Genomic DNA, 52,165 nt, shown 5'->3' with positions numbered 1-52,165 from the left:
GGGTGATGCCATCGCAGGCAAGCCAGCTCCCACACAAGCCCTCTTCCACCGTTGGATGTGTGTGGATCAGTTAGTTGGTACGGGCCCCCTGATTGATCCAGGTACCAATCAGATCCCGCTCCTGCTGGGTCATCTGGGTGATGTTGCCCAACGGCATGATCTGGGTCGCCACGGCCTGCGCTTGAATGCGCGCCGCCTGCTGCTGGATCTGCGCCGGGGTATCAAACATCACTCCACCCGGTGCGGTGCTGAACAGCGGGCTGGTGGGCTTGGCCGAATGGCACACGGCGCAGCGTTCCTGGATCACCCCATGCACTTTGTCGAAATCAATCGACGCCTGCGCAGGTGCCGGTTCGGCAGCAGGCGCAGCGGCGGGCGCTGCCGGTTTCAAGCCACCGCCCAATGCCGTCTCTGGCAACGGTTGGTACTCGATGGCCGCAGGGGCCTTGGCTACTTCGGCCACTGGCTTGGGACCGGTCACATAGGCCAGGCTGATCATCGCCAAGGCGCCCACCGGCAAGGTCCACGCGTACTTCTGGCTGTTATGCCGGGTGTTGAAGTAGTGACGGACCAACACGGCGGCCACGGCGATACCGGCCAGGATCAGCCAGTTGTATTGGCTGCCGTAGGTGCTCGGGAAGTGGTTGCTGATCATGATGAACAGCACCGGCAAGGTGAAGTAGTTGTTGTGGCGTGAACGCAGCAAGCCCTTGGCCGGCAGCGCCGGATCTGGCGTGCGGTTCTCGGCGATCGCCGCGACCAGTGCGCGTTGCGCCGGCATGATGATGCGGAACACGTTGCCGACCATGATGGTGCCGATCACCGCACCCACGTGCAGGTAGGCGCCACGGCCGCTGAACACTTTGCTGAAGCCGTACGCGGCGGCAATCAACAGCACGAACAGGATGAAGCCGAGCAGGGCAGGGCGTTTGCCCAGGGCCGAGTCGCAGAGGAAGGAGTAGATGAACCAGCCGGCGAACAGTGAGCCAATGCCCAGCAACACGCCTTCGGTGCCGCTGAGGCTGCTGCCGGGGGCTAGCAGGTACAGCGTCGGGTTGAGGTAGAACACCACGCACAGCAGCGCGACGCCCGACATCCAGGTGAAATAGGCTTCCCATTTGAACCAGTGCAGGTTGTCCGGCATGGTCGGCGGGGCCAGTTTGTATTTTTCCAGGTGGTAGATACCGCCACCGTGGATCGCCCACAAGTCACCGGCCAGGCCGTTCTTGGGGTTGACGCGATTGAGGTTGTTTTCCAGCCAGACAAAGTAGAAAGAAGCGCCGATCCACGCGACGCCAGTGATCATGTGAACCCAGCGCACGCTAAGGTTCAGCCATTCCAACAGATGTGCTTCCACAGTCTTTACCTCTCGCCTGTCACCCTTGTTGTCGGGTGATCAAGCCTTCTCTTATTGGTGGGGGGCGAGGATCAACCGCTTATCCTCTTTGAAAAAATGCTCATCGCAGTTATTGCCTGTGCCACTGCGATCAACCACCAGGAAGTCATCCCGCTTTTCGATCGTCAGCACCGGGTGGTGCCAGACGCCGCGATGGTAATTAATGCCCTGCCTGCCGTTGGTGACGAAGGCGCGGACCAAGCCCGATACAGGTTCATCGCCAAGTGGCGCGACCACGATCAGAAAGGGGTTGCCGAGCAGCGGTATGAACGCCTGGCTGCCCAGCGGGTGTCTCTCCAGCATGCACACGGTCAGCGGCATGTCCTGCGCGTCGGCGCGGAAAATGCTGATGATGGCGTGGTCTTCCGGTTTAGCGGTTTCGACCGTGGCCAATTTGTGAAAGCGCATGGTCGACCCGTTGTTGATCATGAAGTGATCGCTGCCGTCGGTTTCGATAACGTCTCCGAAAGGGGCGAAGGCTTCTTTGGTCAGGGGTTCGATCACTAGTGTGCGCATGGCTGTCTTCTTATCCGAATGTTGTGTTGTTTGTTCGGCCGCCATCGCGGGCAAGCCCGCTCCCACATTTTGATGTGTGAATACATTCAAATGTGGGAGCTGGCTTGCCTGCGATCGGGTTCACCGCTTACTTGGCTACTTTGCCCAAAACGCGCAGGCGGCTCACACCCCCATCCGGGAACACATTCAGGCGGATGTGGGTAATCGGCCCCAGCGCCTTGATCTGCTCGGCGAAGCTGTGTTCAGCGTGCATTTCCAGCTTCTGCGAAGGCAACAGCTCGCGCCAGAACAGCGATTGGGTTTCGATCTGGCTGTCGGTGCCGCCTTTCACGAAGGCGCCCTGGATCGAGCAGGTGTCCGGGTAGTTGCCCTTGAAGTGCAGGGTGTCGACGATGATTTTCTCGATCTCGCCCGGGTGGCCCAGTGCGACGATCACCCAGTCATTGCCCGGAGTACGGCGACGTGCGGTTTCCCAGCCGTCGCCCATGTTGATGCCACGGCCTGGGTTGAGGATGTTGCTCATGCGCCCGAAGTGTTCATCGGAGCAGGCCAGTGCACGGCCGCCGTTGAGGGCCGAGGCCAGGTCGACTTGTTCGTTGTCGCCGATCGACGACCAGTCGCGGAACGGAATACCGTACACACGCAGACGGGCCACGCCGCCATCCGGGTAGATGTTGAAGCGCAGGTGGCTGAAGGCCTTGTCGTTGCTGATCTCGTGGTAGTGGTGGCTGTTGCCTTGCAGCTCGACGGCCGACAGCACTTCCACCCACTGGGTGTTCTCATCAGGGTCGCCCGAGGCCAGGAAGCAGGCTTCGAGAGAGGCCGACGGCGGGAAGTTGCCGGTGAAGAATGAAGTGTCGATGTCCACGCCTTTGATCGAGCCGGGTACGCCCAGGCGGATCACCGCGCTGTCGTAGCCTTCGAAGCGCTTGCGGCGTGATTCCCAGCCGTCCATCCACTTGCCGTTGTCATCGAAAACGCCCTCCTTCCATACGGCCGGGGTCGGCTGGAACAGGCGGTTGGCGTCGGCGAACCAGTCATCGGTCACCGAAAGAATCTTGGTGCCCAGGCGGGCGTCGGCCAGGTTGACGAACTTCTCGAAAGGTACGGCGTAAGCTTTCATTCTTCTTGTCTGCCTTAGATAGAGTGGCTGGGGATGGTCGTTTAGAGGGTCAGTAAACGGAACAACGCGATCTTGTTGATCTCGGCCAGGGCGCATTTGAACTCGGTGTCCACCGAGTTGTGGATGCGCGTTTCGAACGCGGCCAGGATCTGATGCCGGTTGCTGCCTTTTACCGCCATGATGAAGGGAAACTTGAACTTGGCCTTGTAGGCATCGTTCAGCTCGGTGAAGCGAGAAAACTCTTCGGCCGTGCATTGGTGAATCCCCGCGCCAGCCTGTTCATCCGTGCTGGCTTGGGTCAGTTGGCCCTGGACGGCGGCTTTGCCGGCCAGGTCCGGGTGAGCGTTGATCAGGGCCAGCTGGCTGGCATGATCGGCGCTCAACAGGATGTCGCTCATGCGCTGGTGCAGGGTTTCGATCTCGTCGATCGAAGGGTCCTGGCCCAGGTCGTAGGCCTTTTCGGCCACCCATGGCGAATGTTCGTAGATGTCGGCGAAGGCGGCGACGAATGCGTCGCGGCTCAAGGTCGAGGGTTTCAGGGTTTGGAACGCAGTCATTTCGCCGCTCCCGCGTAGGGGTGGGTTGCGTGCCAGTGACGGGCAATGTCCACTCGGCGAGTGAACCACACCTGTTCGTGGCTTTTGGCGTATTCGATAAAACGCTTCAAGGACGCCAGGCGTGCAGGGCGGCCGATCAGGCGGCAGTGCAGGCCGATGGAAAGCATTTTCGGCGCATCCGCACCTTCGGCGTAGAGCACATCGAACGCGTCTTTCAAGTAGTCGAAGAAGTCATCGCCCTTGTTGAAACCCTGCACCTGGGTGAAGCGCATGTCGTTGGTGTCCAGGGTGTAGGGGATCACCAAATGCGGCTTGCTGGTGGGGTTGTTGGGTTCCCAGTAGGGCAGGTCGTCGTCGTAGGTGTCGCAGTCGTAGAGGAAGCCGCCTTCCTCCATCACCAGCCGCCGCGTGTTCGGGCCGGTGCGCCCGGTGTACCAGCCGAGTGGGCGTTCGCCGGTGAGTTCGGTGAGGATGCGGATCGCTTCGAGCATGTGCTCGCGTTCCTGGGCCTCGTCCATGTACTGGTAGTCGATCCAGCGGTAGCCGTGGCTGCAGATCTCGTGGCCGGCGTCGACCATGGCGCGGATCACATCCGGGTGGCGCTGGGCGGCCATGGCCACGGCGAAGATGGTCAGCGGGATATCGAATTCTTTAAACAGCTTGAGGATGCGCCACACGCCGGCACGGCTGCCGTATTCGTACAGCGACTCCATGCTCATGTTGCGCGCACCTTGCAGCGGCTGGGCCGAGACCATCTCCGAGAGAAAGGCTTCGGACTCTTTGTCACCGTGCAAGATGTTGCGCTCGCCGCCTTCCTCGTAGTTGAGTACAAACGACAACGCAATGCGTGCCTTGCCCGGCCAGTGGGGGTGAGGAGGGTTACTGCCGTAACCGATCAGGTCGCGTGGGTAGTCAGCGCTCACTGCAGTCTTCCTTCTTGTTCGTGATCATTCATGTGGCGGCCGGGCAGTGGAATGACTGGGTGGCGTCACAGCGATGAGTGATTGTATACAACTTATCGTCCACTTTGTAAGCCTACATTTCTGCATTTTTTCCGCAGGGCTCTGTGTAAAGGGTGTAGCAAGAAACTTGCCCAGTTGGTCAGCTAATGGACAAAAGGTCGTTTAAAAGCAAGGATTACTCGCTGATTGGCTGCTCAGGCAATATGGGCGGGGTGATCAAAAGGTTTGTGATTTTTATTGTGTACAATTTTTTTAAAAAGTGTCTTAATCAGCCATCGCCGGCTTTTTCACTGCCCTGAAAAAGTGCGGATCTCTCTTCTACTGACTTCGGGAGGCGCCTAGACGCCATGGGACGTTTGACCACACACGTTTTGGACGCCGCACACGGTTGCCCCGGCAGCGCAATCAAGGTTGAGCTGTACCGCGTCGAAGGCGCGCAGCTGGAACTGGTGGCCACCACCCTGACCAACAGCGACGGCCGCTGCGACGCGCCATTGTTGCAAGGCGACGACTACCGCAGTGGTGTCTACCAGCTGCAATTCAGCGCTGGCGATTATTACCGCGCCCGCGGCGTGCAATTGCCGGAGCCGGCTTTCCTGGATGTGGTGGTATTGCGCTTCGGCATCAGCGCCGAACAGGAGCACTACCATGTCCCGCTACTGATTTCGCCCTACAGCTACTCCACCTATCGCGGTAGCTAGCGTCACCTCGCTTCACACCCCCAAAGCTCTTCGTTGGTTTTTCGCCCGCCCACACTGCGGGCTTTTTTTCGCCTGCCATTTATGTAGCGCACCGGCTCAGGGTTGGGTGACTAGGCTCGGGTTTTCCTGCCATGAAGACCCCGCCATGAGCCTCGATACCCCCGACGTTGCACCGCAATCCTTCGATTTTGACGACCCGGGCACGACCCAGGAGCAGCGCCTGGCGGCGATTCGTACGCGGCTGACACGGCGCATCAACAGCGTACGCCTGCCCAGTCGCACGGTTGACGAGTTGTACAGCGCCCATGAACGTTGCACACGCGCCGCCCACTCCCTGCGCACCCTGGTCGTGCGCGCGCCCCGGCTGTTGTCACGGATTCGTGGGGCGCTGCGCCAGGCGTTCGGCCTGGACCCTTACAGCTTGCTGTTCAGCGAGCCGCTGCCACCGCGCCCGACCCAGCATCGCAACAGTCTGATGGACCGGACCCTGGCGCTGTTTACCGAGCCGTATCCGCCGATCAATCTCCATCACTTCACGGCGCTGAGTATCAAGGGCGATCCCGGCGCGAGGCTGCCCTTCAATGCAGTACAGGCGCTGGAGCAGGTCGGCAAACTGCAGTTGGTGGCCCGGGTTGGCGGTGCGGTGGCGGATTATTGGCAGCAACTGGCCCACGGCAGCGCATCATCGCGCCAGGAGCGCGCGGTGGAACTGCACAAGGCTGTGTTTGCCGAGCAGGCCTTCCTGGCGCAGCAGTTGTTCACGTTGTCGGACGCGGGCTACACGTTGGTCAAGCAACTGTGGGACGCGCCCACCCTCGCCGCGCGCCAGCAGGCCGGCGGCGATTGGGCCACGGTGCACGCAGGCCGAATAATGTGGCCCCACGCCAGCGCAGGCACTCTGGCGATCCCCGGGGCGCTGCACCTCTATCGAGACAGCACCACGCAGGTGGTGTACCTGCCGGGCTTGCACCTTGGGTTTCATGAGTTCAGCTCCTGGCAGCAGCTGCAGGCGCAACTGCCCGAGCGGATCAAGGCGTGGTTGCTGGGGGATGCGTGGCAGTACCTGCCCTTTAGCCGGGCGGACGTGGCAACGTTGCCACCGCTGCAGCCCAGCCAGACGCTCAGTGGCGACGCCCTGGCGCATAGCCTGCACGCCATGCTGGAGCAGCAATCGGCCAATGAATGGGCCGCGCTGCTGTCGATCAATTACGCGCTTGACGTGCCCCTCGATGCCGAACTGCCCAGCCGCCAGGCTGCGCGTCTGATGCGGTTCATCGAGCTGGGCCGGCGGCGTGCGGTGGGTACGCTTGCGTGGGGCCCCGCGCTGGATGAGCTATTGGAGTGGGATCGTCTGCGCCGTCAACCCGAGGTTATCCTGGCGAGCCAATGCTCAGACCTGCCGCGCGGCACCCGTGCCCTGCACATCAGGCGTTATGAACAAGGGTTGCTGGCACTGCTGGATGCCAAGGCCCCCGCCCGCGAAACCGACGCCTATCAGGTTTTTTTGCAGGATCAGGAGCAGCGACAGGCCAAGGCGCAGGCGGTCAGGCAGTGGACGCTCGATGCCGGTGAGCGCCTGTTGCAACTGGCGTTCTGGACCGAACGCCCGGATGGCACGCGCAACCGTTCAGCGCTGGTGTTTGCGGCCCAGCTCCAGGCGCTGCGATGTGAAGCGCAGCTGATGCGTCAGTTGGGCGTGATCGAGCAAACCCACCTTGATCGCTTGCTCGAAGTGCTCAACACGCCTTTGGCGGCGGCCCGACAAGGCAGCGACACCGGTGTTTTGCGCGTCTGCGTCGGTGGCAGTGCGCCTGTTCGCTACACCCTGAGGGGGCTGATGGTCGTCACCACCACAGCTGCCCAGGGGGCGCCGGCCCGGCTTCAGCCGGTGGTGCTGGTGGTGAGTGGCAGCCATGGCGGCCTGGCAGTGTTTGATTGTCTCGAAGGGTTGTCCCAAAGCTTGCGGGCCAGCCTGGCCGGGCCTGATGACTCGGCGTTGTGGCGCTGTATCAAACGTGATGAACGCCGCGCCGCCCGCTTGGCGGCGTCACTGACGCTCGCGGTGGATTATGTTGTCGCGACCCACGATGTACTGCGTGACGATTTCAAGGCGCTGATCGACGCTCATCGGCAGTTGGATAAGCGTCTGGCTGGCAACGATCGATTGTTCAGCGAAATCAGCGATCCGGCATTGGCGCGACGGGTCCTGGCCCAGGAACTGTTTGAGCACCTGCAAGTACCGGACAACCCGCTGCGCAACGCGGCCCTGGCTAACGTCGAGCTGCTCCGGCTGGCGGCGAGGCATGCCAAGGCCCAGCCAGCCTGGCTCGCTACCGCATCTGCGGCCGCTAAAAAAAACCATAGGCACCTGCAACGCCGCTACCTGGGCAGTGCGATGGCGGTGGAGGGCCGCCTGTGGCACATCCTGCCGTCACTGGAGACGTTTGCTCGCCAGCGTCTGACGGCCCAATTGACGGCGGACGGTTTCTTCCCGGGGGTGGATATCGACCAGCCACTGCTGGATATGCCCGACGATGTCGGTTCACAGTTCTGCGGCTGGGCAAGTACCTGCGCGCCGGGTGATCGTCATATCAAAAAGACCGTCAGCCCGCAGCGCACCACCTTCAGCCTGCTGGAGCTGGCGCTGCACAATCTCGACCCCCAGGCGCCCTGGACCGAGTGGCGGCTGAACCGTGCGCGGTATGTGCAACCGGCGTGGCAAGCGCGCCTGACGCCGCGCTATCTGATGACGACCCTGGCATCCCTGGACATAGCCGGTCACTATCAGCGGCTGATCCGCCAGATGTTTTACCCGGCGCGGCCCTCCACTGGCCTGCCACGGCCGCTGGTTGATCGTGCGGCGCAACAGCTCGCCCGGATGCAGCTGTTTTCGGCGACGCAGCAAGGGCTTTCAGTGCCGGCCCGGCAGTTGTTTACCCGCGCCATGGCACCGCGGGCGGCAGCAGGCGTGCCCTCGCCGAGCCTGAGTTTTGTGCGTTTGCGCGGTCATACCCTGGCGCATGATCGGCACATCACCGGCCTGTTGGTGATCACCGACAACCGCACGCCGCTCTGCCTGGTGTACTGGCCGAGCGCAGTGCATTTCCCGGTGTTGAGCGAGTACGCGGATTGGCAACTGGCCAGGGCTGCGTTGAATCGCCAGGGGGCCAGCCCTGACAACGTGAGGGCGCTCGCCAGCCTGGTGGCCCCGGATTGGGAGGCCGAAGCATTGGCTGGCTATCCGGGGAATTGTTCCGCGCCGGCCATCAGCAGGGCGCCGTTGGTCAAGATTATCCCCTCCCGCTTGTTCGGGCACGCGGTCCTGGGGCTGTACGAGCAGATCAGCCGGTTTGTCCGCTCGTTCAATATCAAGCACCGCGTAGCGGCGTCTGCCGCCGAGGTTATCGAGGGGCAGATCCGGGAGCAGATCGACGCCGAACCCACGGCTTGGCTGGATATCGTCAGTACCTGCCACTGTGATGCCCTGGCGGTGCTCGCCCATGGGCGCATGCTGGAGGTCCAGCGCCGCGTGCACGCCCGTGCAAACACGGGCGCGACCCTGGCGCAGTACCGTCGGCAACGCCTTGGCGAACAGTGGCAGGCCAGCGTGCGCGGGCTCTTGTCCTTTGTACCGGTGCTTGGGGTGGGCGTCAGCCTGTATGAAATGCTGCTTGCCGCAAGACGCTACCACCTCAGTGGTCGGCCAGAGGACGCGGTCGATGTGGCGTTTATCACCCTGATGGCGTTTTTTGATGTGCTGACGTCATTCGTGCCAACCGCCGGATTGGCCAAGCCTGGAACGGCACTGGGCCGTGGAGCGATGCGTTCGGCGCTGCGCCAGTTGCACCGCCGCCAGGGCTGGATGGCCAATACCCTGGCTACGCCGCCAGCGGCTGCGCACACCATCGGCGTGCTGGAGCGCTTCAAAAAGCCATTTTCCCGCGAGGGGGCCGTTGCCTTGCGTGGCGTTGGAGAAAAGGGCATCTACGTCAAAAATGGCGAGCAGGTGCTAGTGGATGGCGAATATGGCTACCCGCTGTATCGGCGCCCAAATGAAGCGGCGCTGCGGATCAAAAGCCTCGCTGGCGAAGCCGAAGGGGAGTTGCTGCTGTACATCCGAGAAGAGCGGGAATGGTTGCTGGGAGCTGATGCTCCGCCACCGTCGCCGCAACCTGGGCCCAGTTCAGCCTTGTGGCAGCCCTTCAGGGCGCAGAGCACAACGGACTGGAGGCCGCCTGCGCGGGTGGCATTTGATCGAGCCATGCGCCAGACACAGGTTGCGCCGCAGTCGTTTCAGGCCTGGGCGGTCGCGCGTGAGCTGACATTGACGGAGTTGCTGCCCGAACGCGGGATCTTCCAGGTTTCGGTTGCGCCTCCTGTACGCAATTACCGGGTGCTGCACCACAACGGTCGTTACTTTCGAGTGCTCCCGGATGGTTCGAACCGCCCGCCTCGGGACCTGGTTTTCATCACCCGCGATCAGCCCCTGGCGCACTCCGCGGCCATGGATATCCGCTATTGGCTGGGAGCAGGGTTGTTTGATCAACCCATCCCGGCCACCGTTGCGGCGAACGGTCAGTGGACGTTTCACCGTCCGCTGTTCAGCGAACCCTTGCATCTGGCCTTGGGCCGGGTATTTCCCCGCCTGTCCGCGAGCAGTCGTACGTTTTTGATCGAGCGGCTGCTGGAGTTGTCCGACCCACACCCACGTCTCACCGCGACTCACCTGCTCGATCTCAGAGCCACGCTGGACAAGTGGTTGACGCCCAATGCCGTGGGGCAGACCGATGATTTGTTCCGGCTATTGCGCCCCCTCGACAGCAACACCCGTACCACCCTCTATCTGGGGGATGTGAACTCGACGCCGGGGTTCGAACGTATGGACTTCAACGTGCGCCAGCCACTGCACCGCTCCTTGCAAATGCCCACCCAGACCAATCTGATCGAGCGTTCGCAAATCATGCAAAAGGCCGTTAGAGAGGTGTTGGAGCAGCAGGGGTTTATCGTACGTGCCCTGGACAAGAAACCAGGCGCGAAGGCGACGCTGGATTACAGTTGCACGCATCCGTACTCCAACAACCGGTACTACGTGCTGACGCGCTGGGCCAACACTTCCAGTGTCAAGTTGCATGCCGCTCACGCCATGCAACTGACTGACGAGTGGTTCAAGCGGCGCAGCGTGCTGGCGCATTATGCCAAGGCGTTTGCGCCGCTGAAAAAGGCCATGGACGAAGGGCGTCTGGTACGGATCATTGCCGGTATCCAATGGACCCCCACAGAACCGCCGACCCTGTATTTTGCCCGGTTCGGCAGCCTCAAGCCCGGAGCAACGCCGCCACGCCGGCAGTCCCAAAAAAGGCCGCACTCACCCGGTTGAACCAGCCCTGGCCGCTGCCGCTGCGCAGGTAACGCGCCGCGCCATGGGCACTGAGGCCGTAGAACAACTTGCACAGCAAGTCGAGGGCGGTCCAGGTGGCGATCATGATCAGTAATTGTGGGAGAAATGCCTGCTGGCTATTGAGAAATTGCGGCAGGAATGCGGCGAAAAACAGGATGTCCTTGGGGTTGCTGGCACCCAGCACAAACGCCCGGCCAAACAGCGCACGAAAGCGTGGGACCGGCGCGCTGTACGGTACTTCTGCCGCTTTTGCCGGTTGCCGTGATTGCTGCCAGCTCTGCCAGGCGAGGTAAAACAGGTACGCCGCGCCTGCAATCTTCAAGGCGCTGAACAGTTGTTCGGACGCCAGCAACAGCGCGCCCAGGCCCAGGGCCGAGGCGCTCAACAGGCAGATCGAGGCAAACACCCCACCGAGAAACGCTGGATACGAGCGACGCAGACCGTAGTTGAGGCTGTTGCTGATCATCAGCAGCGACAACGGGCCAGGGATCAGGATCACGATCAGTGCAGCGCCGCTAAACAGTAGCCAGGTTTCCAGGTTCATCATGTACTCCGTTTTTATAGAAATATGAATTTGGCGATAAAGATCGCGCACAGCACCCACAGGCTCACCGAAATCTCGCGGTACTTGCCGGTGCCCGCCTTGAGCGCCACGTACGTGATAAAGCCCAAGGCGATACCGTCGGCCACCGAGAAGGTCAGCGGCATCATGATTGCCGTGACAATCGCCGGAATGCTGTCGGTGGCTTCATCCCAGTTGATGTGCGCCATGCTCGCCATCATCAGCATTGCCACGTAGATCAGTGCACCCGCGGTGGCATAGGCCGGAATCATGCCGGCCAGCGGAGCAAAAAACATCGCGGCCACAAACAGCACACCCACGGTCACGGCCGTCAGCCCGGTACGACCGCCAGCGGCAACACCGGCGGCGCTTTCCACGTAGCTGGTCACGGGTGGCACACCGACCATCGCGCCGAACACGCTGGAAGCACTGTCGGCTTTCAACGCGCGGGACAGGTTATCGATCTTGCCATCGGCATTGACCAGCCCGGCCCGTTGCGCGACGCCCATCAGTGTACCTGCGGTATCGAACATGTGTACAAAAAGAAAGGCAAATACAACGCTAATCATGCTGACATTGAATACACCTTTCACGTCCATGGCCATCCAGGTCGGCGCCAGGCTTGGTGGGGTGGAGATCATGCCGTTGTAGTGCACCAGGCCCAGGCCCCAGCCGGCCAAGGTTACGGCGATGATGCTGATGAGGATGGCGCCGAAGACGCGGTGGTAGCTGAGGATGGCAATCAGCAGGAAGCACACCGCCGCCAGCAGTGGTGCGGGTTCATGCAGCGAACCGAGCTTGATCAACGTGGCCGGGCTATCGACGATGATCCCGGCTGTCTTCAAGCCGATCACCCCAAGGAACAAACCGACACCCGCGCCCATGGCATGGCGCAGGCTCACCGGAATGCTGTTGAGCAACCACTCACGCACCCGCGACAGGGTCAGGCCCATGAACAGCACGCCCGAGATAAACACCGCACCCAGCGCGGTTTCCCAGGTGTAGCCCATGGTGCCGACCACGGTGTAGGTGAAAAACGCATTCAGGCCCATGCCCGGCGCCAGGCCCACCGGCCAGTTGGCGTACAGGCCCATCAGCAGGCAGCCCAGGGCGGCGGCGATGCAGGTGGCGACGAACGCCGCGCCGTGGTCGATGCCGGCGTCGGCCATGATGTTGGGGTTGACGAAGATGATGTAGGCCATGGTGATGAAGGTGGTGAGGCCGGCGATCAACTCGGTCCTCACTGTGGTGCCATGCAAGCGCAGTTTGAACAGGCGTTCCAGCCAGCTGTTGCTGGGCGGGGAGAGGTCCAGCGTCGGGGCTTCAGATTTGCGGCTATCCACAGCAAGTACTCCTCAAGAGTTTTATTGTTATTTCCAGCGCCGGTCACAAATGTGGGCAACAGCGCTTTGAGGTACTGGCGGGTTTTGTTGACCAATAGGTCAGGAACTCGCACGAGGCGAATTATGCTTTTGTATACAAAGAAAGCAAATAATGTTTTCGAATGATGCTGTGGAAGGCGATAGAAGGCTAATTCGCCGCACTCAGTGCCTGATTCACCGCCAGCCATCCGGCGACGGCTTGTTCGCCGGCATCACTGAACGCGCGCTGCAACAGTTTGACCTGCTCACGGCGCAACGACTGTTCGAAACGCTGGCCTTCTTCGCTCAGCTCCAGCAGGCGTTTGCGCTTGTCAGTCTCGGACGCGACGCTGTTCACCAGGTGCATTTCCTGCAATTGGCGCAGCGGCATATTCAGCGCCTGCTTGCTTACTCCGAGCAGTTCCAGCAGCTCTTTCACGCTCAACGTCGGGTAACGCGCGATAAAAAATACGATGCGCTGGTGCACCCGGCTCAAGCCACGGCGTTCGAGCATTTCGTCGGCCTTGGCGGTGAAGGCCTGGTAGCCGAAGAAGAACGCTTGCATGGCTTCTTGTTGGGCGGCTGGGTTTTTAAGGTCAAGCATATTGACGTATCCATCCAGGCTGTCGTAATTTCGGTCAACCAGTTTGACGTATTTCCCACAGTCTTCGCTAGCGGTGAACCCATGGCCTTCTCTGAACGTGTTACGCGCCTCAAAAGCTCCCTGATCCGTGAAATCCTCGCGGCGGCCCAGCGCCCGGAAGTGATGTCGTTCGCCGGTGGCCTACCGGCCGAGGCCATGCTGCCCGCGTTGAACTGGGACGATATGCCCCTCAACATCGGCCAATACGGCATGAGCGAAGGCGAACCGCAGTTGCGTGAACTGCTCGCCGCCGAGGCCCGTGCGCTGGGCATACCGTGCCAGGCCAGCCAGGTGCTGGTGGTCAGCGGCTCGCAGCAAACCCTGGACCTGGCGGCCAAGCTGTATATCGACAAAGGCACGCAGATTTTGCTGGAAGGCCCGACCTATTTGGCCGCGTTGCAGATCTTCCAACTGTTCGGCGCCGACTGCCTGACCGTGCCGCTGGAGGCCGATGGCCCCGACCTGGCCGCACTGCGCGCCAACCTGCAACGCCATCGCCCGGCGTTCATCTACCTGATCCCGACCTTCCAGAACCCCTCGGCCGTGCGCTACAGCGAGGCCAAGCGTGAAGCCGTCGCCGCGTTGCTCGATGAGTTCGGCGTGACCCTGATCGAAGACGAACCTTATCGAGAGCTGACCTTCGATGGCGGCAGCGCCAAACCCATTGTCGGGCGCCTGAAGAAAGCCAGCTGGATCTACACCGGCACCGTGTCCAAAACCTTGTTGCCGGGCCTGCGCGTCGGCTACCTGATCGCCAGCCCGGACCTGTTCCCGCACCTGCTCAAGCTCAAGCAGTCGGCGGATCTGCACACCAACCGCGTCGGCCAATGGCAGGCGATGCAGTGGATCGGCACGGAAAAATACCAGCATCACCTGGTGGAATTGCGCAGTTTCTACCGCGAACGCCGCGATGCTTTCCAGGCCGCACTGGCGCATCACTTCGCCGACCTGGCCGACTGGCAAGTGCCCCAAGGCGGATTATTCTTCTGGCTGACCTTGAAACAGCCGCTCGACACCCGCACTTTATTGGCGCAAGCGCTGGAGCAGGACGTCGCGTTCATGCCTGGTGAACCGTTCTTCTCCGAGCCGGACCAACACTTGGGCTCGTTGCGCCTCAATTTCAGTCATATCGACCCGGCCCGCCTGGACGAAGGTCTCAAGCGCCTGGCCGCGGTGGTCCGTCAAGCACAGCACGCGCAAGCGGCATAAGGGGAGCCCCATGTACAAGGTTTATGGCGATTACAAGTCGGGCAACTGCTACAAGATCAAACTGATGCTCAACCTGCTGGGCATCCCGTATCAATGGATCGACGTGGACATCCTCAACGGTGACACCCAGACCGCCGAGTTCCTGGCCAAGAACCCCAATGGCAAGATCCCGGTACTGGAGTTGGAAGACGGCACTTGCCTGTGGGAATCCAACGCGATCCTCAACTTCCTCGCCGATGGCAGCGAGTTTTTGCCGACTGAACCACGCCTGCGCACCCAGGTGTTGCAGTGGCAGTTCTTCGAGCAGTACAGCCATGAGCCGTATATTGCGGTGGCGCGGTTTATCCAGTTCTACCTGAACATGCCGGAAGATCGCCTGGAGGAATACAACACCTGCCACAAGCGCGGCCACAAGGCGTTGAAGGTGATGGAACGCCAGTTGCAGGCCACGCCGTACCTGGTGGGCGAGCAGTATTCGATTGCCGATATTGCGTTGTATGCCTATACGCATGTGGCGCATGAGGGTGGGTTTGATCTGGCGCCGTATCCAGCGGTGCAGGCGTGGTTGGAACGGGTTGCCAGCCATCCCAAGCATGTACCGATGCTGGACTGATTCACACGGTCAAAATGTGGGAGCTGGCTTGCCTGCGATAGCGGTCTGTCTGTGCCAGATGCATAGCCTGACACACTGCTATCGCGGGCAAGCCCGCTCCCACATTTTAGCTCGGTGTTGTGTCAGATAATTCCTCGCTGAGCCTATCGAAACAGCGCTGTGCTGCGGGGCTCAAGCTCATCCCGCTCCGTGTAATCAAGCCGATCTCCCGACTCACCCCAGGATGATCAATGTTGATCCGCTGCAACCCCTCCAAACTGTCCGCCGCCGACTCCGGCAACACACTGATCCCCAACCCCTGGCGCACCAACGCCAACACCGTCGACATGTAGTTGGCCTCCATTCCCGCGTTCAGCGTCAACCGCGTCTCATCGAACAGCGCATCCACCTGCTCACGCACACTGCTGTCGCGGCCGGTGAGGATGATCGGCTGATCCGCCAGTTGTTCGAGGCTCAACTGGCGATGGCGGGTGAGGGGATGATCCACCGGCACAAACGCACACAGCCGGTCATTGAGTACCGGCACAAACGCCAGGCCATGGCTGAGCCGCGCGCGCACGCCAATGCCGAAATCCACTTCGCCGGAACGCACCTGGGCATGGATGCGGTGGGCCACCAGGTCATGCAGGCGCACTTCGATCCCGGCAAAGCGCTCGCGAAAGCGGCGCAACGCCGGGGGCAGGGCGCCGGCGCACACCGAGGGCAGGGCGGCGATGGTGACTACCCCGCGACGCAGGGCGGCGAGGTCGCGGGAGCCGGTGACGATGTTGTCCAGGTCCAGCAGCAGTTTTTCCATCGGCCCGCGCGCGTCCTGGCCGGCAGCGGTGATGCTGACGTGGCGCGGGCTGCGGTCGAGCAGGCTGACGCCAAGCCAGTCTTCCAGTTGTTGCACCTGCACGGTCAGCGCCGAGGGCGACAGGTGCAACTCGTTGGCGGCCTTGGTGAAACTGCCGGTGCGGGCGACGGCAAGAAAGGCTTGGATGTGCTGGATGCTATTTTTCATAAGAGCAGCTTCATTTTGTTTTTCCGAACACTAGCGAGTGAATATTCCAATTTACAAAGACTAACCCGCTTCCAATACTCCAGGGAAAACAATAACCGGCCAACAAGGCCGCTCTGGAGTAACCCATGCTCGCTACCCTGGGTGTCATTACCATCCTGTGCCTGCTCGCTGCCGTCATGAGCAAACGCCTGTCGCCACTGGTGGCCCTGATCGCCTTGCCGATCATCGCCGCGCTGCTCGGCGGGTTCGGCCTGCAAACCAGTGCCTTCATCATTACCGGTATCAAGAACGTCGCCCCCGTGGTGGGCATGTTTGTGTTCGCGATCCTGTTTTTCGGGATCATGACCGATGCCGGCATGCTCGACCCGATCATCGACCGCATCCTGCGCACCGTCGGCACGCGTCCTACGCGGATTGTCGTGGGCACTGCGACCCTGGCGCTGCTGGTGCACTTGGACGGCTCCGGTGCCGTGACTTTTCTGGTGACGGTGCCGGCGATGCTGCCGTTGTATACGCGGTTGGGCATTGATAAACGCATCCTTGCCTGCGTGTGTGCGATGGCGGCCGGGGTCAACTTCCTGCCGTGGACCGGTCCGGTGCTGCGCTCGTCCGCAGCCCTGCATGTGCCGGTGGCGGACTTGTTCCAGCCGCTAATCCCGGTGCAGATCGTCGGCCTGATCTTTGTCTTCGCCTGTGCCTGGTGGCTCGGCCGCCGCGAAGAAAAACGCCTGGGCCTGGGCGCCGGTTCCACGGTAGATGCCATGCCGCAACGGGTGCTCAGTGACGACGACATCAAGCTGCGTCGCCCGCGTCTGTTCTGGGTCAACCTGGTGCTGACCGTGCTGGTGATGGTGGTGATGATTGCCGGCTGGGTCGATCCGGTGGTGATGTTTATGCTCGGCACCGTGGTGGCGCTGTGCATCAACTACCCCAACGTCGACGCCCAGCGCGCCCGTATCGATGCGCATGCCAAGACCGCCCTGACCATGGCCAGCATCCTGCTCGCCGCCGGGGTGTTCACCGGCATCATGCAAGGCACCGGCATGCTCAAGGCGATTGCCGAAGTGGCGGTGGCGCAGATTCCGGCCGGCCACGGCAAGCTGATCCCGGCGGTGGTGGGCTTTATTTCCATGCCGCTGAGCATGCTGTTTGATCCCGATTCCTACTATTTCGGCGTGATGCCGGTGATCGCCGAAGTCGGCAAGGCCCTGGGCGTCGACCCGCTGCAAGTGGCCCAGGCCTCGCTGCTGGGTGTGCACACCACCGGTTTCCCGGTCAGCCCGCTGACCCCCGCGACCTTCCTGTTGGTGGGCCTGTGCAAGATCGAATTGGCCGATCACCAGCGCTTCACCATCCCTTTTCTGTTTGCCGCGTCGGTGTTGATGACCCTGACCGCGTTGCTCCTGGGAGTGATTTGAGATGAAAACCTTGCGCATCGGTTCTGGCGCCGGCTATTCCGGCGACCGTATCGAACCTGCCGTCGAATTGGCCGAGCGTGGCGAGCTGGATTACCTGGTGTTCGAATGCCTGGCTGAACGCACCATTGCCCTCGCGCAACAGGCGCGGATCAGTGATCCCGCAGGCGGTTACGACCCGCTGTTGAGTGAGCGCATGCGCCGCGTGTTGCCGTTCGTAGGCGATAAGACTGGGCGTCGCCTGCGGGTGATCACCAATATGGGCGCGGCCAACCCCGTGGCGGCGGCGGTTGAAGTGCGGCGTATTGCCAGCGAACTGGGCCTTGATCTCAAGGTGGTCGCCGTCGTTGGCGACGATGTGCTGGACGTGTTGCACGCCGATTTTCTGCTGGATAACGGCCAGACCGTCGGGTCCCTGGGCGAGCGGCTGATCTCGGCGAATGCCTACCTGGGTGTCGAAGGCATCCTGGATGCGTTGCGGGCCGACGCCGATGTGATCGTCACCGGGCGGGTGGCCGACCCTTCGTTGTTCCTCGCGCCACAGATGTTTGAATTCGGCTGGGCGGCGGACGATTGGCAGCGCCTCGGGCGCGGTACGCTGGTCGGGCATTTGCTGGAATGTGCCGGGCAAGTCAGCGGCGGCTATTTCGCCGATCCCGGCTTCAAGGACGTGGATGACCTCGCGCGCCTGGGTTTCCCCTTGGCTGAAATCGATGCCGACGGTGAAGCCTTGATCACCAAGGTTGTCGGCTCGGGTGGGCGGGTCAGCCGCGCCACCTGCACTGAGCAATTGATCTACGAAGTGCATGACCCCGCGGCGTACCTCACGCCGGATGTCACGGCGGACTTTTCCCAGGTGGGCTTTGTTGAAGAGGCGGTTGATCGCGTGCGCGCTCAAGGGGCTGGCGGTCGCGCGCGGCCCGAGCGGTTGAAAGTCAGTGTTGGCTATCTGGACGGTTGGATTGGCGAAGGGCAAATGTCCTACGGCGGGCCGGGGGCTGTCGCACGGGCAGAGCTGGCTAGGGCTGTCGTCCTCAAACGCCTGGAGTTGATGGGCGTGAAGATGCAGGACGTGCGCGCCGAACTGATCGGCATGGACGCGCTCCACGGCCCGCGCAGCACGGTCGAGCCCTGGGAAGTGCGCCTGCGTGTAGCGGCTCGCTGCGAGGATCGCACTGAGGCGGTGCGGGTTGGCAATGAAGTAGAAACGCTCTACACCAACGGCCCGTCTGGCGGCGGCGGCGCGAGCAAAAGTGTGCGGCAGGTGGTGGCGGTGGCGTCGTTGCTGCTGCCGCGAGATGCGGTCAACCCGAGGATCGAAGCATGAAGTTGCACACGCTGGCCCATTCCCGCACCGGGGACAAGGGCGATACGTCGAACATCTCGATCATTGCCTATCGCGCGGAGGATTACCCGTTGCTGTGTGAGCAACTGACGGCCGAACGCGTGGCTGAATTCTTTGCCGGGTTGCTGGAGCCGGGTGCGGCGCCGGTGCGGCGCTACGCGTTGCCCAATGTGCAGGCGCTGAACTTTGTGCTGCCGGGGATCTTGCGTGGCGGCGTGACTCGTTCACTGGCGCTGGATGCCCATGGCAAGTCTTTGGGCTCCGCACTACTGGACCTTGAACTGGCAATCCATCCTTAACCACACTGCAGACACCTGTGGGAGCTGGCTTGCCTGCGATAGCATCACCTCGGTCTAACTGAAAAACCGAGGTGCCTTCATCGCAGGCAAGCCAGCTCCCACACAAGCCAACTCCCACAGGGGAGGCATCCTTGTATCTGTCAGATCGCAGCAAACCGCTTGTCCAGGTAATCAATGATCACCTTGGAGTCATACATCCAGGTGACCTGGCCATTCTCTTCAATGCGCAGGCACGGCACCTTGATCTTGCCGCCTTGCTCCAGCAGGGTCTGGCGATCTTGCGCGTTGTTCTTCGCGTCCTTCAACGCCACCGGCACATTCAGGCGGTGCAGGGTGCGACGAGTCTTCACGCAGAACGGGCAGGCGTGGAACTGATACAAGGTCAGGTCCTTGGCCGCGGCGTTGACCTGAGCCTGCTGCTCGGCTGAACGCTGCTTTTTACGCGGGCGCGTCAGGAAATCGCCGGCGATGATGATTTGGCCGAGGCCGACACGAAGTGCTTTGACGAACATGGCTGAAACCTCTTGCCCATGACTGAGGGGGCGCATCTTACTTGATTTTCGCGGACGAAAAAAAACCGGCGATGAACGCCGGTTTTTTCCTGCGCAGCCGGTTACTTGATCAGGCTGAGGAATTCGCTGCGGGTTGCCGCGTTTTCGCGGAACTCACCCAGCATCACCGAAGTGATCATCGACGAATTCTGTTTTTCCACACCGCGCATCATCATGCACATGTGCTTGGCCTCGATCACCACGGCCACGCCCAGGGCGCCGGTCACCTGCATCACGGCATCGGCGATCTGGCGGCTGAGGTTTTCCTGGATCTGCAGGCGGCGCGCGTACATATCGACAATCCGCGCGACCTTCGACAGGCCCAGCACTTTGCCGCTTGGGATATATGCAACATGGGCCTTGCCGATAAACGGCAGCAGGTGGTGTTCGCACAACGAGTACAACTCGATGTCCTTGACCAGCACCATTTCGCTGTTGTCAGAGCTGAACAAGGCACCGTTGGTGACTTCTTCCAGGGTCTGCTCATAACCGCGGCAGAGGTACTGCATCGCCTTGGCGGCACGCTTTGGCGTGTCCAGCAGACCCTCGCGGGAAACGTCCTCGCCGAGTTGGCCGAGGATCGCGGTGTAATTCTGTTCCAGGGACATGAAACTACCTGTGGGATTTTCGCAAAGCGCAAGGTTACGGTGGCGGACACATCGCTGCAAGCCTGAAGAGGCTACTTGTTACTCGTCACGCCCTTCCATCATGGTGCGCTTGAGCATCACATACACCGCCCCCGCGCCGCCGTGGCGGGCCTGGCAGGAGGTAAAGCCGAGCACTTGTGCATGCTGGCGCAGCCAGGTGTTGACGTGGCTTTTGATCATCGGGCGCTTGCCGTCCAGGCGGACTGCCTTGCCGTGGGTGACGCGCACGCAGCGGATTTCGAATTTGGTCGCTTCGGCGAGGAAGGCCCACAGGGTTTCGCGGGCTTTTTCCACGCTCATGCCGTGCAGGTCGAGGCTGCCTTCGAAGGGGATCTGGCCGACCTTGAGCTTGCGCATCTGGCTTTCCTGCACGCCGTCGCGGGCCCACATCAGTTCGTCTTCGGGGCCGACGTCGATCACGAACTGGTCCGACAGGCCATCCACGGTAGTGGCGTCGGTGCGCACGGTCGCGGCCTGGCGCAGCTTGGCGATCTGCGCGCGGTCGGCCTTGGGTTTGCCGGTATCGGCGCGGTCGTGCTTGATCGGCTTGACGCCGCGCAGCTCGTTTTTGAACAGGGAAAAATCGTCGTCTTGCATATCAGCCTCCGCGAAGGGCGGGCAGTTTACCTAAATCGCGGCGGCCGGGGCGCAGGAAACGCTATTCAAGCGCCATCAGTCGTGCTTTTTCATCAGGTGGGAAGCGATATTGAGTGACAACGGCTGGCGCATCTTCCTACGGCTACGACGCCATAACCACACGCCCAGCCACAGCACCAGCAACCCGCTCACCAGCAGGATTGCCGAACCGCCAGGGCTGGCATTCAGCTCGCCAAGGGCTGGTGAATGACCAGACAAACCAGCGCCACCAGCACCCGCCAGCAGCAGACCTACTATTGCCAGCAGCGCGGCAAAGCCGGCTACCAGGCGCAGACGCCAATTGCTCGGGCCCTTGGGGCGCAAGCGACGAGCATCAAAACCATCGGATATCTTCATCCCGACCTTTCCTCCAGGGTATCGGCCCTTCGACCGGAAGATACACGGGTTGTTCCGGGGGGAGGGGGAAATGCGCCAAATGAGACGGCATTGGGGATGAGCGGGGCCGTAAACACGCCGCCCATCCGCGGTACGATCAGATCAGATCTTTGGTCAAGGCGAGGGTGGCGAAGTTGTCGGCCATGATGGCCATTTCAGTTTGCTGCACGTGCTCGGCGCTGAGGATGCCGCCTTTGTAAGGCAGGTCGCGCGTGGCGCAGGCGTCTTCCACCAGGGTGCAGCGAAAGCCCAGGTTCTTGGCCGCACGCACCGTGGTGCTGACGCTGGAGTGGCTCATGAAACCGGCCACGATCAGGTCCAGGGAGCCCAGGTCTTGCAGGTGTTTTTCCAGGCCGGTGCCGTGGAAGGCGCTGGGCAGCAGCTTGCCGATGATGGTTTCGTCACCGCTTGGCTCAAGGCCGGAAATGAACTCACCGCGCTCGCCTTGCGGGTCGAACAGGCCGCCGACGGTGCCCAGGTGGCGTACGTGGACGATCGGGCGCCCGGCATTGCGCGCCGCTGCAACCAACTGCTTGATGTTGTCTACCGCCGCGTCCATGCCCGAGAGGGCGAGTGGACCGCTGAGGTATTCCTTCTGGGCGTCGATGATCACGAGGGTCGCATGGCTGAGGTTGGCTGCTGCGTAACCGCGACCGCTGAGTTGAAACATCGTCTTTGGAACGGACATTCTGGGGCTCCTGTGAGGGGGGCTTTTGCGACATTGTCCACTGGCTGAGCGGTTCTGTGAATCGCTACTATCGTAAGGTACGCCGTTGTTGACGTGCAGCCTTGTCAAGTGGGTGCCGTGTTTAACCGAATGCTGGCAATTTGGATGAAATCCGACGGATGGCGACGAAGTTTCGTACATCGTCGGTACAGGCGAAGGCTGTTAGAATCGCCGGTCGTTTTTTCAGGAGTCTGCCCCCGTGATCACTTCCCGCCTGCGCACCTTGCGCGACCACATCCGTTGGGCTGTCAGCCGTTTCCATGGGGAAGACCTGTTTTTTGGCCATGGTACCGACAATGCCTGGGATGAAGCCCGCCAATTGGTGCTCGGTGCCTTGCACCTGCCGTGGGAAATTGCTGATAGCTACCTGGACTGCAACCTGGAAGAAGAGGAAATCTCCCACGTTCAGCGCTTGCTGCATCGGCGCATCCACGAGCGTGTGCCTACCGCCTACCTGTTGAAAGAAGCGTGGTTCTGCGGCATGTCGTTTATCGTGGATGAGCGCGTGTTGATCCCGCGCTCACCGATTGGCGAGCTGATCGAAAACCGCTTCGAACCTTGGCTGGCCCAGCCGCCGGCGCGCATTCTTGACCTGTGCACCGGTTCGGGTTGCATCGGTATCGCCTGCGCCTACGAGTTCCCGGACGCCGAAGTGGTGCTGGGCGACCTGTCCTTTGAAGCGTTGGAAGTGGCGAACCAGAACATCGAGCGCCATGGTGTCGATGAGCGTGTCTACACCGTGCAGGGCGATGGCTTCGACGGCCTGCCGGGCCAGCGCTTCGACTTGATCGTGTCCAACCCGCCGTATGTGGATGCCGAAGATTTCGCCGACATGCCGGACGAATACCAGCACGAACCCGAGCTGGGCCTGGCCTGTGGCGATGATGGCTTGAACCTGGTACGGCGCATGCTGGCCGAGGCGGCGGACCATCTGACCGAGAAGGGCTTGCTGATCGTTGAGGTGGGCAACAGCCAGGTGCATGTCGAGGCGTTGTACCCAGAGGTAGACTTTGCCTGGCTGGACTTCCAGCGTGGCGGGCATGGGGTGTTCATGTTGACGGCGGAGCAGTGCCGCCAGCATCAGGCCGCATTTGCCGCCAAGGTTTAACACGCTCGGTGTGGTAGCAGGTTTTTGTGGGAGCTGGCTTGCCTGCGATGGCATCACCTCGATTTAACTGACAGACCGAGGCGCCTGCATCGCAGGCAAGCCAGCTCCCACACAAGCCAGCTCCCACAGGTTGATTGCATTTCACCCCGCTGTCAGCGGTGTGTGGCAATCCAGATCAACAACCCCGCCTGAAACACCGTAAACGCCACCAGGCAGGTAATGGTAAAGCGCAGCCCGCTGTCCTCACGCTTGAACTTGGTGACCTTTTCCTCTTCCTTGCGCAGCTTCACTTCCTGTTCCGCCAGGTTCTGCTCGGCCTGTTGCAGCATCTGCGCGGCTTCCAGGATCTCGACAAACTGCACCTTCTCGGTGTTCCAGTTTTCCAGCACATCCCCGACCTTGCCCGGCTGCACGTTACCCTTGAGGTGCTGCACATCGGCGTAGGCCACATCAAAGCCGTGGACCCGCAAGAAGTGATCGCGGCGCAGGCGCGTGGCTTCGTTCAGTGCGTCCTTGTTGGACAGGTCGACGCCGTCGATGCGGTAGCTGGCCCACTTTTTCTTCGCCCACGCCGCCCCTTGGGCCACGAGGAAGCGCCCGATACCGCGGTTGGCCGGTTCGATTTCCAGGCTGTTGCCCGGGCCGAAATGCACGCGGTGTTTATCGTGATCGACCCACACGTCCAAGTGATTCTGTTCGCGCCGCACCCGCTGCCCTGGCAACTGGATGACCATGCGCAGCAGGCTGTGGTGGCTGTCATTGCGCTCGGCATAGCCGAATTGCACGAACCGCAGCGGTCGCACACCGGTGGCGCGGTCGGTGGCCAGGGGCGCCAGGCGCAGCATCTTGAAATGCTCGGGCTGGACATCCGCCCACGGCAGGGGCGCCGCGTCGACGGCCTCGGTTTTATCAGCCGGGGTGTCGGCGGTGGGTTCCGGTGTTGCTTCTGTGGTTGTCATGCGGCGCGATCCTGTCCAAGCCCAGCTAGCCGACAGCTTTTTTGCTGCGACACTGGGCTTATCGGCCGTTTTCTGTAGGACTAGAGACAAATTGTCGCTTAACGGGGTTGAAGTCCGTCGATAAAGCGCACCACACGGCTGCCCAACTCGGCCGCGAGGGGCAATTGCGGGTCGTTGTAGGAGGCCAATTGTTGCTGCACATCCTTGGGCACGATGCGCATCACGTGATTCATGCCCTCAATCAGCGCTAGTTGTGCATCGGGCTTGGCCTTTTTCAACTGCTGGGCATCGCCGATGCCGACCTGGATATCGTTGGTGCCCTGGATGATCAGCGCCGGCATGTTCAATTTGGCGAAGGCCGCCGACGGATCAGCGCGAAACAGGCTGATCAGATAGGGCTGCACGCTCGGTCGGAAAATACCCAGCAGCGGGCCAGGCACGTCCGCATCCACCTGTCCGGCCTTCAAGCTATCCAGGATCTGATTGCTGCGCAGCAACAGGGCAGGGGGCAGGTGATCCGCCAGTTGCTGGCGGATCACTTGATCCACCGGACGTGCGCTGCCGGACAGGGAAATCACGCCCGCCGGTTGCAGTTGCGGCGCGGCGAGGGCCGCCACCAGCGCGCCTTCGCTGTGGCCGAGCACCACCAGCGGGCCCAGGCGCTTGTCGGCCTTGAGCCGTTTGCCCCAGGCCACGGCGTCGGACACGTAGGCGTCGAGTGTCAGGTTACGTTCGTCCGGCGTGGCCGCCAGGCTGGCGGCGACGCCGCGCTTGTCGTAGCGCACGCTGGCGATGTTGTGCCGGGCCAGTACCCAGGCCAGGCGCTTGAGGCTGTCGTTGCGGGCGCCGTCGGCGCTGTTGCCGTTGCGGTCGGTGGGGCCGGAACCGGCGATGATCAGCACCACCGGCACCGGCTTGTCGGATTGGGGCAGCAGCAGTGAGCCAAACAGCTCGCCGCTGCCGGTGTCCAGGCTGATGGGTCGTTGCAGCACCACGGGGGAGGCGGCGTGGGCCACGGCGGTAAACAGGGTGAGGGCCAGCAGTAGAACTCGAAGCATCATCGCGCCATCATCAGGGAGGTGCCGGTTCGACCAATGTCTACCCGGAAGGTTTCGAGGATGAACTAGTCGGTTGGCCCGCGTATACTGGCGCGCTTGGTTATCACCCCTGAGTGATTACAACTGATTTCACGGAGCGCCCTGCATGTCCGGCAATACCTTCGGCAAGCTGTTCACTGTCACCACCGCGGGCGAAAGCCATGGCCCGGCGTTGGTCGCCATTGTCGACGGCTGCCCGCCCGGCCTCGAGCTGTCCCTGGAAGACCTGCAGCGTGACCTCGACCGCCGCAAGCCCGGCACCAGCCGCCACACTACCCAGCGCCAGGAGCCCGACGAAGTCGAGATCCTCTCCGGCGTGTTCGAAGGCCGCACCACCGGGTGCGCCATCGGCCTGTTGATCCGCAACACCGACCAGAAGTCCAAGGACTACTCGGCGATCAAGGACCTGTTCCGCCCGGCCCACGCCGACTACACCTACCACCACAAATACGGTGAACGCGACTACCGGGGCGGCGGCCGTAGCTCGGCCCGTGAAACCGCGATGCGCGTGGCCGCGGGTGCCATTGCGAAGAAATACCTGGCCACCCAGGGCATCGTGATCCGTGGCTACATGAGCCAGCTGGGGCCGATCGAGATCCCGTTCAAGACCTGGGACAGCGTGGAAGACAACGCCTTCTTCAGCCCCGACCCGGACAAAGTGCCGGAGCTGGAAGCCTACATGGACCAGTTGCGCCGCGACCAGGATTCCGTCGGTGCGAAGATCACCGTGGTGGCCGAGGGCGTGAAGCCGGGCCTGGGCGAGCCGATCTTCGACCGCCTGGACGCCGAGCTGGCCCATGCGCTGATGAGCATCAACGCAGTGAAGGGCGTGGAAATCGGCGCCGGTTTTGCGTGCGTATCCCAGCGCGGCACCGAGCATCGCGATGAGCTGACGCCAGAAGGTTTCCTCAGCAACAATGCGGGCGGCATCCTTGGTGGCATTTCCTCCGGCCAGCCGATCGTGGCGCACCTGGCGCTCAAGGCCACGTCGAGCATCACCACGCCGGGCCGCTCGATCGATGTGCATGGCAACCCGGTGGACGTGATCACCAAAGGCCGCCATGACCCGTGCGTCGGCATCCGTGCCACGCCGATTGCCGAGGCGATGATGGCCATCGTGCTGATGGACCACCTGCTGCGCAACCGTGGGCAAAACGCCGACGTTCGTGTAACCACCCCGGTGCTGGGCCAGCTGTGACCTGTAGCCAGGGAGCTTGCTGTGGCGAGGGAGCTTGCTCCCGCTGGGCTGCGCAGCAGCCCCAACCCACATGACGCTTCCCTACTGGCGCCTCTCCAGCTTCTACCTCTTCTACTTCGCCCTGCTCGGGGCGACGGCGCCGTTCCTGGCCCTGTACTTCGATCACCTGGGCTTTTCCAGTGCGCGCATTGGCGAACTGGTGGCCATCCCCATGCTGATGCGCTGCGTGGCGCCCAACCTGTGGGGCTGGCTGGGGGATTACACCGGGCGGCGCCTGGCCATCGTGCGCTTTGGCGCGGTGTGTACCTTGGCGAGCTTCTCGCTGATCTTCGTCAGCCAGACCTACGCCTGGCTGGCCCTGGTGATGGCCCTGCACGCGTTCTTCTGGCACGCGGTGCTGCCGCAGTTTGAAGTGATCACCCTGGCGCACCTGCAAAAACAGACCTCGCGCTACAGCCAGATCCGCCTGTGGGGCTCCATTGGCTTTATCCTCACCGTGGTGATCATGGGGCGCCTGTTCGACTGGCTGAGCCTGGATATCTACCCGGTGGTGGTCGTGGTGATCATGGCCGGCATCATCGGCGCCAGCCTGTGGGTACCGAATGCGCAGCCGGCCAGCCACGGCAACCGCCTGGCGGGCGACGGCTTTCTCAAGCAACTGCGCAGCCCCGGCGTACTGGCGTTTTATGCCTGCGTGGCGCTGATGCAAATGAGCCACGGCCCGTATTACACCTTTCTTACCTTGCACCTTGAGCACCTGGGCTACAGTCGTGGCCTGATCGGCCTGTTGTGGGCGCTGGGGGTGGTGGCGGAAGTGCTGATGTTTTTGGGCATGAGCCGCATCCTCACGCGCTTTTCGATACGCCGGGTGCTGCTGGCCAGCTTCCTTTTGGCGGCGGTGCGTTGGTTGTTGCTGGGTTCGTTTGCCGAATTTTTCTGGGTGCTGCTGTTGGCGCAGGTGCTGCACGCCGCCACCTTTGGCAGTTTCCATGCGGCGGCGATTGCCTTTGTGCAACGCAGTTTCGGCGACAGACAACAGGGCCAGGGCCAGGCGTTGTACGCCGCGCTGGCCGGCACCGGCGGGGCGCTGGGTGCGCTGTATGCCGGTTACAGCTGGAACCTGTTGGGGCCGACCCTGACTTTCAGTATCGCCAGCCTCGCGGCGCTGGCCGCCGCCATTATCATTGGCCTTCGATTGCAAGAGCCCAACAGAGGAACCGTGCAATGAGTTATGTCGCTGTCTACCACGTGGCCACACCGGACACCCCGAACAAGGTCCTGACCCATCTCGACGACATCGTCGCGACCCTGGCGGAGCATGGCGTGCGTTTCCAGCGCTGGCAGCCGTGCCCGATCGAGAAAGGCGCCAGCGATGCTGTCATGATCGCCGCGTACCAGCAGCAGATTGCTACCTTGGGTTACGGCAATGTCGAGGTGTTCAGCGTCACGAGCGCTGATCCGCAAAAAGACCAGGTGCGCGCGCAATTGCTCAGCGAGCGCCACTACCGCGAGGACCATGCGCGTTTCTTCATCGCCGGGCAGGGACTGATTGCCTTGCATGTGGGGGACTATGTGTACGCCGTACGTTGTGAGAAAAACGACGTGTTGCTGATTCCGGCGGGCTTGCCCCATTGGACCGATATCGGTGAGAACCCGCACTTCGTGACACTGCACTTGTTTAATACGGTTGCAGGCGAGGCCGTTCTTACAGGTGACGAAATTGTCCGTCGTTTCCCAGGCTTGGACGATTAAGCACAAGTTCTTGAATGTTCAACCCCGGCGAGTTGGAAGTTGTCGTGGGAAGAACCTTATTCGGTTGTAGGGCTCAGCTGTTTATTGCGGGCCATACGCCTTAATACCATTCGTTATGCAACTCTTCCTGGCACCCACGTTTATATCACCTGTCAATCGGAGAAGTCCGAAGGTGGTGAAGCATCCGCCGATAAAGGAGAGATGTAATGAGAGGCGCAGAGGAGCTGTACCCGCCGCTGTATACCCTGCCCAACGCTATCAGAAGACGCCTGAGCTTGGCGGGCAAGTCCCTGACGCCGACGGAGCTGGAGATCCTGCGGTGGGCGTCGAACGGCAAGACCGTCTGGGAGATCAGCCAGATTCGCGAGACGTCCGAGGCCACGGTGAAATTCCACCTGCGCAACATCTACGGCAAGTTGGAAGTGACCAACCGCGTACAGGCGATGAACGAAGCGGCGCGTCAGGGACTCTGGTGACAGGCGCATGAAAAAGGGCCGCAACGCTGAATGGCGTTGCGGCCCTTTTTTGTGCCGGGTGTTTAAGCCGAATGGTAGGTCGGCAAGGCAAAGCGATTCTGGCTTTGCAGCATCGAAATCTGTGGCAGGTCGCTGGCTTGTTCGGCCAGGTCGCGGCGAATGGCGCTGATCACCCACGTCAGTTGGTCGGCGGTGTGCAGTTGTTGGTAGGAGATGGAGCGCTTGACCTGCTTGCCTTCGCTGTTGCGCAAGGTCAGCAGGATGCCGCCGTCCGGGCGAGGCTGGGTGGTGACATCGTAGTTGGAGAATACTGAAGCGAATTTATCTTGGATCAGGCTCATGTCTATCAGCTCCGTTGGCTCAAGTTGGCAAGCATGGAGTGATAGGTGCAGTGATTGTGCCATCTAGCCTTTCTATGAAAAATCCTTATAAATCAGTAGCTTATAAAATTCACGATTTTTTGTTTTCGTGCAAATTGCATGAATGGCCATCATGCATCCTGCATTTTGCGCTATTCAACCGGGTGGTTGGGCGCGCCGATATCTATGAGGACTGCCCTTGAACGGCGAAATTCCCTTTTTCTGCGGCTGTTCATCGGGATACAAAACTTTTCAAATCCCGCGTGTACAGGTGAACAAGGGCTGACGTAATTTCCTGCAAGGCATAACGAAGAATAAGAAAAAGGACGTTCCTCCATGAGCTATCCGCAAAACGACATGATCACCTGGCGCATGCTGTTGCGTAAGGTGCCCGCCATTGTTCGCGCCCTGCCACGGGTGGTGCGCGGCATGCGTGCTGCCAACGTCACCGACCCGGCCCAGCCTTGCGGGTTGGGCTGGCACTTCGAGCAGGCCACCCTGCGCAATCCCGATGGCACCGCGCTTTTATACGCTGACCGCGTGCTCAGCTACCGCGAGGCCAATGGACGCGCGAACCGTATCGCCCATTTCCTGCAGGCCCAGGGCGTGCGCAAGGGTGACGTGGTGGCGATGTTTATCGAGAACCGCCCCGAGTTGCTGCTGAATGTACTGGCCGTGGCCAAGCTCGGTGGCATCTGCGCCATGGTCAACACCTCGCAGACCCACGGCACGCTGGTGCATAGCCTGAACCTGGTGAACCCGGTGGCGATTGTGGTGGGCTCGGAGCTGGTGGCGTCCTTTGAGGCGGTACGTGATCAGGTGGCGATTCCGGCCGAACGCACGTGGTTTGTCGCCGATCAGCAGGCCAGCGAGGTGCCGGCGGGTTACACCGACCTGATGGCCGCCAGCGCCGAGTGCCCGGCGGAAAACCCGGCCAGCACCGCGCAGATCTTCTTCAATGACCCGTGCTTCTATATCTACACCTCCGGCACCACGGGCCTGCCCAAGGCCGGCATCATGAAACACGGCCGCTGGACCAAGACCGCCGTCAGCTTCGGCAGCATCGCCCTGGACATGGGCCCGGACGACGTCCTCTATTGCACCTTGCCGCTGTATCACGCCACCGGCCTGTGTGTGTGCTGGGGCTCGGCGATTGTCGGCGCGTCGGGGTTTGCCATCCGGCGCAAGTTCAGCGCCAGCCAGTTCTGGGACGATGCGCGCAAGTTCAACGCGACCACCCTGGGGTATGTCGGCGAGTTGTGCCGTTACCTGCTCGACCAGCCGCCCAGCGCCAGCGACCGTGACAACCGCGTGACCAAGATGGTCGGCAATGGCCTGCGCCCCGGGGTCTGGGCGCAGTTCAAGCAGCGCTATGGCGTTGACCATATCTGCGAGTTGTATGCCGCCAGCGACGGCAATATCGGCTTCACTAACGTGCTGAATTTCGACAACACCATCGGCTTTTGCCTGCAACACTGGGCGCTGGTGGACTACGCCCACGACAACGGCGAGCCGATCCGTGGCAGCGATGGCTTCATGCGCAAGGTGCAGACGGGCGGGCAGGGCCTGTTGCTGGCGCGAATCGATGAAAAATCCCCGTTCGACGGCTACACCGACCCGGAAAAGAACCGCAAGGTGATCCTCACCGACGTGTTCGAAAAGGGTGACCGTTACTTCAATACCGGCGACTTGTTGCGCAGCATCGGCTTTGGTCATGCGCAATTCGTCGATCGCCTGGGGGACACCTATCGCTGGAAGGGTGAGAACGTCTCCACCACCGAGGTCGAGAACATCCTGTTGCAACACCCGCAGATCGCCGAAGTGGTGGCCTACGGTGTGGAAATCGAAAACACCAACGGCCGTGCGGGCATGGTCGCGATCACCCCGAGCGAGTCCCTGGCGTCGCTGGACATGCGTGAACTGTTGCAGTTCGCCCATGGCCAGTTGCCGCCCTATGCGGTGCCGTTGTTCCTGCGGATCAAGGTGAAGATGGAGACCACGGGCACCTTCAAGTACCAGAAGGTCAAGCTCAAGGAGGAGGCGTTCGACCCGGAGAAGGCGGGTAACGACCCGGTCTACGCCTGGTTGCCGGGCTCGGACTGCTACGTGCCGGTAACGGGGCAGTTATTGGCGCAGATCCAGGGCGGCCAGTTCCGTTATTAATGTCGCGCCATTGATTCTGCCTATGGCCGCTTTTGGCAAAAAAGCCATGACAGTGGGGAACTCCATCGCGACACTAGGCGCCTATATAGCCATCGCCAGGGAGCCCCCACATGTCAGACCAACCCAAACAAATGACCGAAGACGAAGCCGCCGAATTTGCCGAGCAGGTCTTTGACGTTGCGCGCCGGGGCGACGCCGCTATGCTCGCCGCACTGCTGGCCAAAGGCTTGCCTGCGAATTTTCGCAACCATAACGGCGACACCCTGCTGATGCTCGCCGCCTACCACGGCCATGCCGAAGCGGTAAAAGTACTGCTGGAATTCAAGGCCGACCCACTGATCGCCAATGACAAGAACCAGCTGCCGATTGCCGGCGCTGCGTTCAAAGGCAACCTGGACGTGGTCAAGGCCCTGATCGAAGGCGGCGCGCCGGTGGATGCAGCCTCTTCCGATGGCCGCACCGCATTGATGATGGCGGCGATGTTCAACCGCGTGGAGCTGCTTGACTACCTGCTCGGCCAGGGGGCCAACCCCAAGGCCGCTGATGCCCAGGGTGCAACTGCACTGGCGGCGGCACAGACCATGGGCGCAGTGGATACGGCGGCGAAGTTGCAGAAACTGGTGTAGGCTTTGCGCCCTCAAAATCCAGCCCACCACAGGATCGCCCCATGAAAACCGCCCTCGTCGAACTCATCAGCAAAATCAGCGCCAGTGTCATGAGCGAGGACGAGGTGGCCCGCATCGCCGACGAAGCGGTCCAGGCCTACGCAGACCCGGAGGCGTTTCTGGCGGCCAACCCGGATATCAACTACGACGACAGCTTCCCGATCCCGCTGGGTGAATGGATAGTCGTGGGCAGCCTGCCGGACACCGCACTGTTCCAGGCCGACACCTACGGCGAGCTGTTTGCGCAGATCGTCGCCTCGTTCGGCCCCGGCGTGGTGTTCAACCTCAAGCCCAAGCAACTGGCCAAGACCGAAAACCTCACGGCGTTGAGCCGCATCCAGATCCAGATGAGCGCCCTCAGCCCAGAAGACGGTGGCTACACGCTGCTCAACTTCAGCCAGTTGCTCGATGACGAGATTCAAACAGTGCTGGTCTACGGCAAGGACCTGCCACGCGTACTGGAGTTGTGTGCCGAAGTCGGTATCAAGGCCGAACCTTCGCTGGAAGCGCTGCGAATCGCCCTACACGTGTGAAATAAAACGGAACCCCCGTCAGGGCTGACTATCCTACAAGTGCATGCCCTCACTTAGGAGCGACACCATGGGTTCCACTTTTAATGGCTTGATCGGGCTGATCATCCTCGCGTTGGACATCTGGGCGATCATCAACGTGTTCAAAAGCGGCGCAAGCACGGGCGCCAAAGTGCTGTGGATTTTGCTGATCCTGTTGTTGCCGGTGCTGGGCTTGATCATCTGGGCGATTGCCGGGCCACGGGGCAACGTGCGGATCTGAACCGCTCGCCAAATCTGATCTAAGCACAATCAGTGTGGGAGCGGGATTGTGTGGGAGCTGGCTTGCCTGCGATAGCATCACCTCGGTGTAACTGAAAGACCGAGGTGCCCGCATCGCAGGCAAGCCAGCTCCCACATAAGCCCTGCTCCCACACATGCCGGTTCCCACACTCGTTTCTATCCGCCCCTAAAATTTGTGTGTCGAAATATTCGCTACACGGAATTTTCACACATCATCTCGGACAATTCCCTCGCTTCACTTTCGCGTAAGAAGGCTCTGTCTCGGGCCGAGAAAACCACCACAAAGAAGGTTTTTTCCTCAGTAATCAATAGCGCTGATGGCATTCCTCGGGCACCATTTGCGCCAACGCGCTGACCCCCTGTTCCTACACGCTTGGGCGTGGGCAGGATGCCGCTGCAATATTTCGCAACTTAAACTTCCAATGGGTCCTAAAACGACATGGCAAACCCGGACGCCCTGAATCAGCAGCGAGCTTCAAATCGCCTGCTGCAACCGACCGTCAAATCCCATCTGGCGTACACGCTGCTTTGCGCACTGGTCATGATGGTGATGTTCTCCCTGCTGCGCCTGGCGCTGCTGGTCTACAACCGTGAAATGATCCTCGACACGCCGGCCTCGACCTTCCTGGAAGCGTTCGGCAACGGCTTGCGCCTGGACATTCGCCTGGTGGTCTACCTGCTGATCCCGCTGCTGCTGGCACTGTTCAGCGTACGGGCCATGGCGGCGCGCGGGTTCTTCCGTGTCTGGCTGACCGTTGCGTCCAGCATCGCGCTGTTCCTCGGCCTGATGGAAATGGACTTCTACCGCGAGTTCCACCAGCGCCTCAACGGCCTGGTCTTCCAGTATGTGAAGGAAGACCCGAAAACCGTGATGAGCATGCTCTGGTACGGTTTCCCGGTGGTGCGCTACCTGCTGGCCTGGGCCGTGGGCACGCTGATCCTGAGCATGGCGTTCAAAGGCGCCGACCGTGCGACGCGCCCGCGTGGCCCGTTCAGCGGGGGTACCATCAGCACCCGCCAGGTGGCGCCGTGGTATTCGCGCATCGCGGTGTTTGTGGTCTGCCTGTTGATCGCCGTGGTCGCCGCCCGTGGCACCCTGCGCCAGGGCCCGCCGCTGCGTTGGGGGGACGTGTACACCACCGACTCCAACTTCGCCAACCAACTGGGCCTTAATGGCACGTTGTCGTTGATCGCGGCGGCCAAGTCGCGCTTCTCCGAAGACCGTTCGAACATCTGGAAAGCCACCCTGGACCAGTCGCTGGCCACCCAGACCGTGCGCGACATGCTGGTGCTGCCGCAGGAAAAGCTGGTGGACACCGACACTGCCGCCGTGCGCCGTGACTATCTGCCACCGGCCGAGAAGACGCTGCCGATCAAGAACGTGGTCGTGATCCTGATGGAAAGCTTCGCCGGTCACTCGGTGGGCGCGCTGGATCGCCCGGGCAATATCACGCCGTACTTCGACAAACTGTCCAAGGAAGGCCTGCTGTTCGACCGCTTCTTCTCCAACGGCACCCACACCCACCAGGGTATGTTTGCCACTATGGCGTGCTTCCCGAACCTGCCGGGCTTCGAATACCTGATGCAGACCCCGGAAGGCAGCCACAAGCTGTCGGGCCTGCCGCAGCTGCTCAGCGCGCGCAAGTTTGACGACGTGTATGTCTACAACGGCGACTTCGCCTGGGACAACCAGTCGGGCTTCTTCAGCAACCAGGGCATGACCAACTTCATCGGGCGCAACGACTTCGTCAACCCGGTGTTCTCCGACCCGACGTGGGGCGTGTCCGACCAGGACATGTTCAACCGTGGCCTGGAAGAGTTGAAAGCGCGCGAAGGCGGCAAGCCGTTCTACGCGCTGCTGCAAACCCTGTCCAACCACACGCCGTACGCGTTGCCGACGCCATTGCCGGTGGAGAAAGTCACCGACCGTGGCAGCCTCAACGAGCATTTGACGGCCATGCGCTACTCCGACTGGGCCCTGGGCCAGTTCTTTGAAAAGGCCCGCAAGGAGCCGTACTTCAAGGAAACCCTGTTCGTTATCGTGGGCGACCACGGCTTTGGCAACGAACAGCAGATCACCGAGATGGACCTGGGCCGCTTCAACGTACCGATGCTGATGATCGCACCGGGCGTGCAGGAGAAGTTCGGCGAGCGTGACCATACCGTGGGCACCCAGATCGACATCGTGCCGACCATCATGGGCCGCCTCGGTGGCGATACCCTGCACCAGTGCTGGGGTCGTGACTTGCTGAACCTGCCGGAAGGCGACAAGGGCTTTGGCGTGATCAAGCCTTCGGGCAGCGATCAGACCGTGGCCTTGGTCACCGCAGACCGCGTGTTGGTATTGCCTAAGGAAATGCCACCGAAGTTGTGGGAATTCGAACTGGGTGCCAACCCAAGCGGTAAAGTCATTCCTGAATCGCCGGACGAGGCCGCACTGAAGCAGAAGCTTGAGTCGTTCCTGCAGACCGCGACCAAGAGCCTGCTGGATAACACCGCTGGCGTTGTAGATGGTAAGCCGGACTAACTAACCGAGCATAAAAAAGAGGCCCTCTAGAGGGCCTCTTTTTTTGCCTGCCGTTTATATCCGGCCGAGCAGCAACAACACCAACAGTACGACCAACACCACACCGAGGATACCCGACGGGCCATAACCCCAATTACGGGAGTGCGGGAAGACCGGCAGGCCACCGACCAGCAGGAGGATCAGGATAATGATCAGAATGAGGCTCATGGTTTTCTTCCTTATAGGCCTTCTGCAAAGACCGGTTATTTATCGGTAGGCCTGCCACTTTAATGACAGGCGCCTTAATAACTCCGACTGTGCCAGCTCACAGAAAATTCCAAGTTTTTTTAAAGCTTTTCGCAAACTTGCTTATTTCTTTTAATGCGTGCGCTTAGTTGAAAAAAATGGAACTTGTGCATTGTCCGGCGCTCCGACCCGGTCGCGGGTTTGCCTGGGGCATTCAGCAACTTTATGGGGCGTGGGTGTGGGAAAAACCTTCGCTACACTGCCGATCACTTCTTCCGTGAACCACAAGGCAACTTCCTATGCAAAATCGCATGATGATCACTGGCGCCGGGTCCGGCCTGGGTCGCGAAATCGCTCTGCGCTGGGCCCGCGAGGGTTGGCAGTTGGCCTTGTCGGACGTCAGTGAGCCGGGCCTGCAAGAAACCCTCAAGCTCGTGCGCGAGGCGGGTGGCGATGGCTTCGTCCAGCGTTGCGACGTGCGCGACTACAGCCAGCTCACCGCGTTTGCCCAGGCCTGCGAAGTGAAGCTCGGTGGCATTGACGTGATCGTCAACAATGCCGGCGTGGCCTCGGGCGGTTTCTTCGCCGAACTGTCCCTGGAGGATTGGGACTGGCAGATCGCGATCAACCTGATGGGCGTGGTCAAGGGCTGCAAGGCGTTCCTGCCGCTGCTGGAAAAGAGCAAGGGCCGCATCATCAACATCGCCTCGATGGCCGCGCTGATGCAAGGGCCGGCCATGAGCAACTACAACGTGGCCAAGGCCGGTGTGGTGGCCTTGTCGGAAAGCCTGTTGGTGGAGCTCAAGCAACAGGAGGTCGGTGTGCACGTGGTGTGCCCATCGTTTTTCCAGACCAACCTGTTGGATTCGTTCCGTGGGCCGACGCCCGCGATGAAAGCGCAGGTCGGCAAATTGCTGGAAAGCTCGCCGATTTCGGCGGCGCAGATTGCCGACTACATCTACCAGCGTGTGGCGGAAGGCGAATTCATGATCTTGCCCCACGAACAGGGGCGGATGGCATGGGCACTGAAGCAGAAGAATCCGCAGTTGCTGTATGACGAAATGACCACCATGGCCGACAAGATGCGGGCCAAGGCGCAGGCGAGCAAGGCCTGAGCGCAGTCTCAGGTTGCAAACCGGTACAAATGTGGGAGCCAGCTCCCACAGTTTGGAATGCGGTCTGTCAGGGAAATTACCGGTGGGTGTAGGTCTGGCCTGATTTTGCCGCCAGCCATTGCTGTACTCCCGCGCAATCGCGCATGGTCAAGGTCCTGTCACTCTCAAAGGACAACCGCCATGCTGGTACTCAGCCGTGCTGTAGGCGAAACCATTTCCATCGGCGATGACATCGCCTTGCACATTATCGAGTTGAACGGTTCACAGGTGAAATTTGGTGTCGAGGCGCCGGTGGGGGTCAATGTGCACCGCGCCGAGGTGTATCAGAAAATCCTCGAACGCCAAGCCGCAGAAACCCCCGCCGCCACCAGCCCGTAAATCTCTCAGTCGAACAGATGCTTGGGCACGTCGTGCTTGAGCATCAACTGGCATTGCTCGCTTTCGGGGTCGAACACAATCAGTGCCTGGCCTTTGGTCAGCGCCTGGCGTACGCGCAGCACGCGGGTTTCCAGGGGCGTGTCGTCGCCATTGTCGGTGCCGTCGCGGGTGACGAAATCTTCAATCAGACGGGTCAGGGTGTCGACTTCAAGTGCGTCGTAGGGAATCAGCATACAAGCCTCGGCTGGGGAATCCCGGCGATGCTACTGCGCCGGGGCCCTTGTTACCAGCAGTTGCCAGCCTCAGGTTTTCTGACCGACCAGGCTGTCCACGGACGGCACCCGCGTGTCGCTCTCCATCTGCGTCTCGTGTTCCAGCTGATGACTGAAGCGGTCCAGTGAACCCTGGGCCGGTTGTGCATCGCTGGCGAACACCGGCGGGCTGAGGATGTACGCGCCCAGCAGGCGACTCAAGGCCGCCAGGCTGTCGATGTGGGTGCGCTCGTAGCCGTGGGTCGCATCACAACCAAACGCCAGCAGCGCGGTGCGGATATCGTGGCCGGCGGTCACGGCCGAGTGGGCGTCACTGAAGTAGTAACGGAACAGGTCGCGGCGCACCGGCAGGTCGTTGTCCGCCGCCAGGCGCAGCAGGTGCCGGGACAGGTGATAGTCGTACGGCCCGCCGGAATCCTGCATGGCCACGCTCACCGCATGCTCGCTGGAATGCTGGCCGGGGGCGACCGGGGCGATATCGATGCCGACAAATTCGCTGACGTCCCAGGGCAGGGCGGCCGCGGCGCCGCTGCCGGTTTCTTCGGTGATGGTGAACAGCGGGTGGCAATCGATCAGCAACGGCGTGCCGCTGTCGACGATGGCCTTGAGCGCCGCGAGCAGGGCGGCCACGCCGGCCTTGTCGTCGAGGTGGCGGGCGCTGATATGCCCGCTTTCGGTGAACTCGGGCAAGGGGTCGAAGGCCACATAGTCGCCGACGCTGATCCCCAGGGAATCGCAATCGGCGCGGGTCGCGCAGTAGGCGTCCAGGCGCAGCTCCACATGGTCCCAACTCACCGGCATCTCATCCACGGCGGTGTTGAACGCATGCCCGGAGGCCATCAGCGGCAGCACGCTGCCACGGATCACGCCATTGTCGGTGAACAGGCTGACACGGCTGCCTTCGGCGAAGCGGCTGGACCAGCAGCCCACCGGCGCCAGGGTCAGGCGGCCGTTGTCCTTGATCGCCCGCACGGCGGCGCCGATGGTGTCGAGGTGGGCGGACACGGCGCGGTCGGGGCTGTTTTTCTGGCCCTTGAGGGTGGCGCGAATGGTGCCGCGCCGGGTCATTTCGAAGGGTATGCCGAGTTCTTCCAGGCGCTCGGCGACGTAACGCACGATGGTGTCGGTGAACCCGGTGGGGCTGGGAATGGCGAGCATTTCCAGGAGGACTTTTTGCAGGTAGTTCAGGTCCGGTTCGGGGATGGTTTGGCTCATAAAGACTCCTGTTGGCATTGAGGGTGTGGTGTCTTCAAGGGCCTCATCGCGGGCAAGCCCGCTCCCACATTGGAATGCGATCAACCTGTGGGAGCGGGCTTGCCCGCGATGAGGCCAGGTCAGGCAACCCACTTCTCAAGCACTCAGCTAACTATGGGGAAACAACAAATCCACAAACCGCTCAGCCGTCGGCTGCGGTTCATGATTGGCCAGCCCGGCCCGTTCGTTGGCTTCGATAAACACATACTCGGGTTTGTCGGCGGCGGGCACCATCAGGTCCAGGCCCACCATGGGGATGTCCAGGGCGCGGGCGGCACGCACGGCGGCGTCCACCAGCGTGGGGTGCAGGATGGCGGTGACGTCTTCCAGGCAGCCGCCGGTGTGCAGGTTGGCGGTGCGGCGCACGGCCAGGGTCTGGCCCCGTGGCAGGATGCTGCTGTAGTCATAGCCTGCGGCGTGCAGGGTGCGTTCGGTTTCGGCATCCAGGGGGATTTTGCTTTCACCGTCGGTCGCGGCCTGGCGGCGACGGCTCTGGGCTTCGATCAGCGCGCCGATGGAATGATGACCGTCACCGGTCACTTCGGCGGGGCGGCGAATCGCAGCGGCGACCACCTCGAAACCGATCACCAGGATGCGCAGGTCCAAGCCTTCGTGAAAGCTCTCCAGCAGCACGCGGCTGTCGAACGGGCGTGCGGCTTCAATGGCCTGCTGTACCTCTTCAATGGTTTGCAAATCCACCGCCACACCCTGGCCTTGCTCGCCGTCCAGCGGCTTGACCACGATGCGTTGGTGCTCGTCGAGAAACTCCAGGTTGTCATCGGCACTGCCCGCCAATTGCTGCGACGGCAGTTTCAGGCCGGCAGCCTTGAGCACCTTGTGGGTCAGGCTCTTGTCCTGGCACAGGGTCATGCTGATGGCGCTGGTCAGGTCGCTCAACGATTCACGGCACCGCACGCGGCGTCCGCCGTGGCTGAGGGTGAACAGACCGGCGTCGGCATCATCCACCTGCACGTCAATGCCGCGCCGATGGGCTTCCTCGACAATGATCCGCGCATAGGTATTGAACCCCGCCTGCGGACCCGGGCCGAGGAACAGCGGTTGGTTGATGCCGTTCTTGCGCTTGATCGCAAAGGTGGTCAGCGCACGAAAGCCGAGCTTGGCGTAAAGGTTCTTGGCCTGGCGGTTGTCGTGCAGCACCGACAGGTCGAGGTAGCTCAAGCCACGGCTCATGAAGTGTTCCACCAGGTGGCGCACCAGCACTTCGCCGACGCCGGGGCGTGTGCATTGCGGATCGACCGCCAGGCACCACAGGCTGCAACCGTTTTCCGGGTCGTGAAAGGCTTTCTGGTGATTGAGGCCCATCACGCTGCCGATCACCGCGCCGCTGTCTTCGTCTTCCGCCAGCCAGTACACCGGGCCACCTTGATGGCGCGGCGTCAGGCGTTCGGCGTCCACGGGCAGCATGCCCCGGCCTTGGTAGAGCTGGTTCACGGCCAGCCAATCTGCTTCGCTTTGCACGCGGCGGATACGAAAGCCACGAAACACGCGGGTGGCGGGGCGGTAGTCGGTGAACCACAGACGCAGGGTATCGGAGGGGTCGAGGAACAGCTGCTGCGGGTCGATCCCCAGGATCTGCTGGGGCGCCGCCACGTACAGCGCGATGTCCCGTTCGCCGGATTGCTCATTGAGCAGTTCCTGGGCCAGGCTCGCCGGGTCGGGAAACGTATGGCCGATCAATAACCGGCCCCAACCACAATGCACGGCAATCGGGTCTGCGCTTAAAGGGCTGCCATCTTCGGCCAGCCGGGCTTGCAGGCGCTCGTAGGACGGCGCCTGGCCCTTGAGCAAGCGTTGGCTGTAGGCCGCTGCATGGGGTTTCATCGGTCAGATTCCTTGTTCGCTGAGCCACAGGTTCAGCGCCGCCAGTTGCCACAGCTTGGAGCCGCGCAGCGGAGTCAGTTGGCCTTGCGGGTCGGTGAGCAGGCGGTCGAGCATGGCCGGGTTGAACAGGCCGCGATCCTGGCTCGGGTCCAGCAGCAGGTCGCGCACCCAGTTCAGGGTGTCGCCCTGCAAGTGCTTGAGTCCCGGCACCGGGAAATAACCTTTCTTGCGGTCGATGACTTCACTGGGAATCACGCGGCGCGCGGCCTCTTTCAAGACTTGCTTGCCGCCGTCGGGCAGTTTGAACTTGCCCGGCACGCGGGCCGACAGTTCCACCAGGCGGTAGTCCAGGAACGGCGTGCGCGCTTCCAGGCCCCAGGCCATGGTCATGTTGTCCACCCGTTTGACCGGGTCATCCACCAGCATCACCGTGCTGTCCAGGCGCAAGGCTTTGTCCACGGCGGCATCGGCGCCGGGCGTGGCGAAATGTTCGCGCACGAAGTCGCCGGCGGCGTCGTTGGCCGTCAGCCATTTCGGCGCAACAGTGGCGGCGTAGTCGTCGTAGCTGCGATCGAAAAACGCCTCGCGATAAGCCGCGTACGGATCGCTGGCGCCGTCCACCTGCGGGTACCAGTGGTAACCGGCGAACAGTTCGTCGGCGCCCTGGCCGCTCTGGACCACCTTGCAATGTTTGGCCACTTCTCGAGACAGCAGGTAGAAGGCGATGCAGTCATGGCTGACCATCGGCTCGCTCATGGCGCGGAACGCCGCCGGCAGTTGCTCGATGATCTCGCTTTCGGCGATGCGCAATTGGTGGTGACGGGTGCCGTAGTGCTTGGCGATCAGGTCGGAGTACTGGAACTCGTTACCGGCCTCGCCGCCGGCATCTTCAAAACCGATGGAGAAAGTCGACAGGTCTTGCACGCCGGCTTCCCGCAGCAGGCCGACGAGCATGCTTGAGTCGACGCCACCGGAGAGCAGCACGCCGACGTCCACGGCGGCGCGCTGGCGGATGGCCACGGCTTCGCGGGTGCTGTCGAGGACGCGGTCGGTCCAATCTTCCAATGTCAGGTTTTTCTCATCCTCACGTGGGCCGTAGGGCAGGGTCCACCAGGTCTTCTGCTCGGTCTTGCCGCTGGCGTCGATGCGCATCCAGCTCGCGGGCGGCAGCTTTTCGATGCCTGCGAGCAAGGTGCGCGGCGCGGGCACCACGGCGTGGAAGTTCAGGTAATGATTGAGCGCCACCGGATCGAGGATCGGATTGATATCGCCGCCCTTGAGCAGTGCCGGCAACGCCGAGGCAAAGCGCAAACGCTGGCCGGTACGCGACAGGTACAACGGCTTCACACCGAGACGGTCACGGGCGATGAACAGGCGCTGGGCATCGCGCTCCCAGATGGCAAAGGCAAACATGCCGTTGAGCTTGGGCAGCAGCGCTTCGCCCCAGGCGTGGTAGCCCTTGAGCAGCACTTCGGTGTCACCGCCGGAATGGAAGGCGTAGCCCAGGGCTTCCAGCTCTTGGCGCAGTTCCGGGAAGTTGTAGATGGCACCGTTGAAGGCCAGGGACAGGCCCAAGTGGGCATCCACCATCGGCTGGGCCGAGCCGTCCGACAGGTCCATGATTTTCAGGCGTCGATGGCCCAGCGCAACCGGCCCTTGGGCATGAAAACCCCAGGCGTCGGGGCCGCGGGGGGCCAGGTGATGGGTGATGCGTTCTATCGCTGCCAGGTCGGCAGGTCTGTGATCAAAACGTAACTCGCCAGCTAATCCGCACATAAATTCCTTACCGGTTTTTCCGTTGGGGAGGGGAATACTCGATACACCCAAAAGGGCGCGTACCCAGAAACTGACACGGTGCTATTCGTGGAGTTTTAGACCGATAAGTTATAAGGCAAATGGCCGTAAGCCTCGCGGCGGCGCCTGCCCAGTGGCGTGCGCTGCAGGGGAGTGGTGGTAAAACCGTGCGGAAACGACGCGAATTTTGCGGGTTTCAAGCGCTCGATCGCCCCGGTATTTGAATCTGAATTTACGTCGCGTGCGCTTAACGTAGTGGGTCATCAATCAATGCATTAAGGATGGCTGCGATGACCGAGACCCCCGATTTATATACGCTCACTGCCCCGATGACCCGGGACGAGCTGGACGGTGCCCTGCTGGACCTGACCGGCGACCTGGACAAGGCGCAGGTGCTGCACAAGACCCTGCCCCACTGGATGGTGCAAGCGCCTTCATCGGTGATGGAAGCCCTTGAGGAGGACTACCGGCGCAGCGAAGCCGCTCGTCGCAATCTTGCCAGTCGTCTTAAACAGCTCAAGCCATTGGATACGTTCTGCACCAGCAAGTTGAGGGCGTACCTGGTTCAAAAAGGGCACGCCGAGTTGGATGTGGGCCACGACTACCTGGAGTGGACGCGGACGCAGACGGTCGGTTCGACCCAGATCACCGGCCTTGCGATCAGGGCGTTCACCGTGGAGAAGTCCAGCCTGTTGCTGGCGGCCATGCAGAATTTTTCCGCAGCCGAAGCCCGGCCGGATGGCTTGTCGAACGATGCCGCGATTCACCACAAGGACCAGACCGTCGCCACCGGCATCACTGCGCAGCAGTTTGCCGGTTACTGCCGGGACCTGGATCTGGGCGGCGCCTACCAGGAACATATATTTGAAGTCTTCGGCTTGACGGCCTTTGACGAGGTCTCTTCGCCGGGTGGCTACTCCCAGGCGGCCATCGATGTGGGGCACGGCATGCGTGCCGATATGCTGATTGACTTGCACATCGCCCGGGCCAAGAACCACATCTCGCGGGCGAACTACACCCGGCTGCTCAAACTGATCAAGGACAACCCGTCGGTGGACTGGGTGGTCAAATGGAAGGCCGCCGCCAAGCCCCTGGTCTGGCAAGGCTTGAAGATTTCCAAGGCCTGCGTGTGGGGCGTGTTGGTGTTCTCCGAAGATACGCTGGGTGAGTGGGATGCCGACGAGTTCATCGTCTATATGCCCAACGAGCCGCAGCGGCCCTGGTTCGAGTATGCGTCCCTTGAGGATTTCAAGGCGTACCTCACGTCAAGTTTGAAGACCGCCTCCTACCTGGCTTTTTTCGAGTGTTATCTGGACGAGTTGGAGCGTGCGAGTTTTCTTGGCAATTTCAAAAAGGATCCGACCCTGGGGTCGTTACAGGCCATAAAACCCATCGGCAACCTTGACGATTTTTTCTTCCGCAGTTGCCTGGGCAAAATCCAGCTCGATGTTCGGGTGCTGGCGGTACCGACGGCACAGGTGGATGAAGACGCACGCTATCAACGCCTGCTGGACTACGCCGACGCGGGGTTGGAGCTTTTGAACGCTGCGGGTCTTTTCGTACCCGTGCTCGGCCAATTGATGCTGGGCGTGGCCATTGGCCAACTGCTTGGTGAGGTGTATGACGGCGCCGAGGACTGGAGCCACGGCGACAATGCGGATGCGCTCAAGCACTTGATTTCGGTGGCACAGAACGTTGCCAGCCTGATCGCATTTGCGGTGGGTGGACGTGTGGTGGGCTCGCTCAAGCGTAACCAGACGTCGTCGGCCGCGTACTTCGAGAAGTTCGAGGCGGTGGAGCTGGCGGACAGGCGTTGCCGTCTATGGCGACCTGAGCTCAGTTTTTATCGCCAGCCCGGCGGGTTGCCTGATCCCTGGGTGGCCAATACGCGCGGTGTGCATCAGGTGAACGGCAGTTCGTATGTCCAGATCAACGACGCAGCCTATGCCATTGGCTACGACGCCAGCCTGGGTGAATGGTGCCTGAAACATCCCACACGCGCGACGGCCTATCGACCGCCGCTGCGGCACAACCTCAAGGGGGGATGGCAGCATGTCTTCGAGCGCCCGGAGGAATGGACAGACCCGACGTACGCGTTGCGTCGAATCGATCCGACCCTGGGGGATATGCCGTCCGAGGCGCTGCAATCTATCGCGGCCATCCACCAGACCGACCTGGCCGGCCTGCAGCGCCTGGCGCTCGAACACGCGCCCCTGCCGGAGCGTTTCCAGGACACCGTGGCGCGTTTCAAGCTGCATCAGAAAGTCCTCGACTTCGCCGATGCCCTGGCCAAAGAGGGCAACCTCGACCCGCGTACTGCACGCACCCAGATCCTGGCTTTGCCGCTGATGCCGGGTTGGCCGAGGGAGCGATTTTTCGAATTGCTGGACAACCGCGGCAACTTGCTGGAAAGCCACCCTGACCTCGCGCCCTTCGACTACGAAGACCAGAGCATTCATATCACCGAGCAGCAGCTCAAGGCGGGGCAGGTATTCGATACCTTGCTGGCCGCCTTGTCGGACGATGAGCGCCGCGCATTGCTGGGTAAGACCACCACGCCCGATGAGGCTCCGGTCCTGCTCAAACGCCAGCTGCTGGAGACCGTGAAGGGCCGGCATCGCCGCCTGTATGAGAAATTGTATGACGAATACAAAGGCGTCATTGATGACGAGATGGCGCCGCTGCGGGAGCGGTTTTCCCAACTGCCGCGTCGCGTCGCCAGGGAGCTGCGGGCCAATGCGTCTTCCATGGACCGCCGTCTCTTGATCCAGAACCGTCGTATTCCACTGTCCCTGGGGCAGCGTGCGCGTGAGGTGGTTGACCAAATGGCCGAAGATCAGGCGCTGATGGGATTGTACTGGCCACCCTTGGCCGGTGCTTCGACCCGGCGGGTGATCTTCGCGATGCTCGCACGCCTGAGTCGCTGGCCCGCGGACTTGTTGTTGCAGGTGCACGAAGACAGCTTGACCGGCAAGGTACTGGACCAGGTCGGGCCCTCGACGGCGGCGGTGCGCCGTCGCATTGTCCGCAGCCACCAGGGTTTCCAGGCCTTCGATGAGCAGGGTAAAAGCCTGAACACGCGGGTGAGCGGGCCGGACGGTTTGTTGCAGGCCGTGGTGGATTGCTTGTCGCCGGTGCAACGCCGGGCAATGAACCTGAGGGGGGACCACTCGGTGGGCCATCTGCGCAGTCAGTTGCGCTTCAAGTCACAGGATGAACGGGATCGCGTTGCCCATTACCTGTGGCCTGAGCGCGGTATTGCCGAGGAGGCGCCCAGTTGCGTGCAGGCGCAGAAGGGCGTGTCGCAGCGTCCCACGGAATTTGCCCCGGCACTGGTGCGCAAGGTCAAGAAACTCTATCCCTTGTTGGACGATGCACAAGTGTCGGCATGGCTGGAGGCGGCGGGGATGGGCCCCATGGGGCGGGCCAAGAGGGTCAAGGCGTTGCAACAGCAATTCGCGGCGTTGCGCAAGGCATTGCGCCCCTGGAGCAGGGAGCGCATCGCTCCGCTTGCTGACGGCCTGCCGCCCTCGCAGTTGCGCTTGAGCCGCGGCCAGGTGCTGACTGCCATTGAGCGGGCCTGGCGCGGGCAGTCGCTGCTGAAGGACGATCACGGCGTCGACGTACCGGGCCTGGAGTTGGATCGGCTGTTTTTCGGCGACTTCCCGGTCTTGCCCGCGCAGGTCAGTTTTGACCGGGTGCACTGGTTGTCTTTACGGCACATGGAACTGAACCGTGATCCCACGCCTTTTCTGCGGCACTTCAAAAATGTGAAGGGGCTTGAACTGGCAGATAACCAGCTGTCGCAACTGCCCGACGCGTTGTCCGCAATGCCGACACTGGAGCATCTGAACCTGGCGCGCAACAGGTTGCAAATGACCGAGGCGATGCGCACGTCGCTCGCGCAGATGCGCACCTTGAAGTCCCTCAACCTGGCCGGCAACCCATTGATTGATCCACCGGATGTCAGCCGCCATTTCGAGCTGCGCGAATTGGTGCTCAGCGATTGCCGCTTGAGCGAGTTCCCCGAGTGGGTCAGGCGTCTGCCGTACCTGGAGCGTCTTGATTTGCGTGGCAATGAGATCAAGGAATTGCCTGAGTGGCTCGCGCAGATGCCCCGTCGCTATGGCCAAGTGATCAATTTGAAGAACAACCCGTTATCGACCGCCAGCCAAAGCCTGTTGGTGGCTTACCGCGAGCGTACGGGGCAGGGCATGGGATACATGGCCGATGATAATGAGCGTGTGGGTGAACAAGTGGCGCGTGAAGCATGGTTGACCGATGAGGGCTACGCCCAGTACGCGCAAAAGGAGAACATTTGGGCCGCGTTGAAAGACGAGCCGAACAGCGATGCGCTCTTCAGCCTGCTGGGCTGGTTGAGCGATACGGCAGACGCGGCCCAGGTGCGCGTCGACCTGGAGCGGCGCGTCTGGCGGGTATTGAATGCAACGGCGGCAGATGCCGATCTGCGTGAAGAGGTGTTCCAGCGGGCGGCCACGCCGATCAACTGCGATGACGCCGCCGCCGCAAACTTCAGTGACCTTGAAGTGCTGGTCGAAATCCACGAGGACTCCCACGTGGCCGCCGGCGCGCAGGTCAGTGCCCGGCAGATGCTCGAGACGGCCAAGAAATTCTTCCGCCTGAACAAGGTGGAGGACCTGGCTTTGGCCCACAGTCGCCAGGACCCCACGTTGGATGGGGTGGAGGTCAGCCTGTTCTTTCGTACCCGTCTGGCGCAGAGCCTGAAGCTGCCGGGGCAACCCAGGGATTTGCACCTCAAGGAGCTGGCGGGTGTAAAACCGTCAGACCTGGCCGCGGCCGACGCCGCGGTGAGGCGTGCCGAGCTTTCTTCGGAATTGTTGACGTACATCTGCAAGATGCCGTTCTGGATAGCCTATTTGAGGCGAACCGCGGCTGATGGGTTTACAGCCCTGTTCAAGCCGTTCCATGCGCGCTTGGCCGCGCTGGAGAGCCAAACCCCGCCCCTCTCCGACGCCGAAATGATTAAACAGGCAAACGCAATCATGGAGGCGAAGGATCAAGCCGAAGCGGCAGAAATCGAGCGCCTCACGGATGATGAAGTTACCCGCTCCGATGTCCGGCTTGCGTCCTGCCTAACGCGCCGCCAGTGAGTTGCGTACCAATGCACGCAGGGCAAAACGGTTGGGATGGCAGGCCTCGGCCACACTGCGCGGCAGCGGCGACGGCTCGTTATCCAGCCAGGCCGCGAGCAGCTCGCCGCACAGCGGAGCGGTGATCAACCCGCGCGAACCGTGGCCGCTGTTGATATATAAGCCCGGCAGCCAGGGGCAGGGTGTGTCCGGCACTTGCCGGGCATCCTTGCTCAGCACGGCATAGGCCTGGTCGAACGCTTCGCGCTCGGCCAACGGCCCGACGATGGGCAGGTAATCGGGGCTGGTGCAGCGGAAGGCCGCGCGGCCTTGCAGCTGCTCCGGCGCGAGGTGGTCGGCGCCCAGGCGCTGCAGCAGGTCTGCGGAGATTTCCCGCAGCATCTCCAGGTTGCCGGCGTGTTCGGCGGCGGTGGGCGTGAGGTCGTCGCTTTTGAAGTCGAAGCTGGCGCCGAGGGTGTGTTCCCCCAGGCGTGCCGGGGCCACATACCCTTCGGCACAGACCACCGTGGCCAGAGCCTGGCTGGCCGGGGTTTGTTGCAGCCGGGTGATCTGCCCGCGGATACGCTTGAGGGGCAAGTCGGCGCTGGGCGCAAAGTGCTTGATGTCGGCGGCGCCGGCCAGTACCACGACACTGGCGCTGGCCAGCAAGGTGTCGCCGTCACGGGCCTGCCACTGCTGATCGACGAATTGCAGTTCAACGGCATTGTGGTGCGTGAGCACGTGGATCAACGGGTGTGCCGCTTGCCATTGGCACAGCGCGGGCGGGTGGACCCAACCGCCCTCAGGGAAAAACAGCCCGCCCTGTTCCAGCGAGATGCCGGCTTGTTGCTGCGCCTGGCTGCGGTCCAACAGGTGCAACAGTTCAGGCGCAAAGGCCTCGGCCAGCTGCGCCTGGCGCTCGGCTTCCTTGGCATTGAATGCCAGTTGCAGCACGCCGCAGCCATCCCAATCGACGCCACGGTGCAGGTGTTCCAGCAGGCGCCGGGTGTGGCCGAAGCCGCTGAGGATCAACTGGGACAACGCCGTGCCATGGGCTGACAACTTGAGGTACAGCACGCCCTGGGGGTTGCCTGACGCTTCCTGGGCCAGCTCGGCATGCCGTTCCAACAGGCTGACGCGCCAGCCCCGAGCGGCGAGGCTGGCGGCGGTGGCACACCCGGCGAGGCCACCGCCAATGACCATGGCATGGCGTTCGCCGGCAATGGCTGCCGGCCGGGCGAACCAGGGTTTAGCCGCGGGCGGCGCGGCGGCGTCCGCGGGCCAGCCGAGGAACTCGCCGCGCAGGATCTCCCATTTGTGGCCGATGCCTGGCGTGCGTTTCATCTTGAACCCGGCGGCGTTGATGAGCCGCCGTACCCAGCCGGTGCTGGTAAACGTGCTGATGGTCGAGCCCGGTGCGGCCAGGCGCGCCAGTTCGGCGAACAGTTCGGCGGTCCACATGTCCGGGTTTTTCGCCGGGGCGAAACCGTCGAGAAACCATGCATCGATCTGCGCATCCAGTTGTGGCAGTTGCTCAAGGGCATCGCCGATCAACAGGGTCAGGGTCACGCGGCCGTTGTCCAGCACCAGGCGTTGGAAGCCCTGGTGGATGGCGATGTACTGCGCCAGCAGCTGCTCGGCGAAGGGTTGCAGTTCGGGCCACAGGGCCAGGGCGCGTTGCAGGTCGGCGGGGCTCAATGGGTACTTTTCCACGCTGACGAAATGCAGGCGCGCGCCGGCCACCGCGTGTTGTTCGAACAGTTGCCAGGCGCAGAGAAAATTCAAGCCCGTGCCAAACCCCGTTTCACCAATCACCAGGCGCCCACCCACCGGCAGCGCGGCAAAGCGCTCCTGCAAACGGTTCTGTTCAAGGAACACGTAGCGGGTTTCTTCCAGGCCCGACTTGTCGGAGAAGTACACATCGTCGAACACCCGCGAGTGCGGGCGGCCTTGGTCGTCCCAGTCGAGCTGGGCGTGGGATACGGGGTTCATGGGCGGCTCGGTAAAGGCAAGGCCGCCATTCTAGCCGATCAACAGGCGTTGAATTGACCCACGGCAAGCGCGGGGCGAATTTCCTCCCGCGTGTTGCTGCCCAATCCGCTAGTCTTGAGCCATCTTGAAACGGAGCTGCCCATGTTCGAATCCGCCGAAATCGGTCACGCCATCGACAAAGACACCTACGACGCCGAGGTGCCCGCCCTGCGCGAGGCCTTGCTGGAAGTGCAGTACGAGCTGCAACAGCAGAAGCGCTTCCCGGTGATCATCCTGATCAACGGCATCGAAGGCGCCGGCAAGGGCGAGACCGTCAAGCTGCTCAATGAATGGATGGACCCGCGCCTGATCGAAGTGCGCACCTTCGACCAACAGACCGACGAAGAGCTGGCCCGGCCACCGGCCTGGCGTTACTGGCGGCAGTTGCCCGCCAAGGGCCGCATGGGGGTGTTCTTCGGCAACTGGTACAGCCAGATGCTGCAAAGCCGCGTGCATGGGCAGATCAAGGACGCCCGCCTGGATCAGGCCATCGCCGGTGCCGAGCGCCTGGAGAAGATGCTCTGCGATGAAGGCGCGCTGATCTTCAAGTTCTGGTTCCACCTCTCCAAGAAACAAATGAAGGCGCGGCTCAAGGCCCTCGCCGATGACCCGCTGCACAGCTGGCGCATCAGCCCCCTGGACTGGCAGCAGTCCGAGACCTACGACAAGTTCGTGCACTTCGGTGAGCGCATCCTGCGTCGCACCAGCCGCGACTATGCGCCGTGGCATGTGATCGAGGGTGTGGATGCGCATTACCGCAGCCTCACCGTCGGCAAGCTGCTGCTGGAAGGCATCCAGAATGCCCTGAAGCTGCCCAAGGGCAAGGCCAGCGGCATGAACCCGGCGCCGTTGATTGCGTCGGTGGACAGGAAAAGCCTGCTCGACAGCCTCGACCTGACTCAGCACCTGGAAAAGGATGATTACGAAGAACAACTGATCACCGAGCAGGCGCGGCTGTCTGGCCTGATGCGCGACAAACGCATGCGCAAACACGCGCTGGTCACGGTGTTTGAAGGCAACGATGCGGCGGGCAAGGGCGGCGCGATCCGCCGCGTCGCGGCGGCGCTGGACCCGCGTCAGTACCACATCGTGCCGATTGCCGCGCCCAGTGAAGACGAGCGCGCGCAGCCGTACCTGTGGCGTTTCTGGCAGAAGATCCCGGCGCGCGGCATGTTCACCGTGTTCGACCGCTCCTGGTACGGCCGCGTGCTGGTGGAGCGTATTGAAGGTTTCTGCACCCGGGCCGACTGGATGCGCGCCTATGGCGAGATCAATGACTTCGAAGAGCAACTGCGTGACGCGGGCGTGATCGTGGTCAAGTTCTGGCTGGCCATCGACAAGCAGACCCAGCTGGAACGCTTCCAGGCCCGCGAGGAAATCCCCTTCAAGCGTTTCAAGATCACCGAAGACGACTGGCGCAACCGCGACAAGTGGGATGACTACCGTGCGGCTGTCGGCGACATGGTTGACCGTACCAGCACCGAAGTCTCGCCCTGGACATTGGTGGAGGCCAACGACAAGCGCTGGGCGCGGGTCAAGGTGCTGCGCACCATTAACCTGGCGCTGGAGGAGGCGTTCGAGAAATCCGACAAGCACGATAAGAAAGGCAAGAAGAAGTAGGCCTATCTATGGGGTGAATGATCGTCGCGGTTGGAATCAGCTGGATCTATGCTCGATCCATCTCTCAACCATGACAAGATCGAGGTAGCCCATGCGTGAAGTAGTGATCGTCGACAGCGTGCGAACCGGCCTGGCCAAATCCTTTCGCGGCAAGTTCAACCAGACTCGCCCGGACGACATGGCGGCCCATTGCGTCAACGCGCTGCTCAGCCGCAACGGCATCGACCCGGCGACGGTGGAGGATTGCATCGTCGGCGCCGGCTCCAATGAGGGCGCCCAGGGCTACAACATCGGGCGCAATGTGGCGGTGTTGTCGCAACTGGGCACTGGCACGGCGGGCATGACACTCAACCGCTTCTGTTCGTCGGGCTTGCAGGCGATTGCGATTGCGGCCAACCAGATTGCCTCGGGGTGCAGCGACATCATCGTCGCTGGCGGTGTCGAGTCCATCAGCCTGACCATGAAAAGCGTCAACACCGACAACCTGATCAACCCGCTGCTCAAGGAGCAGGTGCCGGGCATCTATTTCCCCATGGGCCAGACGGCCGAGATCGTCGCGCGGCGCTATAACGTCAGCCGCGAAGAACAGGACCTGTACGCCTTGCAAAGCCAGCAGCGCACGGCTCAGGCCCAGGCTGACGGTTTGTTCGACGATGAAATCGTGCCGATGGCGGTCAAGTACAAGGTCGAGGACAAGAATACCGGCGCGGTGCAGATACTCGACGGTGTGGTGGATCGCGACGACTGCAACCGCCCGGACACCACGTTGGCCAGCCTGCAAGGCTTGAAGCCGGTGTTCGCCGAAGACGGTTCGGTGACGGCGGGCAACTCGTCGCAATTGTCCGACGGCGCCTCGATGACCCTGGTGATGAGCCTGGAAAAAGCCCTGGAGCTGGGGCTCAAGCCCAAGGCGTTTTTCCGTGGGTTTACCGTGGCCGGTTGCGAGCCGGACGAGATGGGCATCGGCCCGGTGTTCTCGGTGCCCAAGCTGCTCAAGGCCAAGGGCTTGCAGGTGGCGGACATTGACTTGTGGGAGCTGAATGAAGCGTTTGCGTCGCAATGCCTGTATGCGCGGAATCGGTTGGAGATCGATAACGCGAAGTACAACGTCAATGGCGGCTCGATCTCCATCGGGCATCCGTTCGGCATGACGGGTTCGCGGCAGGTGGGGCATTTGGTGCGGGAACTGCAGCGGCGCAATTTGCGTTATGGGATCGTCACCATGTGCGTGGGTGGCGGCATGGGTGCCACGGGCCTGTTCGAAGCCGTGCGCTAAACCCCACTGGGAAAAATGAGGTCAGTGTGGAAGCTGGCTTTTGTGGGAGCTGGCTTGCCTGCGATAGCATC

The 52,165-nt window shown here is 61.8% G+C and carries 45 protein-coding genes; 22 read left to right on the top strand and 23 right to left on the bottom strand.

All coding sequences use genetic code 11. From position 1 onward, the window contains the following. Nucleotides 1-70: 70 nt before the first annotated feature. From B348_RS0109570 to puuE, 5 genes are all read right to left on the bottom strand, one after another. Complete coding sequence (locus tag B348_RS0109570; RefSeq protein ID WP_026136689.1) at nucleotides 71-1,357, bottom strand: urate hydroxylase PuuD; 1,287 nt, start codon at nucleotides 1,355-1,357, stop codon at nucleotides 71-73. A 51-nt stretch (nucleotides 1,358-1,408) separates the two neighbouring features. Then, nucleotides 1,409-1,912: an ureidoglycolate lyase gene (locus B348_RS0109565; RefSeq protein ID WP_017735899.1), complete on the bottom strand. Its 504-nt coding sequence runs from the start codon at nucleotides 1,910-1,912 to the stop codon at nucleotides 1,409-1,411. Between the two features lie 127 nt (nucleotides 1,913-2,039). After that, the gene (gene alc / locus B348_RS0109560) at nucleotides 2,040-3,035 is read right to left on the bottom strand and encodes an allantoicase (RefSeq protein ID WP_017735898.1); all 996 of its coding nucleotides are present in this window, start codon (nucleotides 3,033-3,035) and stop codon (nucleotides 2,040-2,042) included. A gap of 41 nt (nucleotides 3,036-3,076) precedes the next feature. Then, nucleotides 3,077-3,592 (bottom strand): 2-oxo-4-hydroxy-4-carboxy-5-ureidoimidazoline decarboxylase, encoded by a 516-nt coding sequence (gene uraD, locus B348_RS0109555; RefSeq protein WP_017735897.1) that lies wholly within the window; start codon nucleotides 3,590-3,592, stop codon nucleotides 3,077-3,079. After that, nucleotides 3,589-4,515, bottom strand: a complete 927-nt coding sequence (gene puuE, locus B348_RS0109550) for an allantoinase PuuE (protein ID WP_017735896.1) — start codon at nucleotides 4,513-4,515, stop codon at nucleotides 3,589-3,591. The genes uraD and puuE overlap by 4 nt, the downstream gene beginning before the upstream one ends. Before the next feature lie 386 nt (nucleotides 4,516-4,901). On the opposite strand from puuE, the gene uraH reads away from it, so the two are divergent. Together uraH and B348_RS01000000129865 are read left to right on the top strand one after the other, a co-directional pair. Then, on the top strand, nucleotides 4,902-5,255 hold the full coding sequence (uraH, locus tag B348_RS0109545) for a hydroxyisourate hydrolase (RefSeq protein ID WP_017735895.1): 354 nt from the start codon (nucleotides 4,902-4,904) through the stop codon (nucleotides 5,253-5,255). A 145-nt stretch (nucleotides 5,256-5,400) separates the two neighbouring features. Beyond that, entirely contained in the window at nucleotides 5,401-10,632 is a 5,232-nt protein-coding gene (locus B348_RS01000000129865) for a dermonecrotic toxin domain-containing protein (RefSeq protein ID WP_017735894.1), read from the top strand. Here the strand turns inward: B348_RS01000000129865 and B348_RS0109535 are convergent. From B348_RS0109535 to B348_RS0109525, 3 genes are all read right to left on the bottom strand, one after another. Further along, nucleotides 10,571-11,197 carry a LysE family translocator gene (locus B348_RS0109535; RefSeq protein ID WP_017735893.1) on the bottom strand — a complete coding sequence of 209 codons (627 nt, stop codon included), beginning with the start codon at nucleotides 11,195-11,197 and terminating at the stop codon, nucleotides 10,571-10,573. The two genes, B348_RS01000000129865 and B348_RS0109535, sit on opposite strands and share 62 nt — an antisense overlap. Before the next feature lie 14 nt (nucleotides 11,198-11,211). Beyond that, nucleotides 11,212-12,558, bottom strand: coding sequence for an NCS2 family permease (locus B348_RS0109530; protein ID WP_017735892.1), 1,347 nt, complete (start codon nucleotides 12,556-12,558; stop codon nucleotides 11,212-11,214). A 187-nt stretch (nucleotides 12,559-12,745) separates the two neighbouring features. Next, a complete protein-coding gene (locus tag B348_RS0109525; RefSeq protein WP_017735891.1) occupies nucleotides 12,746-13,180 on the bottom strand; it encodes a MarR family winged helix-turn-helix transcriptional regulator in 435 nt (144 codons plus the stop codon). Between the two features lie 81 nt (nucleotides 13,181-13,261). On the opposite strand from B348_RS0109525, the gene B348_RS0109520 reads away from it, so the two are divergent. Both B348_RS0109520 and B348_RS0109515 read left to right on the top strand, forming a co-directional pair. After that, complete coding sequence (locus B348_RS0109520) at nucleotides 13,262-14,428, top strand: PLP-dependent aminotransferase family protein (RefSeq protein ID WP_017735890.1); 1,167 nt, start codon at nucleotides 13,262-13,264, stop codon at nucleotides 14,426-14,428. A 10-nt stretch (nucleotides 14,429-14,438) separates the two neighbouring features. Then, nucleotides 14,439-15,041 carry a glutathione S-transferase family protein gene (locus tag B348_RS0109515; RefSeq protein ID WP_017735889.1) on the top strand — a complete coding sequence of 201 codons (603 nt, stop codon included), beginning with the start codon at nucleotides 14,439-14,441 and terminating at the stop codon, nucleotides 15,039-15,041. Nucleotides 15,042-15,147: 106 nt separating this feature from the next. On the opposite strand, the gene B348_RS0109510 is transcribed toward B348_RS0109515, so the two are convergent. Then, nucleotides 15,148-16,044 carry a LysR family transcriptional regulator gene (locus B348_RS0109510; protein WP_017735888.1) on the bottom strand — a complete coding sequence of 299 codons (897 nt, stop codon included), beginning with the start codon at nucleotides 16,042-16,044 and terminating at the stop codon, nucleotides 15,148-15,150. A gap of 125 nt (nucleotides 16,045-16,169) precedes the next feature. Here B348_RS0109510 and B348_RS0109505 point away from each other — a divergent pair, with 125 nt between their 5' ends. Genes B348_RS0109505 through B348_RS0109495 form a run of 3 tightly spaced genes read left to right on the top strand, consistent with a single transcriptional unit; the run spans nucleotide 16,170 to nucleotide 19,103 of the window. Further along, nucleotides 16,170-17,462: a CitMHS family transporter gene (locus B348_RS0109505; protein ID WP_017735887.1), complete on the top strand. Its 1,293-nt coding sequence runs from the start codon at nucleotides 16,170-16,172 to the stop codon at nucleotides 17,460-17,462. A gap of 1 nt (nucleotide 17,463) precedes the next feature. Beyond that, a complete protein-coding gene (locus tag B348_RS0109500; RefSeq protein ID WP_017735886.1) occupies nucleotides 17,464-18,786 on the top strand; it encodes an acyclic terpene utilization AtuA family protein in 1,323 nt (440 codons plus the stop codon). After that, nucleotides 18,783-19,103 carry a hypothetical protein gene (locus B348_RS0109495; protein WP_017735885.1) on the top strand — a complete coding sequence of 107 codons (321 nt, stop codon included), beginning with the start codon at nucleotides 18,783-18,785 and terminating at the stop codon, nucleotides 19,101-19,103. The genes B348_RS0109500 and B348_RS0109495 overlap by 4 nt, the downstream gene beginning before the upstream one ends. Nucleotides 19,104-19,243: 140 nt before the next feature. Here the strand turns inward: B348_RS0109495 and B348_RS0109490 are convergent, their stop codons facing one another. The 5 genes from B348_RS0109490 to B348_RS0109470 form a co-directional block, all read right to left on the bottom strand. Beyond that, the gene (locus B348_RS0109490; protein ID WP_017735884.1) at nucleotides 19,244-19,615 is read right to left on the bottom strand and encodes a glutathione S-transferase N-terminal domain-containing protein; all 372 of its coding nucleotides are present in this window, start codon (nucleotides 19,613-19,615) and stop codon (nucleotides 19,244-19,246) included. Between the two features lie 101 nt (nucleotides 19,616-19,716). Then, nucleotides 19,717-20,262 (bottom strand): GTP cyclohydrolase I FolE, encoded by a 546-nt coding sequence (folE, locus tag B348_RS0109485; protein ID WP_003442011.1) that lies wholly within the window; start codon nucleotides 20,260-20,262, stop codon nucleotides 19,717-19,719. A 78-nt stretch (nucleotides 20,263-20,340) separates the two neighbouring features. Further along, nucleotides 20,341-20,898, bottom strand: a complete 558-nt coding sequence (locus B348_RS0109480) for a Smr/MutS family protein (RefSeq protein WP_017735883.1) — start codon at nucleotides 20,896-20,898, stop codon at nucleotides 20,341-20,343. A 75-nt stretch (nucleotides 20,899-20,973) separates the two neighbouring features. Then, complete coding sequence (locus B348_RS0109475; RefSeq protein ID WP_017735882.1) at nucleotides 20,974-21,294, bottom strand: hypothetical protein; 321 nt, start codon at nucleotides 21,292-21,294, stop codon at nucleotides 20,974-20,976. 136 nt (nucleotides 21,295-21,430) lie between these two features. Beyond that, on the bottom strand, nucleotides 21,431-22,021 hold the full coding sequence (locus B348_RS0109470; RefSeq protein WP_026136688.1) for a cysteine hydrolase family protein: 591 nt from the start codon (nucleotides 22,019-22,021) through the stop codon (nucleotides 21,431-21,433). Between the two features lie 238 nt (nucleotides 22,022-22,259). Here B348_RS0109470 and prmB point away from each other — a divergent pair, with 238 nt between their 5' ends. Continuing rightward, entirely contained in the window at nucleotides 22,260-23,168 is a 909-nt protein-coding gene (gene prmB / locus B348_RS0109465; RefSeq protein WP_017735880.1) for a 50S ribosomal protein L3 N(5)-glutamine methyltransferase, read from the top strand. 152 nt (nucleotides 23,169-23,320) lie between these two features. On the opposite strand, the gene B348_RS0109460 is transcribed toward prmB, so the two are convergent. Then, on the bottom strand, nucleotides 23,321-24,127 hold the full coding sequence (locus B348_RS0109460) for a hypothetical protein (protein WP_017735879.1): 807 nt from the start codon (nucleotides 24,125-24,127) through the stop codon (nucleotides 23,321-23,323). Between the two features lie 98 nt (nucleotides 24,128-24,225). Next, nucleotides 24,226-25,188, bottom strand: a complete 963-nt coding sequence (locus B348_RS0109455) for an alpha/beta hydrolase (RefSeq protein ID WP_017735878.1) — start codon at nucleotides 25,186-25,188, stop codon at nucleotides 24,226-24,228. A gap of 142 nt (nucleotides 25,189-25,330) precedes the next feature. Between B348_RS0109455 and aroC the strand changes: the two genes are divergently transcribed. From aroC to B348_RS0109435, 4 genes are all read left to right on the top strand, one after another. Continuing rightward, entirely contained in the window at nucleotides 25,331-26,422 is a 1,092-nt protein-coding gene (gene aroC, locus B348_RS0109450) for a chorismate synthase (protein ID WP_017735877.1), read from the top strand. Nucleotides 26,423-26,492: 70 nt separating this feature from the next. Further along, the gene (locus B348_RS0109445; protein WP_017735876.1) at nucleotides 26,493-27,650 is read left to right on the top strand and encodes an MFS transporter; all 1,158 of its coding nucleotides are present in this window, start codon (nucleotides 26,493-26,495) and stop codon (nucleotides 27,648-27,650) included. Continuing rightward, a complete protein-coding gene (locus B348_RS0109440) occupies nucleotides 27,647-28,174 on the top strand; it encodes a hypothetical protein (RefSeq protein WP_017735875.1) in 528 nt (175 codons plus the stop codon). The genes B348_RS0109445 and B348_RS0109440 overlap by 4 nt, the downstream gene beginning before the upstream one ends. Before the next feature lie 206 nt (nucleotides 28,175-28,380). After that, entirely contained in the window at nucleotides 28,381-28,650 is a 270-nt protein-coding gene (locus B348_RS0109435; protein ID WP_017735874.1) for a response regulator transcription factor, read from the top strand. Between the two features lie 62 nt (nucleotides 28,651-28,712). Here the strand turns inward: B348_RS0109435 and B348_RS0109430 are convergent, their stop codons facing one another. Beyond that, on the bottom strand, nucleotides 28,713-28,991 hold the full coding sequence (locus B348_RS0109430) for a DUF3509 domain-containing protein (protein WP_010208870.1): 279 nt from the start codon (nucleotides 28,989-28,991) through the stop codon (nucleotides 28,713-28,715). 354 nt (nucleotides 28,992-29,345) lie between these two features. Between B348_RS0109430 and B348_RS0109425 the strand changes: the two genes are divergently transcribed. The 5 genes from B348_RS0109425 (at nucleotide 29,346) to B348_RS0109405 (ending at nucleotide 35,176) form a co-directional block, all read left to right on the top strand. Further along, nucleotides 29,346-31,172 (top strand): long-chain-acyl-CoA synthetase, encoded by a 1,827-nt coding sequence (locus tag B348_RS0109425; RefSeq protein WP_017735873.1) that lies wholly within the window; start codon nucleotides 29,346-29,348, stop codon nucleotides 31,170-31,172. A 110-nt stretch (nucleotides 31,173-31,282) separates the two neighbouring features. Then, on the top strand, nucleotides 31,283-31,798 hold the full coding sequence (locus B348_RS0109420; protein ID WP_017735872.1) for an ankyrin repeat domain-containing protein: 516 nt from the start codon (nucleotides 31,283-31,285) through the stop codon (nucleotides 31,796-31,798). 41 nt (nucleotides 31,799-31,839) lie between these two features. Then, complete coding sequence (locus tag B348_RS0109415) at nucleotides 31,840-32,370, top strand: hypothetical protein (protein ID WP_017735871.1); 531 nt, start codon at nucleotides 31,840-31,842, stop codon at nucleotides 32,368-32,370. A 67-nt stretch (nucleotides 32,371-32,437) separates the two neighbouring features. Then, nucleotides 32,438-32,629 (top strand): PLDc N-terminal domain-containing protein, encoded by a 192-nt coding sequence (locus B348_RS0109410; protein ID WP_003172956.1) that lies wholly within the window; start codon nucleotides 32,438-32,440, stop codon nucleotides 32,627-32,629. Nucleotides 32,630-33,088: 459 nt separating this feature from the next. Beyond that, nucleotides 33,089-35,176: an LTA synthase family protein gene (locus tag B348_RS0109405; protein WP_017735870.1), complete on the top strand. Its 2,088-nt coding sequence runs from the start codon at nucleotides 33,089-33,091 to the stop codon at nucleotides 35,174-35,176. 54 nt (nucleotides 35,177-35,230) lie between these two features. On the opposite strand, the gene B348_RS1000000130795 is transcribed toward B348_RS0109405, so the two are convergent. Then, nucleotides 35,231-35,383 (bottom strand): DUF3309 family protein, encoded by a 153-nt coding sequence (locus B348_RS1000000130795; RefSeq protein ID WP_015885095.1) that lies wholly within the window; start codon nucleotides 35,381-35,383, stop codon nucleotides 35,231-35,233. A 317-nt stretch (nucleotides 35,384-35,700) separates the two neighbouring features. Between B348_RS1000000130795 and B348_RS0109395 the strand changes: the two genes are divergently transcribed. Together B348_RS0109395 and csrA are read left to right on the top strand one after the other, a co-directional pair. Next, on the top strand, nucleotides 35,701-36,516 hold the full coding sequence (locus B348_RS0109395; protein ID WP_017735869.1) for an SDR family oxidoreductase: 816 nt from the start codon (nucleotides 35,701-35,703) through the stop codon (nucleotides 36,514-36,516). Between the two features lie 180 nt (nucleotides 36,517-36,696). After that, the gene (gene csrA / locus B348_RS0109390; RefSeq protein ID WP_017735868.1) at nucleotides 36,697-36,894 is read left to right on the top strand and encodes a carbon storage regulator CsrA; all 198 of its coding nucleotides are present in this window, start codon (nucleotides 36,697-36,699) and stop codon (nucleotides 36,892-36,894) included. Nucleotides 36,895-36,899: 5 nt separating this feature from the next. On the opposite strand, the gene B348_RS0109385 is transcribed toward csrA, so the two are convergent. The 4 genes from B348_RS0109385 to B348_RS0109370 all read right to left on the bottom strand — a co-directional run bounded on the left by B348_RS0109385 (nucleotide 36,900) and on the right by B348_RS0109370 (nucleotide 42,038). Then, complete coding sequence (locus B348_RS0109385; protein ID WP_003192759.1) at nucleotides 36,900-37,127, bottom strand: YheU family protein; 228 nt, start codon at nucleotides 37,125-37,127, stop codon at nucleotides 36,900-36,902. 69 nt (nucleotides 37,128-37,196) lie between these two features. Further along, nucleotides 37,197-38,381 (bottom strand): osmoprotectant NAGGN system M42 family peptidase, encoded by a 1,185-nt coding sequence (locus B348_RS0109380; RefSeq protein ID WP_017735867.1) that lies wholly within the window; start codon nucleotides 38,379-38,381, stop codon nucleotides 37,197-37,199. A 147-nt stretch (nucleotides 38,382-38,528) separates the two neighbouring features. Further along, nucleotides 38,529-40,262, bottom strand: a complete 1,734-nt coding sequence (gene ngg, locus B348_RS0109375) for an N-acetylglutaminylglutamine synthetase (RefSeq protein ID WP_017735866.1) — start codon at nucleotides 40,260-40,262, stop codon at nucleotides 38,529-38,531. 3 nt (nucleotides 40,263-40,265) lie between these two features. Continuing rightward, a complete protein-coding gene (locus tag B348_RS0109370; RefSeq protein WP_026136687.1) occupies nucleotides 40,266-42,038 on the bottom strand; it encodes an N-acetylglutaminylglutamine amidotransferase in 1,773 nt (590 codons plus the stop codon). 308 nt (nucleotides 42,039-42,346) lie between these two features. On the opposite strand from B348_RS0109370, the gene B348_RS0109365 reads away from it, so the two are divergent. Then, nucleotides 42,347-47,188, top strand: a complete 4,842-nt coding sequence (locus tag B348_RS0109365; protein ID WP_017735863.1) for an NEL-type E3 ubiquitin ligase domain-containing protein — start codon at nucleotides 42,347-42,349, stop codon at nucleotides 47,186-47,188. On the opposite strand, the gene mnmC is transcribed toward B348_RS0109365, so the two are convergent. After that, nucleotides 47,171-49,159: a bifunctional tRNA (5-methylaminomethyl-2-thiouridine)(34)-methyltransferase MnmD/FAD-dependent 5-carboxymethylaminomethyl-2-thiouridine(34) oxidoreductase MnmC gene (mnmC, locus tag B348_RS0109360; protein WP_017735862.1), complete on the bottom strand. Its 1,989-nt coding sequence runs from the start codon at nucleotides 49,157-49,159 to the stop codon at nucleotides 47,171-47,173. The genes B348_RS0109365 and mnmC overlap by 18 nt on opposite strands. Nucleotides 49,160-49,300: 141 nt before the next feature. Here mnmC and pap point away from each other — a divergent pair, with 141 nt between their 5' ends. Together pap and B348_RS0109350 are read left to right on the top strand one after the other, a co-directional pair. Then, complete coding sequence (pap, locus tag B348_RS0109355) at nucleotides 49,301-50,818, top strand: polyphosphate:AMP phosphotransferase (RefSeq protein ID WP_017735861.1); 1,518 nt, start codon at nucleotides 49,301-49,303, stop codon at nucleotides 50,816-50,818. A gap of 91 nt (nucleotides 50,819-50,909) precedes the next feature. Next, nucleotides 50,910-52,094 carry a thiolase family protein gene (locus B348_RS0109350; RefSeq protein ID WP_017735860.1) on the top strand — a complete coding sequence of 395 codons (1,185 nt, stop codon included), beginning with the start codon at nucleotides 50,910-50,912 and terminating at the stop codon, nucleotides 52,092-52,094. Nucleotides 52,095-52,165: the final 71 nt, after the last annotated feature.

Origin of the sequence: Pseudomonas sp. CBZ-4 (assembly GCF_000346755.1) — a bacterium.
Taxonomy (GTDB): domain Bacteria; phylum Pseudomonadota; class Gammaproteobacteria; order Pseudomonadales; family Pseudomonadaceae; genus Aquipseudomonas.
This window is presented reverse-complemented; position numbering and strand designations above follow the sequence as displayed.

What these genes read in the sequence shown, in the direction of transcription:
- B348_RS0109565 (WP_017735899.1), bottom strand. Translation starts at nt 1,912, where the DNA reads ATGCGCACACTAGTGATCGAACCCCTGACCAAAGAAGCCTTCGCCCCT.
- alc (WP_017735898.1), bottom strand. Translation starts at nt 3,035, where the DNA reads ATGAAAGCTTACGCCGTACCTTTCGAGAAGTTCGTCAACCTGGCCGAC.
- uraD (WP_017735897.1), bottom strand. Translation starts at nt 3,592, where the DNA reads ATGACTGCGTTCCAAACCCTGAAACCCTCGACCTTGAGCCGCGACGCA.
- uraH (WP_017735895.1), top strand. Translation starts at nt 4,902, where the DNA reads ATGGGACGTTTGACCACACACGTTTTGGACGCCGCACACGGTTGCCCC.
- B348_RS01000000129865 (WP_017735894.1), top strand. Translation starts at nt 5,401, where the DNA reads ATGAGCCTCGATACCCCCGACGTTGCACCGCAATCCTTCGATTTTGAC.
- B348_RS0109535 (WP_017735893.1), bottom strand. Translation starts at nt 11,197, where the DNA reads ATGAACCTGGAAACCTGGCTACTGTTTAGCGGCGCTGCACTGATCGTG.
- B348_RS0109525 (WP_017735891.1), bottom strand. Translation starts at nt 13,180, where the DNA reads ATGCTTGACCTTAAAAACCCAGCCGCCCAACAAGAAGCCATGCAAGCG.
- B348_RS0109520 (WP_017735890.1), top strand. Translation starts at nt 13,262, where the DNA reads ATGGCCTTCTCTGAACGTGTTACGCGCCTCAAAAGCTCCCTGATCCGT.
- B348_RS0109515 (WP_017735889.1), top strand. Translation starts at nt 14,439, where the DNA reads ATGTACAAGGTTTATGGCGATTACAAGTCGGGCAACTGCTACAAGATC.
- B348_RS0109510 (WP_017735888.1), bottom strand. Translation starts at nt 16,044, where the DNA reads ATGAAAAATAGCATCCAGCACATCCAAGCCTTTCTTGCCGTCGCCCGC.
- B348_RS0109505 (WP_017735887.1), top strand. Translation starts at nt 16,170, where the DNA reads ATGCTCGCTACCCTGGGTGTCATTACCATCCTGTGCCTGCTCGCTGCC.
- B348_RS0109500 (WP_017735886.1), top strand. Translation starts at nt 17,464, where the DNA reads ATGAAAACCTTGCGCATCGGTTCTGGCGCCGGCTATTCCGGCGACCGT.
- B348_RS0109495 (WP_017735885.1), top strand. Translation starts at nt 18,783, where the DNA reads ATGAAGTTGCACACGCTGGCCCATTCCCGCACCGGGGACAAGGGCGAT.
- B348_RS0109490 (WP_017735884.1), bottom strand. Translation starts at nt 19,615, where the DNA reads ATGTTCGTCAAAGCACTTCGTGTCGGCCTCGGCCAAATCATCATCGCC.
- folE (WP_003442011.1), bottom strand. Translation starts at nt 20,262, where the DNA reads ATGTCCCTGGAACAGAATTACACCGCGATCCTCGGCCAACTCGGCGAG.
- B348_RS0109480 (WP_017735883.1), bottom strand. Translation starts at nt 20,898, where the DNA reads ATGCAAGACGACGATTTTTCCCTGTTCAAAAACGAGCTGCGCGGCGTC.
- B348_RS0109475 (WP_017735882.1), bottom strand. Translation starts at nt 21,294, where the DNA reads ATGAAGATATCCGATGGTTTTGATGCTCGTCGCTTGCGCCCCAAGGGC.
- B348_RS0109470 (WP_026136688.1), bottom strand. Translation starts at nt 22,021, where the DNA reads ATGTCCGTTCCAAAGACGATGTTTCAACTCAGCGGTCGCGGTTACGCA.
- B348_RS0109460 (WP_017735879.1), bottom strand. Translation starts at nt 24,127, where the DNA reads ATGACAACCACAGAAGCAACACCGGAACCCACCGCCGACACCCCGGCT.
- B348_RS0109455 (WP_017735878.1), bottom strand. Translation starts at nt 25,188, where the DNA reads ATGATGCTTCGAGTTCTACTGCTGGCCCTCACCCTGTTTACCGCCGTG.
- aroC (WP_017735877.1), top strand. Translation starts at nt 25,331, where the DNA reads ATGTCCGGCAATACCTTCGGCAAGCTGTTCACTGTCACCACCGCGGGC.
- B348_RS0109445 (WP_017735876.1), top strand. Translation starts at nt 26,493, where the DNA reads ATGACGCTTCCCTACTGGCGCCTCTCCAGCTTCTACCTCTTCTACTTC.
- B348_RS0109440 (WP_017735875.1), top strand. Translation starts at nt 27,647, where the DNA reads ATGAGTTATGTCGCTGTCTACCACGTGGCCACACCGGACACCCCGAAC.
- B348_RS0109435 (WP_017735874.1), top strand. Translation starts at nt 28,381, where the DNA reads ATGAGAGGCGCAGAGGAGCTGTACCCGCCGCTGTATACCCTGCCCAAC.
- B348_RS0109430 (WP_010208870.1), bottom strand. Translation starts at nt 28,991, where the DNA reads ATGAGCCTGATCCAAGATAAATTCGCTTCAGTATTCTCCAACTACGAT.
- B348_RS0109425 (WP_017735873.1), top strand. Translation starts at nt 29,346, where the DNA reads ATGAGCTATCCGCAAAACGACATGATCACCTGGCGCATGCTGTTGCGT.
- B348_RS0109420 (WP_017735872.1), top strand. Translation starts at nt 31,283, where the DNA reads ATGTCAGACCAACCCAAACAAATGACCGAAGACGAAGCCGCCGAATTT.
- B348_RS0109415 (WP_017735871.1), top strand. Translation starts at nt 31,840, where the DNA reads ATGAAAACCGCCCTCGTCGAACTCATCAGCAAAATCAGCGCCAGTGTC.
- B348_RS0109410 (WP_003172956.1), top strand. Translation starts at nt 32,438, where the DNA reads ATGGGTTCCACTTTTAATGGCTTGATCGGGCTGATCATCCTCGCGTTG.
- B348_RS0109405 (WP_017735870.1), top strand. Translation starts at nt 33,089, where the DNA reads ATGGCAAACCCGGACGCCCTGAATCAGCAGCGAGCTTCAAATCGCCTG.
- B348_RS1000000130795 (WP_015885095.1), bottom strand. Translation starts at nt 35,383, where the DNA reads ATGAGCCTCATTCTGATCATTATCCTGATCCTCCTGCTGGTCGGTGGC.
- B348_RS0109395 (WP_017735869.1), top strand. Translation starts at nt 35,701, where the DNA reads ATGCAAAATCGCATGATGATCACTGGCGCCGGGTCCGGCCTGGGTCGC.
- csrA (WP_017735868.1), top strand. Translation starts at nt 36,697, where the DNA reads ATGCTGGTACTCAGCCGTGCTGTAGGCGAAACCATTTCCATCGGCGAT.
- B348_RS0109385 (WP_003192759.1), bottom strand. Translation starts at nt 37,127, where the DNA reads ATGCTGATTCCCTACGACGCACTTGAAGTCGACACCCTGACCCGTCTG.
- B348_RS0109380 (WP_017735867.1), bottom strand. Translation starts at nt 38,381, where the DNA reads ATGAGCCAAACCATCCCCGAACCGGACCTGAACTACCTGCAAAAAGTC.
- ngg (WP_017735866.1), bottom strand. Translation starts at nt 40,262, where the DNA reads ATGAAACCCCATGCAGCGGCCTACAGCCAACGCTTGCTCAAGGGCCAG.
- B348_RS0109370 (WP_026136687.1), bottom strand. Translation starts at nt 42,038, where the DNA reads ATGTGCGGATTAGCTGGCGAGTTACGTTTTGATCACAGACCTGCCGAC.
- B348_RS0109365 (WP_017735863.1), top strand. Translation starts at nt 42,347, where the DNA reads ATGACCGAGACCCCCGATTTATATACGCTCACTGCCCCGATGACCCGG.
- mnmC (WP_017735862.1), bottom strand. Translation starts at nt 49,159, where the DNA reads ATGAACCCCGTATCCCACGCCCAGCTCGACTGGGACGACCAAGGCCGC.
- pap (WP_017735861.1), top strand. Translation starts at nt 49,301, where the DNA reads ATGTTCGAATCCGCCGAAATCGGTCACGCCATCGACAAAGACACCTAC.
- B348_RS0109350 (WP_017735860.1), top strand. Translation starts at nt 50,910, where the DNA reads ATGCGTGAAGTAGTGATCGTCGACAGCGTGCGAACCGGCCTGGCCAAA.